General features: G+C 30.5%; 62 protein-coding genes and 1 pseudogene (2 of these 63 cut by a window edge). 11 read left to right on the top strand and 52 right to left on the bottom strand.

Annotated elements, in window-relative coordinates:
• A protein-coding gene (locus E2O22_RS05290; RefSeq protein WP_133319556.1) for a carbon starvation CstA family protein crosses the window boundary here: on the top strand, positions 1-1,429 show its 3' portion. 677 nt of this gene lie to the left of the window's left edge; the window shows 1,429 of its 2,106 coding nt (coding positions 678-2,106); its start codon lies off the left edge, out of view; the stop codon is at positions 1,427-1,429.
• On the top strand, positions 1,426-1,617 hold the full coding sequence (gene kcuS, locus E2O22_RS05285; protein ID WP_133319555.1) for a KCU-star family selenoprotein: 192 nt from the start codon (positions 1,426-1,428) through the stop codon (positions 1,615-1,617). Before E2O22_RS05290 ends, kcuS begins: the two co-directional genes overlap by 4 nt.
• Before the next feature lie 60 nt (positions 1,618-1,677).
• On the opposite strand, the gene serC is transcribed toward kcuS, so the two are convergent.
• The 29 genes from serC to E2O22_RS05140 form a co-directional block, all read right to left on the bottom strand.
• Entirely contained in the window at positions 1,678-2,754 is a 1,077-nt protein-coding gene (serC, locus tag E2O22_RS05280) for a phosphoserine transaminase (RefSeq protein ID WP_133319554.1), read from the bottom strand.
• Between the two features lie 11 nt (positions 2,755-2,765).
• Entirely contained in the window at positions 2,766-3,929 is a 1,164-nt protein-coding gene (gene xseA / locus E2O22_RS05275; RefSeq protein ID WP_133319553.1) for an exodeoxyribonuclease VII large subunit, read from the bottom strand.
• Positions 3,926-4,627 carry a bifunctional demethylmenaquinone methyltransferase/2-methoxy-6-polyprenyl-1,4-benzoquinol methylase UbiE gene (gene ubiE, locus E2O22_RS05270; RefSeq protein WP_133319552.1) on the bottom strand — a complete coding sequence of 234 codons (702 nt, stop codon included), beginning with the start codon at positions 4,625-4,627 and terminating at the stop codon, positions 3,926-3,928. Before ubiE ends, xseA begins: the two co-directional genes overlap by 4 nt.
• A 7-nt stretch (positions 4,628-4,634) precedes the next feature.
• On the bottom strand, positions 4,635-5,792 hold the full coding sequence (locus tag E2O22_RS05265) for a CYTH domain-containing protein (protein ID WP_133319551.1): 1,158 nt from the start codon (positions 5,790-5,792) through the stop codon (positions 4,635-4,637).
• Between the two features lie 28 nt (positions 5,793-5,820).
• Entirely contained in the window at positions 5,821-6,234 is a 414-nt protein-coding gene (perR, locus tag E2O22_RS05260; protein ID WP_133319550.1) for a peroxide-responsive transcriptional repressor PerR, read from the bottom strand.
• A gap of 81 nt (positions 6,235-6,315) precedes the next feature.
• Positions 6,316-8,145, bottom strand: coding sequence for a 1-deoxy-D-xylulose-5-phosphate synthase (gene dxs / locus E2O22_RS05255; protein ID WP_133319549.1), 1,830 nt, complete (start codon positions 8,143-8,145; stop codon positions 6,316-6,318).
• Positions 8,142-8,954: a flagellar assembly protein FliH gene (fliH, locus tag E2O22_RS05250; RefSeq protein WP_133319548.1), complete on the bottom strand. Its 813-nt coding sequence runs from the start codon at positions 8,952-8,954 to the stop codon at positions 8,142-8,144. Before fliH ends, dxs begins: the two co-directional genes overlap by 4 nt.
• 4 nt (positions 8,955-8,958) lie before the next feature.
• A complete protein-coding gene (gene fliG, locus E2O22_RS05245) occupies positions 8,959-9,987 on the bottom strand; it encodes a flagellar motor switch protein FliG (protein ID WP_039619192.1) in 1,029 nt (342 codons plus the stop codon).
• Positions 9,987-11,672, bottom strand: a complete 1,686-nt coding sequence (gene fliF / locus E2O22_RS05240; protein ID WP_133319547.1) for a flagellar basal-body MS-ring/collar protein FliF — start codon at positions 11,670-11,672, stop codon at positions 9,987-9,989. The genes fliG and fliF overlap by 1 nt, the downstream gene beginning before the upstream one ends.
• Before the next feature lie 14 nt (positions 11,673-11,686).
• On the bottom strand, positions 11,687-12,778 hold the full coding sequence (hisC, locus tag E2O22_RS05235) for a histidinol-phosphate transaminase (RefSeq protein ID WP_133319546.1): 1,092 nt from the start codon (positions 12,776-12,778) through the stop codon (positions 11,687-11,689).
• A complete protein-coding gene (gene pheA / locus E2O22_RS05230; protein ID WP_133319545.1) occupies positions 12,768-13,841 on the bottom strand; it encodes a prephenate dehydratase in 1,074 nt (357 codons plus the stop codon). The genes hisC and pheA overlap by 11 nt, the downstream gene beginning before the upstream one ends.
• Positions 13,838-14,599, bottom strand: coding sequence for an HAD-IIA family hydrolase (locus E2O22_RS05225; protein WP_133319544.1), 762 nt, complete (start codon positions 14,597-14,599; stop codon positions 13,838-13,840). Before E2O22_RS05225 ends, pheA begins: the two co-directional genes overlap by 4 nt.
• Position 14,600: 1 nt before the next feature.
• Entirely contained in the window at positions 14,601-15,806 is a 1,206-nt protein-coding gene (lysA, locus tag E2O22_RS05220; protein ID WP_133319543.1) for a diaminopimelate decarboxylase, read from the bottom strand.
• Positions 15,807-15,823: 17 nt separating this feature from the next.
• Positions 15,824-16,885: an LptF/LptG family permease gene (locus E2O22_RS05215; protein WP_133319542.1), complete on the bottom strand. Its 1,062-nt coding sequence runs from the start codon at positions 16,883-16,885 to the stop codon at positions 15,824-15,826.
• Between the two features lie 3 nt (positions 16,886-16,888).
• Positions 16,889-17,428 (bottom strand): aminoacyl-tRNA hydrolase, encoded by a 540-nt coding sequence (gene pth / locus E2O22_RS05210; RefSeq protein WP_133319541.1) that lies wholly within the window; start codon positions 17,426-17,428, stop codon positions 16,889-16,891.
• A gap of 1 nt (position 17,429) precedes the next feature.
• Positions 17,430-17,966: a 50S ribosomal protein L25/general stress protein Ctc gene (locus tag E2O22_RS05205; protein ID WP_133319540.1), complete on the bottom strand. Its 537-nt coding sequence runs from the start codon at positions 17,964-17,966 to the stop codon at positions 17,430-17,432.
• A 46-nt stretch (positions 17,967-18,012) separates the two neighbouring features.
• Positions 18,013-18,984 carry a transaldolase gene (locus E2O22_RS05200; RefSeq protein ID WP_133319539.1) on the bottom strand — a complete coding sequence of 324 codons (972 nt, stop codon included), beginning with the start codon at positions 18,982-18,984 and terminating at the stop codon, positions 18,013-18,015.
• Entirely contained in the window at positions 18,981-19,607 is a 627-nt protein-coding gene (gene serB / locus E2O22_RS05195) for a phosphoserine phosphatase SerB (RefSeq protein ID WP_133319538.1), read from the bottom strand. Before serB ends, E2O22_RS05200 begins: the two co-directional genes overlap by 4 nt.
• Entirely contained in the window at positions 19,607-20,125 is a 519-nt protein-coding gene (locus tag E2O22_RS05190; protein ID WP_133319537.1) for a chemotaxis protein CheW, read from the bottom strand. The genes serB and E2O22_RS05190 overlap by 1 nt, the downstream gene beginning before the upstream one ends.
• 4 nt (positions 20,126-20,129) lie before the next feature.
• Entirely contained in the window at positions 20,130-22,436 is a 2,307-nt protein-coding gene (locus E2O22_RS05185; RefSeq protein WP_133319536.1) for a hybrid sensor histidine kinase/response regulator, read from the bottom strand.
• 2 nt (positions 22,437-22,438) lie between these two features.
• Positions 22,439-23,392, bottom strand: a complete 954-nt coding sequence (locus tag E2O22_RS05180; protein WP_133319535.1) for a chemotaxis protein — start codon at positions 23,390-23,392, stop codon at positions 22,439-22,441.
• Positions 23,392-24,120 carry a UDP-2,3-diacylglucosamine diphosphatase gene (locus E2O22_RS05175; protein ID WP_133319534.1) on the bottom strand — a complete coding sequence of 243 codons (729 nt, stop codon included), beginning with the start codon at positions 24,118-24,120 and terminating at the stop codon, positions 23,392-23,394. Before E2O22_RS05175 ends, E2O22_RS05180 begins: the two co-directional genes overlap by 1 nt.
• Before the next feature lie 3 nt (positions 24,121-24,123).
• Positions 24,124-24,609: a transcription elongation factor GreA gene (gene greA, locus E2O22_RS05170; RefSeq protein ID WP_039619215.1), complete on the bottom strand. Its 486-nt coding sequence runs from the start codon at positions 24,607-24,609 to the stop codon at positions 24,124-24,126.
• 9 nt (positions 24,610-24,618) lie between these two features.
• The gene (gene lpxB, locus E2O22_RS05165) at positions 24,619-25,716 is read right to left on the bottom strand and encodes a lipid-A-disaccharide synthase (RefSeq protein WP_133319533.1); all 1,098 of its coding nucleotides are present in this window, start codon (positions 25,714-25,716) and stop codon (positions 24,619-24,621) included.
• A gap of 8 nt (positions 25,717-25,724) precedes the next feature.
• The gene (locus E2O22_RS05160) at positions 25,725-26,294 is read right to left on the bottom strand and encodes a hypothetical protein (RefSeq protein ID WP_133319532.1); all 570 of its coding nucleotides are present in this window, start codon (positions 26,292-26,294) and stop codon (positions 25,725-25,727) included.
• 1 nt (position 26,295) lies between these two features.
• Positions 26,296-27,681 (bottom strand): AAA family ATPase, encoded by a 1,386-nt coding sequence (locus E2O22_RS05155; protein ID WP_133319531.1) that lies wholly within the window; start codon positions 27,679-27,681, stop codon positions 26,296-26,298.
• Positions 27,682-27,805: 124 nt separating this feature from the next.
• Positions 27,806-28,378 carry an RICIN domain-containing protein gene (locus E2O22_RS05150; protein WP_133319530.1) on the bottom strand — a complete coding sequence of 191 codons (573 nt, stop codon included), beginning with the start codon at positions 28,376-28,378 and terminating at the stop codon, positions 27,806-27,808.
• Between the two features lie 9 nt (positions 28,379-28,387).
• A complete protein-coding gene (locus tag E2O22_RS05145) occupies positions 28,388-29,191 on the bottom strand; it encodes a cytolethal distending toxin subunit B family protein (protein WP_133319572.1) in 804 nt (267 codons plus the stop codon).
• A 2-nt stretch (positions 29,192-29,193) separates the two neighbouring features.
• A complete protein-coding gene (locus E2O22_RS05140) occupies positions 29,194-30,000 on the bottom strand; it encodes a cytolethal distending toxin subunit A/C (protein ID WP_133319529.1) in 807 nt (268 codons plus the stop codon).
• Between the two features lie 156 nt (positions 30,001-30,156).
• On the opposite strand from E2O22_RS05140, the gene pepT reads away from it, so the two are divergent.
• Complete coding sequence (pepT, locus tag E2O22_RS05135) at positions 30,157-31,383, top strand: peptidase T (RefSeq protein ID WP_133319528.1); 1,227 nt, start codon at positions 30,157-30,159, stop codon at positions 31,381-31,383.
• Positions 31,384-31,407: 24 nt separating this feature from the next.
• On the opposite strand, the gene dcuC is transcribed toward pepT, so the two are convergent.
• Complete coding sequence (dcuC, locus tag E2O22_RS05130; protein ID WP_133319527.1) at positions 31,408-32,700, bottom strand: C4-dicarboxylate transporter DcuC; 1,293 nt, start codon at positions 32,698-32,700, stop codon at positions 31,408-31,410.
• A gap of 9 nt (positions 32,701-32,709) precedes the next feature.
• Complete coding sequence (gene pepE, locus E2O22_RS05125) at positions 32,710-33,414, bottom strand: dipeptidase PepE (RefSeq protein WP_133319526.1); 705 nt, start codon at positions 33,412-33,414, stop codon at positions 32,710-32,712.
• Positions 33,415-33,534: 120 nt separating this feature from the next.
• On the opposite strand from pepE, the gene surE reads away from it, so the two are divergent.
• The 4 genes from surE (at position 33,535) to E2O22_RS05105 (ending at position 36,524) form a co-directional block, all read left to right on the top strand.
• On the top strand, positions 33,535-34,308 hold the full coding sequence (surE, locus tag E2O22_RS05120) for a 5'/3'-nucleotidase SurE (protein WP_133319525.1): 774 nt from the start codon (positions 33,535-33,537) through the stop codon (positions 34,306-34,308).
• Positions 34,301-34,954, top strand: a complete 654-nt coding sequence (locus tag E2O22_RS05115; protein WP_133319524.1) for a ThiF family adenylyltransferase — start codon at positions 34,301-34,303, stop codon at positions 34,952-34,954. Before surE ends, E2O22_RS05115 begins: the two co-directional genes overlap by 8 nt.
• Positions 34,938-35,393 (top strand): GNAT family N-acetyltransferase, encoded by a 456-nt coding sequence (locus E2O22_RS05110; RefSeq protein ID WP_133319523.1) that lies wholly within the window; start codon positions 34,938-34,940, stop codon positions 35,391-35,393. Before E2O22_RS05115 ends, E2O22_RS05110 begins: the two co-directional genes overlap by 17 nt.
• 309 nt (positions 35,394-35,702) lie before the next feature.
• A complete protein-coding gene (locus tag E2O22_RS05105; RefSeq protein WP_133319522.1) occupies positions 35,703-36,524 on the top strand; it encodes a CPBP family intramembrane glutamic endopeptidase in 822 nt (273 codons plus the stop codon).
• A 3-nt stretch (positions 36,525-36,527) separates the two neighbouring features.
• Here the strand turns inward: E2O22_RS05105 and E2O22_RS05100 are convergent, their stop codons facing one another.
• The 5 genes from E2O22_RS05100 to E2O22_RS08065 are packed head-to-tail and all read right to left on the bottom strand — an operon-like array spanning position 36,528 to position 39,685.
• Positions 36,528-37,226, bottom strand: a complete 699-nt coding sequence (locus E2O22_RS05100; RefSeq protein WP_133319521.1) for a methyltransferase domain-containing protein — start codon at positions 37,224-37,226, stop codon at positions 36,528-36,530.
• Positions 37,211-37,837 carry a pimeloyl-ACP methyl esterase BioG family protein gene (locus E2O22_RS05095; RefSeq protein ID WP_133319520.1) on the bottom strand — a complete coding sequence of 209 codons (627 nt, stop codon included), beginning with the start codon at positions 37,835-37,837 and terminating at the stop codon, positions 37,211-37,213. Before E2O22_RS05095 ends, E2O22_RS05100 begins: the two co-directional genes overlap by 16 nt.
• Positions 37,834-38,958, bottom strand: coding sequence for an aminotransferase class I/II-fold pyridoxal phosphate-dependent enzyme (locus tag E2O22_RS05090; protein ID WP_133319519.1), 1,125 nt, complete (start codon positions 38,956-38,958; stop codon positions 37,834-37,836). Before E2O22_RS05090 ends, E2O22_RS05095 begins: the two co-directional genes overlap by 4 nt.
• A complete protein-coding gene (locus tag E2O22_RS05085; protein ID WP_243705650.1) occupies positions 38,958-39,509 on the bottom strand; it encodes a tetratricopeptide repeat protein in 552 nt (183 codons plus the stop codon). The genes E2O22_RS05090 and E2O22_RS05085 overlap by 1 nt, the downstream gene beginning before the upstream one ends.
• 32 nt (positions 39,510-39,541) lie before the next feature.
• The gene (locus tag E2O22_RS08065) at positions 39,542-39,685 is read right to left on the bottom strand and encodes a hypothetical protein (RefSeq protein ID WP_243705648.1); all 144 of its coding nucleotides are present in this window, start codon (positions 39,683-39,685) and stop codon (positions 39,542-39,544) included.
• 129 nt (positions 39,686-39,814) lie between these two features.
• Here E2O22_RS08065 and E2O22_RS05080 point away from each other — a divergent pair, with 129 nt between their 5' ends.
• On the top strand, positions 39,815-41,083 hold the full coding sequence (locus E2O22_RS05080; RefSeq protein WP_133319518.1) for an adenosylmethionine--8-amino-7-oxononanoate transaminase: 1,269 nt from the start codon (positions 39,815-39,817) through the stop codon (positions 41,081-41,083).
• Here E2O22_RS05080 and bioD read toward each other — a convergent pair.
• The 5 genes and pseudogenes from bioD to E2O22_RS08270 form a co-directional block, all read right to left on the bottom strand.
• Positions 41,057-41,629, bottom strand: coding sequence for a dethiobiotin synthase (gene bioD, locus E2O22_RS05075; RefSeq protein WP_133319517.1), 573 nt, complete (start codon positions 41,627-41,629; stop codon positions 41,057-41,059). The two genes, E2O22_RS05080 and bioD, sit on opposite strands and share 27 nt — an antisense overlap.
• Positions 41,630-41,636: 7 nt before the next feature.
• Positions 41,637-41,951 carry a DMT family transporter gene (locus E2O22_RS05070; RefSeq protein ID WP_087699706.1) on the bottom strand — a complete coding sequence of 105 codons (315 nt, stop codon included), beginning with the start codon at positions 41,949-41,951 and terminating at the stop codon, positions 41,637-41,639.
• On the bottom strand, positions 41,951-42,298 hold the full coding sequence (locus tag E2O22_RS05065) for a DMT family transporter (protein WP_087699708.1): 348 nt from the start codon (positions 42,296-42,298) through the stop codon (positions 41,951-41,953). Before E2O22_RS05065 ends, E2O22_RS05070 begins: the two co-directional genes overlap by 1 nt.
• Positions 42,299-42,360: 62 nt before the next feature.
• A complete protein-coding gene (locus E2O22_RS08275) occupies positions 42,361-43,554 on the bottom strand; it encodes a methyl-accepting chemotaxis protein (RefSeq protein WP_508619270.1) in 1,194 nt (397 codons plus the stop codon).
• Positions 43,555-43,791: 237 nt separating this feature from the next.
• Positions 43,792-44,079: pseudogene (locus E2O22_RS08270) on the bottom strand (cache domain-containing protein); the annotation flags it as partial.
• A 462-nt stretch (positions 44,080-44,541) separates the two neighbouring features.
• Between E2O22_RS08270 and E2O22_RS05055 the strand changes: the two are divergent.
• Complete coding sequence (locus E2O22_RS05055; RefSeq protein WP_133319515.1) at positions 44,542-45,576, top strand: isoaspartyl peptidase/L-asparaginase family protein; 1,035 nt, start codon at positions 44,542-44,544, stop codon at positions 45,574-45,576.
• On the opposite strand, the gene E2O22_RS05050 is transcribed toward E2O22_RS05055, so the two are convergent.
• The 11 genes from E2O22_RS05050 to E2O22_RS05000 form a co-directional block, all read right to left on the bottom strand.
• Positions 45,573-45,995: a Sua5 YciO YrdC YwlC family protein gene (locus E2O22_RS05050; RefSeq protein ID WP_133319514.1), complete on the bottom strand. Its 423-nt coding sequence runs from the start codon at positions 45,993-45,995 to the stop codon at positions 45,573-45,575. The two genes, E2O22_RS05055 and E2O22_RS05050, sit on opposite strands and share 4 nt — an antisense overlap.
• Positions 45,992-49,255 (bottom strand): carbamoyl-phosphate synthase large subunit, encoded by a 3,264-nt coding sequence (gene carB, locus E2O22_RS05045; RefSeq protein WP_133319513.1) that lies wholly within the window; start codon positions 49,253-49,255, stop codon positions 45,992-45,994. Before carB ends, E2O22_RS05050 begins: the two co-directional genes overlap by 4 nt.
• Before the next feature lie 97 nt (positions 49,256-49,352).
• Positions 49,353-50,324, bottom strand: a complete 972-nt coding sequence (locus E2O22_RS05040) for a catalase (protein ID WP_133319512.1) — start codon at positions 50,322-50,324, stop codon at positions 49,353-49,355.
• An 89-nt stretch (positions 50,325-50,413) separates the two neighbouring features.
• Entirely contained in the window at positions 50,414-51,157 is a 744-nt protein-coding gene (gene mreC / locus E2O22_RS05035; RefSeq protein WP_133319511.1) for a rod shape-determining protein MreC, read from the bottom strand.
• A complete protein-coding gene (locus tag E2O22_RS05030) occupies positions 51,147-52,184 on the bottom strand; it encodes a rod shape-determining protein (protein ID WP_012662095.1) in 1,038 nt (345 codons plus the stop codon). The genes mreC and E2O22_RS05030 overlap by 11 nt, the downstream gene beginning before the upstream one ends.
• A 2-nt stretch (positions 52,185-52,186) precedes the next feature.
• Positions 52,187-53,416, bottom strand: a complete 1,230-nt coding sequence (clpX, locus tag E2O22_RS05025; protein ID WP_039619273.1) for an ATP-dependent Clp protease ATP-binding subunit ClpX — start codon at positions 53,414-53,416, stop codon at positions 52,187-52,189.
• Positions 53,409-54,200, bottom strand: a complete 792-nt coding sequence (gene lpxA, locus E2O22_RS05020; protein ID WP_133319571.1) for an acyl-ACP--UDP-N-acetylglucosamine O-acyltransferase — start codon at positions 54,198-54,200, stop codon at positions 53,409-53,411. The genes clpX and lpxA overlap by 8 nt, the downstream gene beginning before the upstream one ends.
• On the bottom strand, positions 54,200-54,640 hold the full coding sequence (fabZ, locus tag E2O22_RS05015; protein ID WP_039619275.1) for a 3-hydroxyacyl-ACP dehydratase FabZ: 441 nt from the start codon (positions 54,638-54,640) through the stop codon (positions 54,200-54,202). The genes lpxA and fabZ overlap by 1 nt, the downstream gene beginning before the upstream one ends.
• 68 nt (positions 54,641-54,708) lie before the next feature.
• On the bottom strand, positions 54,709-55,782 hold the full coding sequence (locus E2O22_RS05010; RefSeq protein WP_133319510.1) for an epoxyqueuosine reductase QueH: 1,074 nt from the start codon (positions 55,780-55,782) through the stop codon (positions 54,709-54,711).
• The gene (gene bcp / locus E2O22_RS05005) at positions 55,776-56,237 is read right to left on the bottom strand and encodes a thioredoxin-dependent thiol peroxidase (protein WP_133319509.1); all 462 of its coding nucleotides are present in this window, start codon (positions 56,235-56,237) and stop codon (positions 55,776-55,778) included. The genes E2O22_RS05010 and bcp overlap by 7 nt, the downstream gene beginning before the upstream one ends.
• Positions 56,234-56,440 (bottom strand): tautomerase family protein, encoded by a 207-nt coding sequence (locus E2O22_RS05000; protein ID WP_133319508.1) that lies wholly within the window; start codon positions 56,438-56,440, stop codon positions 56,234-56,236. Before E2O22_RS05000 ends, bcp begins: the two co-directional genes overlap by 4 nt.
• A 100-nt stretch (positions 56,441-56,540) precedes the next feature.
• On the opposite strand from E2O22_RS05000, the gene ilvE reads away from it, so the two are divergent.
• Positions 56,541-57,455: a branched-chain-amino-acid transaminase gene (gene ilvE, locus E2O22_RS04995; protein ID WP_133319507.1), complete on the top strand. Its 915-nt coding sequence runs from the start codon at positions 56,541-56,543 to the stop codon at positions 57,453-57,455.
• Between the two features lie 12 nt (positions 57,456-57,467).
• Positions 57,468-57,671, top strand: partial view of a prohibitin family protein gene (locus tag E2O22_RS04990; RefSeq protein WP_133319506.1) — the 5' end (the start) only. The gene runs 867 nt beyond the window's last position; 204 of the gene's 1,071 nt are visible here — the first part of the coding sequence; it begins with the start codon at positions 57,468-57,470; its stop codon lies off the right edge, out of view.

Here is a 57,671-nt window from a genome sequence, read left to right as displayed (position 1 = left end):
ATTGCTCATATTAGCCATACATTATGGAAGTGAAATAGCTGCTGATCCTTATTGGGCGAAAATATTTACCTTTGATGCACCAACTTTAGCACTTATTATGATGGCTTATGGTTTTATAGCTGCAATTTTACCTGTTTGGTTTTTACTTGCTCCAAGAGATTATTTATCAACTTTTTTAAAAATCGGTGTTATTGTGGTTATGGCTTTAGCTATTGTATTTGTAGCACCTGATCTTCAAATGCCAAAAATTAATTCTCAATATTTAGATGGAAGTGGGCCTGTATTTGCTGGAGCAATTTTTCCATTTTTATTTATTACCATTGCATGCGGAGCTATTAGTGGTTTTCATGCATTAATTTCAAGTGGCACAACTCCTAAAATGCTTGAAAATGAAACTCATGCATTAGCTGTTGGATATGGCTCTATGCTTATGGAAAGTGCTGTGGCTATCATGGCTTTAATTTGTGCTTGTATTTTACACCCTGGTCTTTACTTTGCCATCAATGCGCCTGCTGCTACTATAGGTGTAGATGTTGCAAATGCAGCTGCTGCTATTTCTAGCTGGGGTTTTAAAATAACTCCTGAAGAAATCACTACTTTAACTACAAATATAGGCGAACAAAGCATATTATCAAGAACTGGTGGGGCACCAACATTTGCTGTAGGTGTTGCTTTGATTTTACATGAATTATTTGGTGGAGTGAATTTAATGGGCTTTTGGTATCACTTTGCTATTTTATTTGAAGCCTTGTTTATTTTAACTGCAGTTGATGCTGGGACAAGAGCTTGTAGATTTATGGCTCAAGATATATTGGGTAATGTTTATAAACCTTTAGGAAATATCAATAATACCTTAGCAGGAATTTTTGCAACAGCTTTAAGTGTTGGTGGATGGGGGTATTTTCTCTATCAAGGAGCGATAGATCCAAAAGGCGGAATTTACTCATTATGGCCACTTTTTGGAGTGAGTAATCAAATGCTTGCTGGTATGGCATTGCTTTTAGCAAGTGCGATTTTATTTAAAATGGGGAAGGCAAGATATACTTGGATTACTCTCATACCTGCTTGTTTTGTTTTAATCGCAACACTTTATGGAGGTATTCAAAAAATTCTTCCTTACAAAGAAGGAGATCCAATCCATAATGCTATAAGTCATGTTGCTGCTGTACAAATAAATACACAAAAAATACAAGAATTTAATTTAAAACTTTCTCAAACACAAGATGAAGCAATAATCGAGCAAATCAAAAAAGATATAAAATTAGCATCTCAAGCTAAAAATTCCAATTTAATAAATGCAATTTTATGTGTGTTTTTCATGATTACCACTTTGCTTGTTATACTTTCTTGTTTTGGAATTTTTATCAAAAAATTAAACATTCCTTTAAAAGAAAGCCCTTATATAGCATTAAAAAAGGAAAAAACATGATAAAAAAACTTAAATTATGGTATGAAAAATCCGAAAGGTTTTTTCATCCCTTAGTTGGAGTTGCAAGTTATGATAAATATCTTGAACATATGAGAGAAAAACATCCTAAAGCACCTTGTAAAAGTAGAAAAGAATTTTTCAAAGATTTTCTTGAAAAAAAATACAATAGTGGCTTAGGAAAATGCTGATAAATATTAAAGAGTAAAGTTTTTACTATACAAATGATTTTTGGTGAAAATCACCAAAAATCAAGCATGTTTTTTTGCAAAAGCTTTCATAAATTCACTTAACTTTTGAACCTTTTCAATACTGATAGAATTATAAATACTAGCACGAATTCCACCTAAAATTTTATGTCCTTTAAGACCTATCATACCATTTTCTTCAGCTTCTTTTACAAAAACTGGCTCTAAGTTTTTATCATAAGCTATATTAAAACTAACATTCATTAATGATCTATCCTCTTTTTTGGCATGACCTTTATAAAAACCATTACTCTCATCAATCACATCGTATAAAATTTTGGCTTTTTGTATATTTTGCTCATTGATTTTGTCTAATCCACCTTGATTTAAAAGCCATTTCATTTCAAGATTAAACATATATATAGCAAAGGTTGCTGGAGTATTAAATAAAGAATTATTTTCAGCATAAACGCTATATTTTAACATACTAGGTATATTTTTGTTTTTGCTACGCTCTATCATATCTTTACGCACAAAAGCACAAGCAAGCCCTGAAATTCCTGCATTTTTTTGCACCCCACCAAAAAGCATAGCAATATTAGAAAAATCTATCTTTTTAGAGAAAAAATCACTAGAAGCATCAATTATCAAAGGACTTTTAGTCTTTGGATAGTTTTTATATTGGGTTCCATAAATAGTATTATTAGAGCATATATAAGCATAATCTGCATTATCGCTAAATTCAAATTGTGGGATATGATCAAACTCACTTTCTTGAGTGTTTGCTACTATTTTTGTATTTACTCCTAAAATTTCAGCTTCTTTAATAGCCTTTTTAGTCCAAACTCCCGTATTAGCAAATTCACAAACTCCACCCATATATAAATTCATAGGTATCATAGCAAATTGCAAACTAGCTCCACCTTGCATTAAAAGCACTTCATAATCATCATTTACACCATAAAGTTCTTTTGCCATTTTGATAGCTTCAAAATGCACTTCTTCAAAAACCTTTCCACGATGAGAAACTTCCATAATAGAAAAGCCTTTACCATGATAATCAAACAAATGTTCCCTAGCTTCTTTTAAAACCTCATCAGGCAGGTTTGAAGGACCTGCACTAAAATTCATCACTCTCATTTTATCTCCTTTTATAGTATTTGAGCTTCTTTACTCTCATTTATTGAGCAAAGCTTTATAATATCTCCTTTTTTTAGCTTTTCAAGAGAGATATTTTTGCCATCTTTTTGTAAATTTATCAAATTTTTACTTTTATCAAAGAAATTTTTTTGCTGAGTTAAAAGTTCCTCAAAATTATCAAGCTTATTTTCATAATTTAATAATTTTAAATTTAAAACGCTCTTTAGTTGGCTTTGTAAAAAATCAAGCTTTTGTTTTCTAAGAAAAAAAGCATTTTCTAAAGACTTAGCTTTGGCTAAATTTTGCAAATGATCGATTTTGTTTTGATAAAACTTAAGATGATTTAACATTTGGTTTTTAAAACGCATAGCAAGCTCATCAAGTCCTTGTTCTAAGCTTAGTTTATTTGGAAAAATCATATCAATAGCTGCACTTGGAGTTGGTGCTCTTAAATCTGCTACAAAATCACTAATAACATAATCAATCTCATGTCCAATAGCAGAAACAATAGGCGTTTTTAAAGAAAAAATACATCTTGCAAGTTCTTCATCGTTAAAACAAAACAAATCTTCTCTGCTTCCACCACCTCTTGCCAAAATAATCGCATCTAAATTATACTCATTGGCTTTTTTTAAAGCATTTATTAAAGAATTTGGGGCACTTTGTCCTTGGGTAAGGGCATTAAAAATAGTTATTTTGCAAAGATTGTATTCTTTTTGTGAAATTAGCTTTAACATATCTTGCAAAGCAGCTGAAGTAAAAGAAGTAATTATGCCTATTTTTTTAGGAAATTTAATAATGCTTTTTTTAACATTTGTATCAAACAAACCTTCTTTTTCAAGCTTTTCTTTTAGAGCTAAAAATTTAGCTTCTAAATCTCCAAGACTTGTTTTTTGCATACTTTTGGCGATAAATTGATACCTGCCACTTGCTTCATATAAACTCACATAACCTCTAAGTTCAAGCATATCGCCAACTTTAGGTTTAGCTTGGACAAACTGATTAAAGCCTTTAAACATCACACAAGCTATGCTTGATTTTTCATCTTTTAAATCAAAATACCAATGTCCTGAACTATGAATGGTAATTTTAGAAATTTCTCCACTAAGCTCTATATCATCAAGATGAAATTCTAATAAACTTTTAGCTTTTAGATTAAGTTCTGAAACTTTCATTTTTTTCTTGCAATAAACATAGAGCAAACACCAAAACTAAAGCTTTTATACTCTAGCATTTCAAAATACTCACTCAATTCTTTAATAAATTCTTCTTTGCTTAAAAAATCTTCTATCGAATTTGGTAAATACTCATAAGCACTATAATTTTTACTGATAAATCCACCCACTTTTGGTAAAATATTTTTTAAGTAAAAATCTCTACAAGCAGCTATAAAACCACCCTGCTCTCTTTTAGTAAATTCAAGCACAAGTAAAATCCCATCCTTTTTCAACACTCTTGCAAATTCTTTTATAGCTTCTTTCCTATCTACCACATTGCGTATGCCATAACTTATACTTATGATATTTGCACTTTCACTTTCAAGTGGAAGTTCTTGTGCTTTTGCTTGCACAAAAGTCGCATCAGGAATTTTTTTCTTAGCCACTTCAAGCATGCCCGCACTTGGATCAACCCCTTTTATACTAATGATATTTTTATTTGTCCTTAAGGCTTGATTTTGCCATTCTATAATCATATCGCCTGTACCACAAGCCACATCGATAATATCAAGTTCATTGTTAGAAAATTTAAAAACATCTAAACAAGCTTTTTTTCTCCAACTCACATCACTTCCAAAACTTAAAATTCTATTAGCCTTATCATAAGTTGGTGCTATATCATCAAACATTTTGACTATTTTTTCTTGTTTTTGCATGTTTTTCCTAACTATATATTTTTAATTTTTTAATACTTTTTTCAATTTGTTTTATTGTATTTTCATCATATGAAATTTGTTCTAAATGATTATGTTCAAAATAATTTTTTAGTTTTTCAATACTTTTTTCTTCAAACATAGTTGCAAAATAGCATAATAAAAATTTTATTCTTTCTAATTCTTCTTCATGATTTGTTTGAGATTTTACAATTTTTTTCTTTAAAAAAACTAATTCTTTTCTTAGTTTAAAAGCCACTAAAGACTTTAAAATTTGATTTTTCTCTCCTTGATAAAAACTACAATCATTCTTTAAAATAAAATCCATATCAAGAAAAATATCATTGATTTTTTCATCACTTAAAATAAAAATATATTTTTCTAATTCAAATTTACAAATTTTATCATTACAAATTTGTTTTTCCAAATTCAAAATATAATCTTGAAGTTTATTTTGAATACTCTTTTCAAAAAGAGTGCTAAAAAGCTCAAAGAAAATGCATATTTGCCTAAGACTTGCAAAAAATTGCTCAAAACTTTCAAAATTTAATTTTTGTAAAAAATTCAATCTGTCATTTTTTAATCTTTTTAAAAGCACAAAAAGTAAGATTTTACCCGCTTCAAAACTTTGAATTTGATTTGGAAAATGTAAGCTAATATCTTCTTGCTTATCTAAAATTTTAATACATCTAGCACTATCAAAAATTTTAGAAAAATCTCCATATAATGCTAAATTTTTGCTGTAGAAATTTTCATCATCTGAAATCTCTTTATAGCTTTTAAAAAAGTGAGGTAAATTAAATTGCTTTGCTTTTTCAAAAGTAGGAAAAACAACTTTCAAAATGACCAAATCTTGCAGATTATTTTTAAACTTATAAAGTAAAAATCGAGCATTATTAATCTCAAAACTAATTCTAGTTTTCTTAATAACACTTCCTATAAGTTTTTTACTTTGCTGTTTAAATTCTTTCTTAGAAAGTTTATGATTTTTTTTATCTAAAATATCATGCAGTTTATAAAGCGAAAATCGATAATAATTTTTATTAAATTTTTTATATTTAACATCACAAAAAGGACTTATACGCGTAAAGAAAACGCGTATTTTATCCTTAGAATATATAATTTTTTCTTCTTTTAAAATTTTTATAAAGTCATCATTTTTGAGCAAAAAGCGTCTTTGGACTTCACAAACCATCTTATTTTTTACAAGCTTTACAACCATTCACATAAGCAAATACGCCAAGATAATCAATGATATTGCCAATTTTTTTCTCAAGATCTTCTTGGTATTTATTTATCCCACTATCTTCATAACATACATCTTCTATATGATTGCATTTGCTACAAATTACATGTATATGAGGATATTCATAAATATCATAACAAGTTTTTTGATTTGGAGTGTTGATTTCTACAACCAAACCTTGTTCTTTTAAAGTATTTAAATTTTTATACACTGTAGCTAAAGAGATAGAAGGATATTCTTCCTTAATGCTTTCGTATAAAGATTCTATATTAGGATGTTCATGGCGTTTTAAAATTTTTAAAATACAAAGTCTTTGAGGAGTAGCTTTTAAATCACAATTTTTAAGCAATTGAATAAGTTCCATTATTAATTCTCCGATATTTTTTATATAGTATAACGCTTTTTTTATAAAAAAATGATTATATTAAAGGATATTTTTTATCTTTTAATAAATTTTAATCTTTTTACACAAAGATTCAACATCAATTTCTAGAAATTTTTCTACTTCATTTGTTTTACCATGAGTTATAAATTGATCTTCAAATTCAAAACTTACTAGTTTTATATGATAAAGATTTTCTTTTTGCAAGAAAGTTGCAATCAAACTTCCCACTCCACCTATCTTAGCACTATCTGAAAAAACAAACCAAGTTTTTGTATCTTTTGCCAATTCTTTTAAAAGCTCTTCATCTAAAGGTTTTGCAAAAATCAAATCTATTAAGCTTGCATAATCTAAACCAAGTTTATCTAAAGCTAGTTTTGCCTTAGCCACACCCTGACCAAAACCTAAAAATACTTTATCGCTTTGCACTTTAGATAAAATTTGAGCTTTTGCAAGTTTTATCTCACATGGATTAAAATTTTCATCTAATAAAAAATTACCTCTAGGATAACGAAAAGCAAAAACACCTTGATGAAAATAAGCATACTCCATAATTTTTTCCATCATAGCCTCATCTCTTGGAGCCGCTAAAGTAATATTTGGTATAGCACTTAAAAAACTAACATCAAAAGCACCTTGATGAGTTTCTCCATCTTCTCCTACTATGCCAGCTCTATCCATAGCAATAACTACATTTAAATTCATAATAGCACAATCATGGATAACTTGATCATAAGCTCTTTGCATAAAAGTGCTATAAATTGCTATAAAAGGCTTAAAACCTTCTTTAGCCATAGCTGCCATAGAAGTAACTGCATGTTGTTCTGCAATTGCTACATCCCAAAAACGCTCAGGATATTTTTCCATTAGCTTATCTATTCCAGTTCCACTTGGCATAGCAGCAGTTACACCTACTATATTTTCATATTTTTGAGCTAAATTTAAAAGTGTATTTGAAAAAATTTCTGTCGCACTTTTTTTGTTCATATTAGCCTTTAAACTCTCTCCGCTACTTCTATCAAAAGCACCTACTCCATGCCATTTAGCATTTTTACCTTCAGCTAATGTATAACCTTTGCCTTTGATAGTTTGCGCATGCACTACACAAGGTTTATTCATAGCTTTAGCTTGATTTAGCGCATTTATAACTTCATTTAAATTATGTCCATCAATAGGCCCTATATATTCAAGTCCTAATTCTTCAAATAAGAGTCCAGGTGTAATAAGTCTTAAACCCTCTTCGAAACGCTTTGCCATATAAGATGCGCCTTGAGGAAAATACTCTAAAAGATTTTCTATGCGTTTTTTAAACTTTTGATAAAACTGCGTTGCCATTGCTTGAGAAAGGTATTTTGAAATAGCTCCAATTGGCCTTGAAATACTCATTTCATTATCATTTAAAATAATCACACAAGGATATTCTCTATCACCAAGCTCGTTTAAAGCTTCATAAGCCATACCTGCACTTAACGCTCCATCACCTATTAATACAACAGGTAAGCGATCTTCTTTTTTTAATCTTATAGCCTTACAAGCTCCAACTGCTAAAGATATAGAAGTGCTTGAATGTCCTGCTACAAAATAATCCCCCTCATCAGGCTTTGTATATCCACTCAAGCCATTAAATTGTCTTAAAGTATGAAAATTATCTATCTTACCACTTAAAAGCTTATGTGGATAAGATTGGTGTGAAACATCAAAAATAAAAGGATCTTTTCGCACATCAAAAACATAATGCATTCCTATGCTAAGCTCAACTACACCTAAATTTGAACTTAAATGTCCACCATTTTTACTCACTGTATCTATGATAACTTCACGCAAATTACTAGCTAAATTTTCCAGTTCTTTAATTTGCATATTTTTAATATTTAAGTTATTTAAATCTATCATTCATTAACCATGTTTTTGATTTTTTGCAAACGATTGTTAAGGTTTGACTCTATATTACCCGCATCACTTAATATTAAAATACTTCCCTTATTAATCGCATCATCAAGACTAAATTTAATATTGCTTTGTTCTTGCAAGTGTGTTTTTACATATTCAAAATCATCAGGACTTAACTTTAATTCTATCTTAGTAGCATTTTTAAGTTCACTCATAAGTTCTTTTGCTAAATTTAATGCTATAAGTGATGAATTTTCCTCGAGCTCTTTTGCAATCACTTCTTTTGCAATAATTACAGCCGTATCGGCTAATTCTTTTTCATTTTTAGATAAAAACTCATTTAAATTTTGCACTGTATTTTCAAGCTTTTCTACGCTTTTTAAGTATTTTTCCTTCAAGGCTTCTAATTCACTTTCAAAATTCTTTTGTGCTTGTTCATAACCTTCTTTAGTAAATTTTTCCTTTGCATGTTCTAATTCTGTGTTTAAACGATTGTTAAATTCAGCCTCTTGGCTTTCTATCTGCATTTGCAACTTAATGATATTTCCTGACATTTCATCAGTTTTTTTAAGTAAATCTTCAACAAAATCAGGTTGAATTTGTGGTTGTGGGGCTTGTGGAGTAACTTCTATTGTTTGATTTTCTACTGCTTGTTGTGTGTTTTGGACAGGAGAGACTTGATTTATAGTTTGAATTTCTTCTTGTTTTTGTTCTTCACTAGAGGGCATTTCACTCATAACTTTAAAATGATAACCCTCAACTACATGAGCAGAAATATTTTCAGGTGAAATTACATTGGTTAATTTTGCCATAATCTTACTCTATCATCTCATCAGCCTCACCCACTTGGATAAGACCTTGTTCTGCAAGTTTTTGCACCACTTCTACAACTTTTCTTTGTGCTTCTTCTACATCTTTAACACGCACAGCACCCAAAAAGCCCATTTCTTCTACAAAAGCTTCAGCAGCACGCGTAGACATATTGGACATAAATTTTTGTTTTAAATCCTCGCTTGCACCCTTTAAACCTATCATCAAATCACGCTTGTCAGCAGCTTTTAAAACTTCTCTAATCGCATTAGTACTAAGTTGAGAAATATCATCAAAGGTAAACATTAAATCTTTAATGGTTGTAGCAAGTTTTTCATCACTTTGCTCAATATAAGAAAGTGTTGTTTTAGAGGCTTTTTGACCCAAGCGATTAAGCACTTCAGCAACTGCTCTTGGACCACCCACTTCAACTTTATAAGAAGTAAGACTTTCAAGCTTACTTTCAAGCACAGCAGATACTCTTTTGATAATTGAAGGAGATATATCTCCAAGATTTGCCATTCTTATTACAACTTCAGCTCTTAATTCATCGCTAAAATATTCCAAAGTTTCAGCAGCTTGAGTAGTATCCATATGAGCTAAAATCAAAGCTATAGTTTGCGGGTGTTCTTTAATGATAAAGTCTGCAAGTTGTTGTGGTTTAATTTGTGAAAGATAAGCAAAATTTTGATTATTTTCCATACTTTTGGTAAGTTTTTCCAAAATTTTATTGGCAATTTCAGGACCAAAAGTTCTAAATAAAATTTCTTTTGCATATTCCAAACCACCACTTTTTAAGTATTGATTTGATTGTAATAAAGTATAAAATTCCTCAAGTACAGCAGTAGCAACTGGCTTATCAACATTTTTTGCTAAAGCAATATAGCGAGAAATTTCAGTGATGACATTAATATCCATATGAGAAAATAAAACTGTCGTTACATCTTCTCCAAGTTGGATTAAAAATATGGCAACCTTTTCTGGCATAGAAAGGTCATCATAGACCATTTTTTGTTCTTCACTAAGCTTTATCATTAGATATCCTTCTCACCAAATTCGGCTTCATTTTCAACAAGTTTTTGCAACAATAATGCCACCTCTTCGCCTTTTTCATTAGCTACTGCTCTTAATTTTTCAAGTAAAACATCATATTGTAATGCATCCTCATCAAAACTATCTCCAAAACCAAGTTGTTCTTCAACTTTTCTACGAGCAGCATTGAATTTTTCAATAGCATCTTCAGCCTCATCAATAATCTGCCCATCCTTACCTTCCATCTCTTCTTCAAGTCTAATATCTGCAAGCATTTTTTGAGAAAATGGCACAATAACTTTTTTGTAAAAGATAAAAAGCAAAATCGCGGCAAATACATACTTAACAGGTGGAATAAAAGGCTCGACAAATCTTGAATAAAAAGTTTGAACCTTATTTTCAACTTTAGCTGTTCTATGAAATTCCAAATTATTTACTTCAACCGCATCACCTCTAGCAAGATTAAATCCTATGGCACCTTTAGTAAGATTTTCAATCGCTTTAATTTCTTTATCACTCAAAGGAATATATTCATTAGTAATATTTCCCTGATCATCAGTAATTACTTTATACTTTCCATCTACCACAACAGCTGCAGAAATTCTTTTAATGGTTGCAAATTGCTTAGTGGTGTTGGTAATTTTTTTAGAAATTTCATTATTAGTTGTAGTTTGATTTTTAGTATAAACCTCGCGCGCACCTTTATCATCCAAACCTTCCACAGGACCGATGTTTGAAACAGCACCTGGTACACCTTGAATTTCTTTATCTTTATAGCCTTCTCTATGCTCTTCCAAGGTTTGTTCACTACGCACAACGGTATTTGGATCATACACTTCACTTTGTGATTCTTCTTTAGAAAAATCATAATCAATACTAACCTTTGCTACCACCCTATCATAGCCACCTGCAAATGGAGCAATAGAAGCAACAATTTTTTGCTCTAATTCATACTCTTGATCTCTTTTATATTTAATTTGAGCAGCGATTAAATCACTTTCAAAAGCACCCTCATCATCTAAAGGAATACCTTTTTGATCCATGATTTTTACATTTTCAGGAGTAAGTTTTGTCACTGAGGAAGCAATTAAGTTTTTAATCCCCATAATTTGCTTTTTATTAAGCTTTAAGCCTTCTTTTATAGTCAAAGCTACTGAAGCAGTTGGTGGAACTTGTTGTTGTGTAAAAAGCGTATCTTTAGCAAAAGCAATATGCACCGTAGCACTATGAATAGGCTCTAAACTTTCAATCGTTCTAGCAAGCTCACCTTCTAATGCTCTTTGGTATTTTACCTTTTGTTCAGCTTCTGTTGCGCCAAATTCTTGTTTATCAAAAAGCTCAAAACCTACTTTATTATCTTTTGGCAATAATCCTGCAGAAGCAATAGCTAAACGCTGTTTATACACTTGTTCATTAGGAACTAAAATAGTCCCTTCATTGCGCAAAATATAAGGAACCCCACTTTTTTCAAGTTGAGTTACTATCATCGCCGAATCACTAGTATTAGCATTTTCAAATAATACTGAATATCCAGCCTCACTAGCCACTGTAGAACCACTTCTAAAAAGGGTTAAAAATACTAAAAATCCAACTACAACAACAATAGAAGCAGCAATGATAATACGCTGTCTTAAACTTAAATTTTGATAAAGCTGACCTACTTGGTGCAGTATAGTTTTATAATCCATTTATTTCCTACAAACTAAAAATTTTTAGAAAACTCTTCAAAAAACCTTGAATTTTCATACTCTGTACCTATACTTATACGCACAGCATTTAAACCATAACTTTGTAAATTTCTTATTATTATACCGTTTTTAAGCAGTTTTTCAGATAAATCTGTGCTATTTTTTTCACCAAAAAAATAGGTAATAAAATTTGTATAGCTTGGAATGTATTGAATTTTATAATTTTTAGCAAAATCTTCATAAAGTTTCATTTGTGAAAAATTATTTTCCAAAGTTTTTTGCACAAACTCATCATCATCTAACGCAGCAACAGCAGCTTTTAAACTCAAATTAGTCACATTAAAAGGTGCTCGTAATTTATAAAATGCATTGATAATTTCCTTGCAAGCTATACCATAACCCACTCTCATACCACCCAAACCATAAAGCTTAGAAAAGGTTCCTAGATATACTGCATTTTGAAATTTATGGATTAATTCCTTAGGGTTGATATGTTTTTTGCTATCTTTAAACGAAGCAAATTCATTATAAGCTCCATCAATAGCTACCAAACAATCCTCATCAATTTTCTCTAAAAACTCAAAAACCGCACTTGCGTCTAAACACTCACCTAAAGGATTATTTGGCAAGCATAAAAAGATTACTTTAATTTCATTTTTATGCTTTTGATATAACTCATATAACTCATTTAAATCATGGGTTAAACTTGGGGTTTTATAAACCTTAACTCCTAGTTGTTTTGCATAAATTTCATACATAGCAAAGCTAACCCCGCATTGTAAATAAGCCTTAGAATGATCAAGTTTTGCATGCGCTATATATTCTATAATTTGATCACTCCCACTACCTATGATGAGATTTTCTTTTAAAATATCATATTTTTGTGCTAAAGCTTGTTTTAATTCACTCATAGTATCATCAGGATATAAATGAGCTAAATGTGCATTATTTATGATGGCTTCTTTAGCCTTTTTACTTGTGCCATAAGGATTTTCATTACTTGCTAGTTTAATAACTTCTTTTAAGCTATATTCTTTAGCAATTAAATCCATATCCTTGCCACTTTCATAAGTTTTAATAGCTTCTAAAAAAGGATTAAATTTCATTGCTTTCTCCTGATAAATATGATCCAAGCCATTTTATATGCTCAGCTTTTTTTAATACTCTTTGGACATTTTCATCATCAATATGTCCTTCAAAATCTATATAAAAACTATGCACAAATTCTCTTGTTTTTATAGGGCGTGATTCAAGTTTTGTTAAATTTATCCCCTCTTTTTTAAACTCATACAACAAATCGCTAAGCCCACCTGGTTTGTGTGCAGCAAGTGCTAAGATAGAAGTTTTACAATGAGGCATTTGAGGTATTTTTATATCACTTAAAATCAAAAACCTAGTACGATTTGCCAAATTATCCTCAATCGTTTCAAATAATATAGGTACATTATAAAGTTTTGCTGCAATTTTAGAGCAAATCGCAGCTGAAGTAACATCTTGAGAAGCTAAGTAAGCCGCATGAGCTGTGGATTTGCTTGCTACAAATTCTACTTCACTTAAATCATGACTTTCTAAAAAATTTCTACATTGATTATAGCCTTGTGGATGAGAATATATGCGTTTAATATCTTTTAAATTTTCACTCATACTTACAAAAGAATGATGAATGTCCATATAAATTTCAGCAAAAATCTTTACATCTTCATATTTTCCAAGACAATCAAGCGTCACACCCACTGCACCTGCTGTATTATTTTCTATAGGTACTACTCCATATTTTGCTTCTTTGTGAGCTAATTCTTTAAAAACATCTTCTATATTTGCAAGTGGAGTATAACAACTCATAGCACCAAAACGCGTTCTTGCTACTTGATGCGTATAACTTCCTTCAGGCCCTAAATAAGCTATGCTTTGAGGCATTTCTAAATTTCTTGATACAGCAAAAATTTCTTGGTAAATTGCTTCGATTGCATTTTGATCTAATAAACCATGATTATAATTTTTAAGTCTATTTATAATAGCTCTTTCACGCTCAGGTCTATAAATACTTCCACCTAAATTTTGTTTAATAACTCCTATATCTTTAACATGAAGCATTCTTTCATTAAGCAAAGCCAAAATTTTATCATCGATAGTATCGATTTTATTGCGTAATTTTTCTATATCTTTCATTTAAACCTCGATATGTAGTAATCCTTAATACTATCATATACAAAATTAAGTTTAGTTGTATCAAGACCTTGAGTGTTAGAAATTTTACCACTTAAAACTAAGCCTGTTTGCATACCAAGCTCATAAGCACCAAGCAAATCGCCTTTAAAATCATCACTAATAATTAAAGTTTTTTTAAAATTCACATTACAATCTTGCTGTTTTAATAAATTTAAAGCACTTTCATAAAAAGCCTTACTAGGTTTTCCTATCACTTTATAATCAAACTCGCATGCATTTTTAAGCATAGACATGATACTTCCAACGCCTGGATAAAGCCTTGAGTTTTTCTTATAAATACTACCCTCATGCATTGCTATAGCTTGCACGCCATCTTTAACATACTCTATCATATTAGCAAAATCTTGAAATTTAAAATCATCATAACTTGCTAGCAAAAATGCTTTTGGATTTTTATAATCAAGCTCATAACCTAACTCTTGAAGTGAATCTAAAAATTCTTTTGCCCCAAAAGCTGCTATTTTACAAGGTTTTAAATAATCTTTTAAAACACAAAAAGGATCAATATAAACCTTTTCATTAATTTCAAAACCCAAATTTTGCAAATAATTTAAAAAATCTAATCTTTTGGTGTTATTAGTAATAATCACATAAGGAATTTTTTCTTTATTTAAAGATTTAATGAGTTCTAAAGCACCATTTATAGGACTTTTATCATAATCTGAAATCAAAGTTCCTTGCACATCTAAAAACAACATTTTAATCCTTTAAAAAATCAAGCTCTAAAGCAATTTGATCCTCATAACTTTCTCTTTTTCTAATCATTCTTACCTTGCCATTTTCACAAGCTAGCTCACATACTCTATTGCGAGTATTGTAATTACTACTCATGCTAAAACCATATGCACCTGCGCTTTTAACTATGATAAAATCTCCTGCTTTTGTTTTAGCTAGTTTTCTATCTTTAGCTAAAAAATCTCCACTCTCACAAACCCCACCAACAATATCACAAAGGCTTTCTTCTTTATTTTCACTCAAAAGCTTGATTTCATGATAAGCACTATATAAACTTGGACGCAATAAATCATTCATCGCCCCATCAATAATCACAAAACGCTTTTTATTATTAAATTTTTCATATAAAACTTTAGTAACAAACTCGCCTGCATTTGCTACCAAAAACCTGCCAGGTTCCATACCTATACACACATCAAGACCTTGCAAACTTGCTAAAATTCCTTGAGCATAATCATATAAATTTGGCTCTTGTTCATCTTTATAACAAACTCCTAAACCCCCGCCTATATCAAAGAATTTAATATTAATTTTCAAAGCTAAAAGTTCTTTTACTAATTTTGCAACAATCGCTGAGGCCTCATGGATACTACTTATATCAAGAATTTGTGAACCTATGTGAAAATGCACTCCAACTGGCTCTAAAAATTGTGAGTTTTTAGCATAAAGATACATTTTTTTAGCACTTTCTATATCTACACCAAATTTATTTTCATGCAAACCTGTAGAAATATAAGGATGTGTTTTAGCATCTACATTTGGATTTACCCTTATGCTTATACGAGCTATCTTTTGACTTTCTTTAGCAATTTGCTCCAAAAGAAGCATTTCTTCATAACTTTCTAAATTTACATAAAGTATGTTTTGCTCTAAAGCATATTTTAATTCATCAGCACTTTTTCCAACCCCGCTAAAAATAATTTTATAATTTTTAGCCCCTGCTTTTAAAGCCCTATAAATCTCACCCGCACTAACACAATCAAACCCACTATCTAAAGAAGCTAAAAGCTTTAAAACACTTAAATTAGAATTTGCTTTGACTGCATAAAAAATTTGTGATTTTCTTGCCTTAAAAGCATCTTTTAACATTGTAAAACGCTCTTTAATTTTATCAAAATCATAAATATAAAATGGTGTGTTGTATTCTTTTGCTAGTTTTAAATAATCCATAAAAACCTCACTTGTAGTTATTTGTGTTTAAAATAATAAAAACTTCCTATACTTATTAAAATAAATACTGGTAGCATTATACCAAGCTCTGGAAGTAAAATTTCATTTTCACTCAATCTTGTTAATAAAAACAACAAACCCCAAACTAAAAGTATGCACACAAAAAACACAAAAGCTAAAAGTGCGAGATTAAAAAATCTTGCTGTTAAAGGAAAATAATAATACACAATAAGCATTAAAAATGGTGCAAAAAATGGTGTAAGAACTAAAGAATATAAACTTGTTCTAAGTGTATTAGTAGAAATATTTTGTTTTGCAAAAATTGCCATACTTTCTAGCGCGTCTAAAATAGAATAAGAAGGATTGCTCTCTACCAAAGAAATTCTTTCTAAAATTTTTGGAGAAAAATCTTCTAAGCCTTTGATATTTTTAAATTCTTCTACGCTTAAACCCTCTTTTGAAACAATCAAATTTTGTGGTACATTAGTAGTTTTAGCATCATTTAAATCCCAAGAATCTCCATTAAATTTAGCAGTTTTTGCATGGATTGTGCTTTGAATGTCTAAATTTTTTACATCAAAGATTTTTATATTATATAAAGTTTGAGAACTTGTTTTTTGTATATAAATAAATTTATCATTATATTTAATCAAAACTTCCCCACCCTCTCTATCTACAACGCCACGCTTGAGAATATTACTTTTATATTCATCTGCATAAGCAAAGGCACTAAAATTAAGTCCTACATAAACACAACAAAAAAACATAGCCCATAAAAAAGGATAAAAAATCACTTGATTTTTACTTAAACCCAAAGCATACAAGCTAACAAATTCATTCGAGCGTATCATATTAAAAATACATAAAACCAAAGCAAGGACTATAGCTAAAGGTAGTATATAAGAAGCTGCTGAACATGTTAAGAAAAATATATACAAAAGCTCTAAATTTGCACTTTTTGGCAGTCTATTGAAATTGAGTAAAAAATCAATCGCTACGAAGAAAAAAGTCAAAGAAAAAAATAAAATAAAAAATGATTTTAAATACAAAGATGAAATATAGCGAAAAAATATACTCATCGTTTAACTTTTTAAAGAATATTTTGAAGCGATTTTTTCTATATCAGAATTTAAAAGCTCAAATAAGGCTTTTTTACTATGTTCTAAAACCTTAGTTAAGCTTTCTTGTTCTTCTTGTTTAAATTTTCCCAAAACATGAGAAATTACATCTTGTCCTTTTCCTACTCCTATGCGTACCCTCTCATAAGCATTGCCACAAAGATTATCTATACTTTTAAGCCCATTATGTCCACCGCTTGATCCACCCATTTTAAATTTCAATGCACCCAAATTTAAATCTATATCATCATGGATTACAATGATTCTATCACATTTATAATATTCACTAACAGCTTTTACACTTTCTCCTGATAAATTCATATAAGTGGAAGGTTTTAAAAAAAAAGTAGAAGAGCCTTTAAAAAGCTCTCCTTTAAATTTGGGATTTGAAAGCTTTGTTGTTTGCAAATCTTTCAAAATTAAGTCAATTAGCATAAACCCTACATTGTGACGGGTTTGGGCGTATTGTTCTCCTATATTACCAAGTCCTACGACTAAGGTCATTTTATCTTGCTTTTTCTACGCCAACTACAGCTACTCTATCAGCATCAACCATAGTTACACCCTCAGGCACAACTACATCGCGGATTAAAAGTGCATCACCAACATCAAGTTTAGTTACATCTAATTCAAAATAATTTGGTAAGTTTTCAGCTGCACATTTTACTTTCAATCTTCTTTTTGATTGGATTAAAACACCTTTATTTTTAAGACCCATAGCTGTTCCTACGATCTTTACAGGAACCATATATTTAGAAATAACACCTTTTTGTGCTACTTTTAAATCTACGTGTTTTAATTCTGCAGTTACAGGATCTTTTTGATAATCAACTACCACAACATTTAATACTTTATCTGCTACTTTTACATCAAAAGCTAAAGTAGTTTTTTTGCGTACTTCTTTAATAAATTCATTTACTTTAAAAGCAGCATTGATGTTTTCTAATCCTTTTCCGTAGATGTTTGCGATTAGATAACCATCTCTTTTTAAAGCTTTAGCAGCTTTTCTACCGATACTCTCTCTAACGATACCTTCTAACATCTGTTTCCTTTCTAAAAAAATAAACGCTAATTATAGCCAAATAAGTTTATAAAGATTTTAAAATATCTTCATAAGCTATGCAAAATTGCTCCAAACCATCATCAAGCAAATCTTTGCAAGCTTTGCTTAAAGCATCTTTTGAAATATTTGCATTTAATTTTTTCTCTATACATTCATCTTTCAAAGGCTCTTTAAATATAATTTGCTTACCTTTAAAAGCCTTAATAGCATCTAGTGGTGCAGTATTAATAGCTTTATCATAGAGTAATTCTTTAATATAATAATCTTTTTCTAAATCATCACCCTTAACACCTGTACTTGCAAATAAAGCTCTAATATTTGTTTCATTTTGTTTAATGATATAATTATAAGCCTTTGTTGCGGTAAGAATTCCTATATAATTTTTATCTAAAACTTGATTATTTAATAATCTATCAAAACGGCTTACAAAAATACTAATAACTGCTCGAGGCTCTTTTTTAGCTGTGGTATTATTTTTTCTAAATTCTTTTAAACCTAAATTTAAAGCTTCAAAGCATTTTTTAGTTTGCTCAAAATCAAAAATCAAAGTAGCGTTAACATTAATACCATTTTTCATTAATTCTTGCATTACTTCATAAGAAGCTTCTGTAGCAGGAATTTTCATCATCACATTTTCTTTTGCAATTTGCATGTATAATCTTTTTGCTTCGGCCAAAGATAGGCTAGTATTATCTTTCAATCTTGGATCAATTTCAATACTAATAAAACCATCATTATTTTCATAATAATTAATAGCTAATTTATCCGCAGCCTTAGCTATATCTTCTATCGCAAGATACTCATATAAAGCTTTTTTATCTTTAAGATTTGATTTTTTGATTTTTTCTTTATAAATAGCTGAGTTTAAAATCGCATTTTTAAAAATAGCAGGATTTGAGGTAGCACCATTGATTGTTTTTGAGTAAATTAAATCTAAAAATTCATGATCTAAAAATTCATTTTCTATAAAATCACACCATAGTGAAAATTTTTTCATTGTATTACCTTTATTATTTCTTTTAAATCTTTCTTATCTATACAAATATCTGCATGAGATTTTAAAATTTCTTTGGCACAAAAAGCTATTTTTAATCCACATTCTTTAAACATAGAAATATCATTAGCTCCATCGCCTACACACATAATTTCTTCTGTTTTTAAATTTAAAAATTTCTTAAGTCTTTGTAGTATAATACCTTTTGAGTTATTAAACATAATTTCTCCGCCAACTTTTCCTGTTAAAAAACCATTTTTACTATGTAAAAAGTTAGCAAAACCAAAATCAAAATGAAGTTTATTTTGTATTAAATCAATTCCTTCATGAAATCCACCACTAAAAACGATTATTTTTATATTCTTACTTTTTAAATATTCACATAATTCTTTAGCGCCATTCATCAAAGGTAAATTTTCACAGCATTTCTTTACCTGCTCTATAGGCATACCTTCAAGCAAAGCTACTCTAGCACTTAAACTTTCAAAAAAATCAAGCTCACCATTCATTGCTTTGTTGGTGATTGCTTTTACAGCATCACCAACATTATATTCTTGCGCTAAAATATCGATAGTTTCCCCATCCATTAGCGTAGAATCAAAGTCAAAGGCACAAAGCTTTATCATTAAAACTCACGCTTTAATAAAGCTTCAGCTTTTAATATAGTCAAGATATTTTCTTCTCTTTTGCCTATACCAAAAATCATACCTTTTTCTTTTAGTAAAGTTTCAGGTGGTGGATCAATCCTACTTCTGTGAATTTTAATAGCTTCTGTTAATCTATCTATCACAAAGCCTGCATTACCTGCAGGAGTTTGATTGCCATTTGCTATACCTTTTAAAACAATATATCTTGTTTGAGGAGTCATTTTAGAACTACCTTGATTAAATCTTTTAGCAAGATCAATCAAAGGCATAACATTACCCCTCATATTAAATACACCTAAAACATAATCAGGTACACTTGGAACCCTAGTATATTCTATAGGTTTAATAATTTCTTGGATATTAAGAATTGGAATAGCGTATTCCTCATCTCCTACCACAAAACCAACAAGCTGAATAATATCCTCTTCTTTATCTACATCAGGTTCTGCAATTTGCGCTTGTTGTTTTTGCAAAACCTGGTTTAATTTATCATTCATCTTCTTATCCTAGTTTTAAATTTTTTCTAACTACATTTTCTAAGTACTCTGGAGAGTAAGGCTTAGTAATATACTCAGTCATTCCTACTTCCACACCTCTTAAGCGGTCTGATTTACTAGTTCTTGAAGTTACTGCAACAAGTGGGAGGTTTTTATATTTAGAATATTTTCTAATTTCACCTGCTAAGGTATAACCATCCATTCTTGGCATTTCAATATCAATCAACACAGCATCAATATCATGCTCGCCTGATTTAATTGTATTTAATGCTTCAACACCATTAGTTGCTTCTATAATACTTACACCTAGTGGCTCTAATGATTTTTGCATGATATTTCTATCCATTTTAGAATCATCCACTATAAGCACTGTATAATCACTTGGTTTTTCTTTAGTTGTTTTTTTAGATTGCGATTCAATTTGTGCTTTAATATCAACTTTAATTTCTTTAGCTATATCCATCATAGCAGCAACATCGATAATCAAAGTTACTCTACCATCACCACGGATAGTTGCTCCTGCTATACCTTGGATATTTTGCAAATACTCACCCATAGACTTGATAACAATTTCTTCTTGACCTACTAAAGTATCTACTATAATACCAAGCTTACTTTCTGCCACACCTATAACAACTACATAAGTTTGATCAGTATTTTCAAGCACTTGTTTTACGCCAAATACATCTGAAAGTCTTACTAAAGATAAAACCTCATCTCTTAAGCGAAGTACATTTTTACCTTCAATGGTATAAATATCATCAATTGGCACTCTAACTGTTTCAAGAACACTTGCAAGTGGAATAGCATAAAATTCTTCTTGAGTTCCCACAAGTAAAGATTGAATAATCGCCAAAGTAAGTGGAATTTTAAGCTTCATCACAGTGCCTTTTCCAAGCTCACTATCAATTTCAATCACACCATTTAATTTTTCAATATTAGTTTTAACAACATCCATTCCAACACCACGCCCTGAAACATTGGTGATTTTTGCAGCGGTTGAAAAACCTGGTTTGAAAATCAATGCAAATGCTTCTTTATCACTCATTTGATCAGCTTCACGCTCTGTGATTAAGTTTTTCTCTATTGCTTTTGATTTTAACACATCAGCATCTAAACCTTTACCATCATCGGCAATTTCAACAACGATATGATTTCCTTCATTATATGCTTTAAGATTAACCGTTCCTTTTTCTGGTTTACCATTAGCTATACGCGTTGCTGGATCTTCTATACCATGATCACAAGAATTTCTAATCATATGCATAATAGGATCGCCAATTTCTTCTACAATAGACTTATCAAGTTCAGTTTCTTCCCCTGAAATTTCAAGCTCCATTTGTTTACCAAGTTCACGGCCTAAATCACGCACAACTCTTGGGAATTTATTAAATACTTTCGCAATAGGTTGCATTCTTGTTTTCATAACCGCAAGTTGAATATCTGTAGTGACAATGCTAAGTTGAGAAACAACTTGATTTAATTCTTCTAAGAATTTTTCTCCATCATATCTTTCTTCAACATCATCATAAATTTTTAACAAGCGGTTTTTACCTAATACAAGCTCGCCAATTAAGTTCATTAAATGATCAAGTCTTTTAACTTCAACCCTAATTGTTTGATCCATATTTGCACCGCTGCTTCCACCACCTGCTGCAGGGACCTTTTTCTCAGCTGCTGCATTTTGTGCTTGTGGAGCTGGTTTACTTGGGGTTGGAGTTGTTTCTTGAGTTTTTTTCTTTTCAGCGCGTCTTGCTTGATCTTCAGCTTTTCTTACTTTTAAAAGTCTTTCAATTTCAGCTTCAACTTCATCATCACTAAGTTTATTTACATCAACTTCAGGTTCTTCAGCTTTTGGCTCTTCTTTAACTTCTTCTTTTGGCTCTTCAGCCTTAGCCGGAGTAATTGATTCTAAACTTTCTCCTTCTGAAATTGCGGTTAATCTTGCACAAATTGGAGCTATATCAAGTCCGATTGCTGTATCATTTCCATTATCTCTAATAGAATTTAATAAAGTTTTCATCATATCAATAGATTCTAAAACTACATCCATTACTTCAGGAGTAATTTTAAGCTCATTATGTCTTGCTTTATTTAAAACATCTTCCATATGATGAGTAAGTTTTGTTAAAACATCAAAATTTAAAAAGCTTGATGATCCTTTAACAGTATGCGCAACGCGGAAAATTCTATTTAATAGTTCTAAATCTTCAGGATTTGCTTCTAATTCAACCAAATCATGATCAATTTGCTCGACTAATTCAAAGGCTTCAACTAAAAAATCCTCAAGTATTTCTTGAATATCTTCCATTTTTACTCCTCACCTTTTTCATGTTTTGCTATGATACGAGAAATTTCAGCAAAGAAATCACTTGCATTAAATTTAACTAAATACCCATCTCCACCTGCTTCTTTAACACCTTTATCACTCATAAATTCATTTGATAAAGAAGAGTTAAATACGATAGGAATATTTTTAAATCTCTCATCATCTCTAACTTTTGCTGCAAAATGGAATCCATCCATTTGTGGCATTTCAACATCACTTACAATAATTTTTAAATGTTTATTTAAATCACTGCCATAAGTACTATAAAGCTCTTCTAGTTTATGTAAACCTTCAACACCATCTTTAGCTTCAATTACTTTAAGACCAATTTTATTTAGTAAATCTTTAACAAGTTTTCTTGCAGTTGAACTATCATCAAGTGCTAAAGCCATACCTTCGATTTTTTGAATTTTATCATCGTCAATATCAGTTTGCGGGGTATAAATTCCAAGTTCTTGCACTATACTTTCTAAATCTAGGATAAGTAAAACCTCATCTCCTTCGATCTTAGTTACACCAGTAATTTTACCCTTATCTAAACTACCCGCACTTGTTGCAAAAGTAGCTGGCTCAATATTTTTCCAGTTAATTCTACGAATTCTTTTCGCCTCATGGACAATAAAACCGATTAAAACATTACTAAATTCAGTAATGATAACTCTAGGTTTTATATTTGTCATTTCTGGTTCTTGAATTTGCATCCATTTTGCTAGGTTGATTACAGGAATCACCACGCCACGAAGATCAAAAATACCTTCTACATATTCAGGCACTCCTGGAATTTCAGTCAAAAAAGGAATTTTAATGATTTCTCTAACCTTAGAAACATTTACACCATAAATTCCCTCATAGACTTTATCGTGGCCTTGCTTAAAGATGCGAAAATCAACAAGTTCCATTTCATTTGAACCTGTTTTAACGACATTCTCATCAAACATTATGCCTCCTTAAGTTCTATTTTGTGAAATCTGATTTCTGGCTCATATTTTACTACAAAAAAACTTTCCTTGTATGCAAAAGTAGCTAAATTTAAATATTTTATATTTTCGTATTCTAAAAACACATCTTGATGATAATGACCTTCTATTATAAAACCTATATTATAGTGTTTTAAACGCTCTTTTGCTAAAGTAGCAAAGTGAGGAATTTTTCTAATAAGTTGTTTTTTGTTTTGATTTTTTAGAATTTTTTGAGTAATTTTTTCTTTACTAATAATATTTAAAAAATTTAAAAAAAGTAGCAAATAATGATTTCTTAAACTTTTTAAGCAAAATTGCAAAAAAGGTTTTAAAAAAATATCTCCATGGGCTAATTTTACTAAGGTTTTATCTTGGAATTTACAAAGCAAAGGTTGCTGTTTTATGCTAAAAACCTTAACATTTTTAAAAAATTTAGCTAAATTAAAATCATGATTACCTTCTAAATAAATGATTTCAATTTCATACGCAAGTTCTTCAAGTAAGTCTATATAAGCTTTTGCAAAATCATGCGTGGCTTTTACTTCATAAATTAAAAGATCAAAAATATCACCCATTAAAAAAAGCTGTGGAGTTTGAATTTTTTTATCTTTTAAGGCTTGTAAAAAATCCCAAAAACCACGCCTATTCTCATTTTCATGCGCATCAGCGATGAAAATAGCATTTTCTTTTATAGTTATTTTTTGCAAAAATTAAAATTCCAAAGCTTTGTATTCTATAGAAATGATTTCAAATTCACTCTCACCTTTTGGCAAACGCACTTTAAAATCATCCCCTTCTTTTTTACCAAGCATTGCTTTAGCAATAGGCGAGCTAATGGAAATATAACCTTTTTCTAAATTTCCCTCATTTACCCCTACCAAAGTATAAGTGCTTTGTTTTTCACTTTCTAAATCCTCTACAACAACAGTTGAGCCAAATTTCACACTATCATGCTCATAAGAAGATGGATCGATGATTTGCGCTCTTGAGATCAAATCCCCAAGTTCAGCTATCTTTCCTTCTATAAAAGCTTGTTTTTCTCTAGCTGCGTGATATTCTGCATTTTCTTTTAAATCTCCATGACTTCTTGCTATGTCTATTTCTTCTACTACTTTTGGGCGTTCAACTTTCTTTAAATGTTCTAATTCTTTTTCTAATTTCTCATAGCCATATTTACTCATAGGTTCTTTTTGCATGATTTATCCTTATTTGATTTCATAAAGTATTTTAGCTAAATTTTTTGCACTTGCAAATTGCAAATATTCTTTTAAAAAATCTACTTTATCAAAAAATGCCTTATAATCGTATTTAAGATAAGCTTGATATAAATTTTCCACATTCACTTGCTCTTGTAAAAATTCAGGATTAAGCTCGCTTTTTCCTGCAAAATCTAAAAAAATATTTGCAAGGCCTATGTGTTTGAGTTTTACAAAACATCTTGCGATAAATACATCAATAGCTTTAGCCTTATAAGCAAGCACAAAAGGCGTACCGACCAAAGCTGCTTCAAGTGTAGCTGTACCACTACAAATAAAAGCAAAATCAGCATTTTTAAGCACTTTTGGGGTATTGCTTTGAATTTCAAAACCGTTTATATCCCCATAAAGTTCTAGTCTTTTTAAATTAAACTCGGGCACACAAAGGATTTTTTTACCTTTAAATTTAGTGCTTAACTCTCTAAAAATAGGCATCAAACGCTTTATTTCACTTTTTCTTGAGCCCGGTAAGAAAGCGATGATTTTTTCATCATCTTTTTTTGAAAGTATAGAATTTATATCTTCTTGATTTTTAAACTCTTTTATCTCATCTAAAAGCGGATGTCCCACATAAGTGCTTTTACTAAAAAACTCACTATCAAAAGGCAAGATAGAAGCTAGCACATCAAAATGACTTTCTATGATAGGAATGCGTCCTTTTTTCCATGCCCAAACTTGAGGTAAAATATAATAAATTCTTTTTACTTTGGAATTTGCTTTTTTTAAAGCCTTTGCAAAAGGTAAGTTAAAGGCAGGAGAATCTATACATAAAATCGCATCAATTTTTTGAGCAAAACTTAAACTCACCAGCTCTTTCATGGCTCTTTTAGCTTTTAAAATGAGTGGCAAAACCTCTATAAAACCCATAGCACTAAACTCATGTGAGCTATAAAGTGGCTTGGAATTTAGACTAAATTCTTCACATAAATTCTCATCATAAATTCCCACTAAATCAAATTCTTTATACTCATTTTTATAAGCTTTTAAAACTTCTTTTAAATGCAAATTTGCTGAAGGCTCTAAAGCACAAACTAAAAAGGTTTTCATTTAAATTCCTAAATAAAATTATAAGGATTTACATTAAAATGTTTTTCAGATAAACAACAATCTTGTATTGCTGTTTCTTTATATTTTCTTTTATTATCTTTTCCGATAGTTTTTTTTAAATTAACTTTATTTATTCTAGGATATAACATAAAATATTTACTTTCATTTAGAGCTTTAGTAAAGCAATCTATATCTACTTTATGTGCAAAGCTATAGCATTTAAAAAGATATTCAAGCCATAATTTAGAATATAATATTTGACATCTTGCTTTTTCTAAGTCAGTATTACTACTTTTTATTTCACAAAAACTAATTTTTACCTTATTATTTTTAGAATAAACTATTATAAAATCGCAAGATAAATTAGTTTTATGCAACCAATCTTCTTCATTAGAATAATTAAGCAAAGTATGTTGGCTTTTATGATGATTTTCTTGTCTAATTACTATAAAATCTTCATTGTTTTTAGTAAAATTTACACCTAGAATTTTAGTTCTTCCATCATTTCTTTCTTTAATATTTTCACAAAGTAAATTTTGATTTATGTTTTCTTTAAATGTTTTAAGACTATTATCCATTTTAATCTTTCATAAACATACTAGCCATTTTTTCATCTATATTTATAGTTTGTTCGATAACATCATTAAATGTTTCCATATCTATGCCATTTTCACTGCTTATATCTACCTTTTTTAATGTATTTTTTTTGCTTTTTTTGTCATAAAACGCAATATAAGCATTTACATCTTTTTTTGATAATTTATAACTATCATCATATTCTTTAAAATTTTCTTTTATCTTTTCATTTGTAAAATTGTTTAAAATAATACAATTATTTAATTCTCTAACCACATAATCGCTATGAGTAGTAATAAAAATTTTAATACCTGCATTTGCCAAAAGAACAAGAAGCCTTGCTAATAAAATTTGATTTTTAGGATGAAGATTAAGCTCTGGTTCATCTATCATCAAAATATCACCTTTTTGAGCAACATGCAAAATATAAAAATACAACATCAACAAAGATCTAGCAGAACTTGAAGCTACTTCGATATTAAAAAATTTCTTACTGCCTTTTGGCTGATATAAAATACCATAATCTGTAGCTTTATATTTTCCACCTACTACTTTTCCTAGTAAATCTAAAATATTTTTATATTTATCTTTATCTTTTTTAAACATACTTTCTAATTTTGATTTTTGTTTTACGTCTCTTATAAAATTTATATTATCTCTTACAGGTTTTGGATAAAGTTGATTTTTTTCCTCTATTTTTTTGTGAAATTCAAATAAATCAACATCTTCTTCTTTTAATATTTTTTGCATAGCTTCTAATTTTGCTATTTTAATAAAATCTAATTCTTCTTGAAAAATAGAAGCACCAGTTCTTTCAACGCTTAAAATAAAATTTTTCATAAAAATATAATTCAATAAATTATCAAAAAATATTTCTAAATACTCTTCAAATTCAAGTTTGTTTAAATTAGAAAAACCAATACCATCATCATAAACTATATGTTTAGCTTTTGCTCTATTGTTTAAATTTAATTTTTCTAAATACTGCTTTATAGCTTGCTTAACATTTTCTAAAGAAATTTGCATATCTACATCAAATTCTGCATTTGCAAAATCTTCATTTTTACCTGCTAAAACTTTGACAAGTATGCGATGAGAATATAATTTTGTTTTATTTTTTATATGATCTTCTAATTTGTTTTTAATATCTATATAGGTTAATTTTAGCTCTTGTGTATCTTTTATGTCATTACTTAAATTTTCATCATAAAGTTTTCTTTTTCTAACAAAAAAATTCTCTCTGACAATTCTCATAAAATCTAAATAACCATACAAACTATAAGTAGCATAAGTTTTTCCGGTATTGTTTTCACCGCAAATTAGAGTAATATTTCCTACTTCAAATTCTGCCTCATCAAGCATTCCAACATTTTTTAATTTTACTTTCATATTTTTCCTTCAATATATCTACTGTGTAGGATTTATATTTTGGCTATTAAAATTATCTACAAAAATTTAAAGACATTCTAACAAATTTTAACTTAGAGTTTAAACCCGCAAAAGCGGGTTAAATTTAATAAATCGGAGTTGCTTCAACAATAGCAGGAGCAAAGAAAAATAACTCTTTTAACTCTATCGGCACAGAAGGATTTACAGTGCAATCATCTAAGCCAAAACGATTTTCTATAGGTACGCGCGCTTCATAAAAGGTACTCATGCATTTTACCCCGCCATGAGTTAAAGATCTAATTTGCACAGCTGAACTTGTAGTAGGCATGATAGAAAAAACCGTTTGCATTTGCCCATCTTGTAAATCTTGCTTGCAAGATTTCACTCCAAAAGATTTTTCACTTAAGACAGCTAAACATACATCAGCACCTCTAGGGTTTATAAACTGCACATAGCCAAAAGGGCGTTGCACGGCATATCTATCTTTTTGTTTTAACGCATCGCTAAGAATTATCTCTTTTAAAAACCAATTTTGCTCTTCTAGTTTTTCAGAGCTATATCTAAAAGGACTAAGTGAAATTCCTGTTTCTAAAGATCTTATCGCGAACATAGGTGTAAAATCTTCTAAATCATCAAATAAAACTTCAGCTTTTAAAAAACTTAAAATAAAGCAAAATAAAATACAAATTTTTCTCATCATCTTCTCCTAAGGTCTTCTAAAATTTACAGGAAAATGATCCGAAGCTAAAAAAGTCCTAAGTCCTGCTACAGCTAAGATTGCAAGAATTCTAGGCGGACTATATAAAGATGTAGTGCTTGAATTTCCCGTAATCGCATAATCAATTGTATTGCCACCTGTTTGTGTAAAAGAAGGAGGTGCGACTATATTAATGCGAGATCTTAAATCCGGATCAATTAAATTTACAATAGTCCCAGGAGGTCTGTTAAAATCCCCTAAAATCATCCAATTAACCTGTGGCATATTCCTAAAGTGCATATCCACAGCACTTATAATAGCCCCTGCATCATTACCACCTCTTGATAAAGCGTGTATGCTAAAAAACGCATCATTTCCTATACGAATTCCTATAATAGGCCTTGAAGCAACGGTTGGAGGTGGTAAAACTATCACCTCATCAGCTCGCGTTCTACTCACAATAGCCATATTTACGCGATTTGCCCCAACATCAACTCTTGAGTAGTATATATAAACTGAATTTGGACGACTTGATGAACCCAAATTCCACTCATACTCATGAATAGGAATGCCAACTCCCACGGGTTGAACTTGTCTTGGCGTCATTATAGCAGTACTTGGTAAAACTCCTGCTTCTTGAACAGCCAAAATATCCATAGGATTGGCACCGGTTACAAGCTGTCTTATGCTAATATTCCACTTACTTTCAGTAGAAGCTGATGCACCTTGTAAATTCCAAGTACCGCTATTATAATTTTCCAAAGCAGCAAATAATAAATTAAAACTAAAAATCAAAAATACTATCTTTTTCATCATCACTCTCCCGTATAAGCATAAGGCGATCTTGTTTGAAAAGCAGGCGCACTAATGCTCCATTGTCTATCTAAATTTTTTTCTTTTGATTTCAAACAAGGTGTCAAATAAATACTATAATAGTCAAAATAAAATTCCTCCATTACATTTCCAACTGTCGTTTGTATACATTGTTGTGTTGCAAAATTTTGAATTTGATAAGCACCATTGCTCATAGGATATAATCTCCAAAATTGTGCAAAATTTGTCTGATCGCAAGGATAATGTACTATACCATTACCATAAGCATTTAAGCAAGTTAAAGTTTTTGCATTTTTAATCATCACAGTATTATTTGGAAATTCAATGAGTTGCCACACTCTTGCATCACCAAAAGATTTACTATCAAATAAATTATACCCCCATATCCAATTGCCTGGATTTAAAGCCCAAACCGTTAATGCAGCTCCATTTGGGTTCATAATAGTTACAAAATCGCTTACAAATCCTATATTTTCATACAAAGCATTTGAAGTAAATCCATTGCTTGATGTAAGCCTTGGTAATGGTCCTTTTACAGCATTATCTCCTTTAAAAGTATTGACTTTCATAAGAGGTGGCTCAAGTGGTATAGCTGGGATTTTCTTACCTTCCACTAAAGTTGGTGTTTTTTGTTTAGCCGGTGGAGTTGGATTTTTACCTATTTTCAAAGGATCTCCATCGCTAAATTCTCCAAAAGAACGCCCTAAAGGATTGATTTCTTTAGAAGAACATCCAACAAAAAAAGTTATAAATACGCTTAATATCATCATAAATCTAAGTTTTTGCATATTCTCTCCTTAAAAAATATAAATTTGAATATGTTATCATAATTTTAAATAAATTTTGATAGAAAATATCATTTAATAAAATCTTCTTAGATTAATCAAATATTTTAAAAATGAATTGTTATAATTTTATTAATTTTAATCTAAAAAGGAAAAATTATGGATATTGTACAAAGATTTATAAATTACACTAAGATTAATACCACTACAAGTAGAGAAAATGGCGCCAAAGGCATTATGCCATCAAGTCCTAATCAAATGGAGCTTGCAAAATTACTTGAAAAAGAATTACAAGAACTAGGTTTAAAAGATATCAAAAGAAGAGAAAACACCATCACCACAGCTCTTTTACCAGCAAACACTCCAAATGCTCCTAAAATAGCCTTTTTTGCGCATTTAGATACAAGTATGGAACAAACTAATGACACCAAAGCACAAATCACTAAGTATCAAGGTGGAGATATATGCTTAAATAAAAACTTAGATCTTTATTTGAAAGAAAGTGAATTTAAAGAGCTTAAAAACTACATAGGAGATGATATTATCCACACTGATGGCACAAGCTTGCTTGGAGCTGATGATAAAGCAGCCATTGCAGCTATTATGGATATGCTTGAATTTTTTGTTAAAAATCCTGATATTAAGCATGGTGATATTTATGCTTGCTTTTTACCTGATGAAGAACAGGGTTTAAGAGGTGCAAAAGCTTTTGATATAAAAGAAATTAATGCTGATTTTGGATATTGTTTAGATTGTTGCGAGATAGGAGAGTTTATTTATGAAAATTGGAATGCAGGAGATTGTGAAGTAGAATTTATAGGAAAATCTGCTCATCCTATGAGTGCTAAGGGAAAATTAGTTAATTCTTTACTTTTAGCACATAAATTTATCTCTATGCTTCCAAATGGCGAAGCACCTGAATACACAGAAAATAAAGAAGGATATTTTTGGGTTAAAGAACTCAAGGGAAATAGTGCTAAAACTATTTTAAAAATAGATATTAGAGAATTTGATGATGAAAAATACAAACAAAGAATGCAATTTTTACAAGATTTAAACGATAGTTTTAAAAAGCTATATGGAGAAGAAAGAATTAACATTAAGCTTAACGATCGTTATAAAAATGTCTTTAATAGTCTAAAAACAACCAAATCTTTGCCTATTAAACTTGCTTTACAAGCTTATGAAAATTTAAATATCAAAACTAAAATCATTCCTATGCGTGGAGGATACGATGGAGCGGTACTTTCAGAAAAAGGCCTACCTTGTCCAAATATCTTTACTGGAGCACATAATTTTCACTCTATTTATGAGTATTTACCTGTTAAATCTTTAAAAGCAGCGAGCAAAGTTATACAAGAAATCATCATCCTAGCCGCAAAATAAATTTAAGCCTTTTAAGGCTTAAAATTATAATAACACAAAAGCAATTACAATCACCGAAACAACACAACCCAAAGCAGTTCTTTTAACAATTTCTAAAGGACTAACCCCAGCTATAGCTGAAACGATGATACAAGCTCCTAAAATAGGCGAAAGGTATCTTCCAAGCACTGCTGACATTGCCACTGCAGTACCAAGTTTAACTTGATCAAAACCAAGATCTTGAGCATGAATAGTTACAGCCTTGTTAAATGCCATAGCAGCAGCATCACCGCTACCTGTAATCATAGCCATTAAAAATGGTATAAAAGTTCCACCAAAACGCACATAATGCTGTTCATTTTTAAGCCATTCTATGATAATATCAATTACACCGCATGCTTTTAAACCCGCAACAAAAACACTAGCAGCTATGATAATCCCTATAATCTCTGCATAAGATTTTCCCATGCCATTGAAAAACTCTTTAAAAATATTATCAGGCTTGCTCATAGTTACTACTAAAGCTATAATCGCTCCTAAAAGCATAGCTTCAGCAACTCCAACTTCTTTTGTCCATGTTAAAAACTCATAATCATTTAAAGGACTTGCGCCTATGATTAGCACAATTAAAGGCACTAAAGGCATAAGTGCATAAAATACATTTACTTTTTCAATATTATCTTCAGTCTTGTTTTGATTAGCCACTTCAAAAACTTGCCCTTTTTGATAATCTTTAAAAATCACTGCCATAATCATCAAAGAAATCATCACTATCACTCCTGCTGTTAATGCATTTGGAGTTTGAGTTAAAACAATTTCTTGTATATTTTTCCCTGAAATTTCAGAAATCAAAGCCGTATGAGAAACACCTGGACTTAAAATTCCTCCTATAGTTCCACAAAGCACTGTTGCTGCTGCCATGGCAGGTTTTATACCTGAAGCCATTAAAAGCGGTATTAAAGTCGCACCAACTGCAGCTGAACATCCTGCCGCTGAAGGTATAGCTATAGCAATAAAAAAAGTTACCATAAAAGCAAGTGGGATTAAGAAAAATCCTACATTTTTCAAAGGTGTTGTAAGTAATCTAACCAAATGTTTATCGCATTTAGTCACTTTCATCACAAAAGCAAAACCCATACTCGCACAAATTGCCTTAATCAAGGCAGGTTGCACCATAGCATGCGTAAAAGCACTCAAAGCTTCAATGGGCTTAAGTGAAATCAAGCACAAGATAAAACCAACACTAATTAAAGCTGTTTTTGTTTCCACTTTTTTAATAAGCAAATAAACCACAGCCACAATACCAAAAATCGCAGCTAAAAGATAAAAAGTTTGCATTTTTCTCCTTTAGATTTTAGTTGTTTGATTGACTTTTAAATATTCCACATTAAAAGGATGACTTAGCTTTAACACATCATGATGACCTATGATTTTTAAGCTATCATCTTGCACTTTTAATGCAGAACCCTCCGGTATAGCATAAACAATGTCTTTTGGATTAGTTAATAAAAACTCTTCCAAACGCTCTTCTCTACTTTCTCCGTTGTGTCCAGGAATTTTCCCGCCAATAAAATGTGGGTTGATTTGATAAGGAAAAACCCCTAAACTATCAAAACTTTTTGGCATAACAATAGGCATATCATTAGTTGTTTTTATGCTAAGACCTGCTATGTTTGAGCCTGCACTCCAACCTATATAACAAACCCCTTTTTCAATACGCTCTTTTAACACTTCAAGCAAATCATTTTCATATAATTTATGCAAAAGCATAAAACTATTGCCACCACCTACTAAAAAAACTTTTGCATTTAAAATCGTTTCTTTTAAATTTTCAAAATGGTGTAATGATTTGATATTATCTTTTTTCAAGCCTTCTTTTACTCTAGCTTCATAAGCATCATAAGTCCTTCTAACACCCGCATAAGGTATAAAAAGAATTTCTTCATCTTTCATGGAATTTTCTTTTAAAAAATCATCTATAAATTCTCTAGTATGACTTAAATAAGCACTATCTTTATAGCCAGAAGCACTAAAAAGTAAAAGTTTTGACATCATTCTTTCCTTTAAAAAATTAATCAAAACTATAATTTTAATATTTAAAAAATGAAAAAACAATTTAGTAATAAAAAAATATTGTATTACTTGTGTTAGAATTTAAAAAAAGGAAAAAACATGAAAGAAATTTTAATAACAAACGATGATGGCTATGAAAGTGAAGGTTTAAAAAAGCTTATTAAAATGCTAAGAAAGCATTTTAAAGCTAAAATCACCATAGTAGCTCCTGCTAGTGAAAAATCAGCATGCTCACACTCCATAACACTAACTAAGCCTTTGAGATTTCATAAGGTTGGTAAAAGATTTTACAAGCTTGATGATGGCACGCCTGCAGATTGTATTTATCTAGCTTTACATGCTTTATATAAAAAGCGTTTGCCTGATCTTGTCATAAGTGGAATTAACAAAGGTGCTAATGTAGGCGAGGATATAACCTACTCAGGAACTTGCGCAGGTGCTATGGAAGCAGTACTTCATGGAATTCCTGCCATTGCTTTATCGCAATTTTACAAAGATAATCAAAAAGAGCTTGATTATAAACTTGCTTTAAAACTTACTAAAAAAATAGTCAAAAATATCTTTGAAAAGGGCTTTCCTTTAGATAAAAAAGAATTTTTAAATATCAACTTTCCTTCTAGCAAAACAGCCTTTCAAGGCTTAAAAATTTGCAAAGCAGGTAAAAGAATTTATAGCTATAAAGCACATTCTAATACAAACCCAAGAGGTGTAGAATACTATTGGCTAGCTGCTGCTAATCTTGATCATGAAAATGAAAAAGACTCAGACATAGCACTTTTAAAACAAGGCTATGCCACAATAACCCCTATAATGCTTGATCTAACAGCTTATAAACAAATGAAAAATCTCAAAAAATGGATGAAAAATGGATAGATACACGCGTATAAAATGGCTTATTAATGAAGAAAATTTTATCAAAATTCAAAACACTAAAGTTTTAGTTTGTGGGCTTGGTGGAGTTGGTGGAATTTGTGTTGATGCGCTTTTTAGAAGTGGCTTTAGTAATCTAACTTTAATTGATGCGGATAAATTTGAAACTACTAATCAAAACCGCCAGCTTCATAGTGAAAATATAGGCGCAGAAAAAGCTAAGGTTTTTGAGCGTATTTACAATGCTAAAGGTATAGTCAGTAAAATCGATGATGAGTTTTTGAAAAGTTTTAATTTGAGTGAATTTGATCTTATCATCGATGCGATTGATGATATACCTGCTAAGGTTGCTTTGGCTAATTTACTTGATTTGAAAAAGCAAATTTTTATCTCATCAACCGGTGGAGCTAGAAAGCTTGATCCAACGCGTATTAAAACGACAAGCATATTTAAAACACATGGCGATGCTTTAGCTAAAAAATTCCGCTATGAACTTAGAAAATCGGGCTTTAAAGGGGATTTTGATGTGGTATTTTCAGATGAAGAAGCCCATTGTAAAGATCTTGGCTCATTTATGGGTGTAACAGCTTCTTTTGGACTTGCTCTAGCTTCTTTGGCTTTAAGGAAAGTGCTTGATAAGAAAGCTTGATATAAAAGACTTAGCTCCTTGTATCAAGCTTTTTAAGCAAAGCGTATCCATTCTTTGTAAAAATGATTATACAAAAGAACAAATTCGTGCTTGGATTAATATAAACCAAAAAGCTTGGGAAGAAAAATTTCAAAATCAACTAGGTTTTATTTATGAAGAAAAAGGCCAAATTGTATCTTTTATAAGTATAAATTTAGAAGAAAAAACACTCGATCTTTGCTTTACTCATACAAACTATGCTCATCAAGGTTATGGTAAAGCTTTATTAGAATTTGCTCTTAAAAACTACCCTTATAGTGAAATTTATACTTTTGCTAGCCTTAGCGCTAAAAATTTCTTTTTAAAAGCAGGATTTAAAATCATCAAAGAAAACATTGCTATAAGAGATCAAAAAGAATTAAAAAATTTTTTCATGAAAAAGAAAATAAAACGATTTTAAAAAACAAATAAAATGCATTTTATCTGCTTCTACTTTAAAATTTTTAATATCTTAATTACACTCAATAAAGGTATTATAAAAGATAATAATAAATTTTTCACTACAAAGGTAAAAATTATAAATATCATCAAGCTAGGTAAAAACACAAACTGGAATTTAAAACAATATAGACAAATTGTAGGTTTTATAAAAAGTAACAAAATTAACACTTTTGTCTTAAATATATAAATGTAAATGATTTAAAAAAGCTTTACCTAAGAGAAGAAGTAGTAAAACTATATCTAGATCAATTATAAACAAGGATTTTATATGTTAGCTTTAAGCACTCATCTTTTTTTGGCTATTTCTTTGATATTGCTTTCATTTGATAAAGTCAAAATTTCGTATATTTTTTTACTCTTTTCAGTCTTGTTGGGATATGTATTTAAAATTATAGATATAACTTTTATAGTGATTAATGTATTAGTTTTTATAACGGCTATATTGTATCAGTATAAAAAAATTTTCATATTAGAAATAGCATTATTTATCTATGCTTTAGCTTTATTTCTTCATTTTATCCCTGGTGTAAATAACATCAAAGTTTTAGATCAAGTTTATGTAAGCACAAATAGCGCACCCTTTAATCTTTACTTTAGTATTGACAAGCCACTAGGGGTTTTTATACTTTTTATACTTTTTCCTATTTTATTTAAAAACATAAACTGCACCAAAGCTTCAGTGCTAAAATGGAGCTTATTGCTTTTATCTCCTATTCTTTTGCTGTGCGTGCCTTGGTATTTGGGTGTTATCAAACTAGAAATAAGCATACCATCATGGATTTTATATTTTTTATTTTCAAATCTTTTGTTAGTTGCTTTAGTAGAAGAAGCTTTTTTTAGAGGTTATCTCCAACAAAGACTTACACAATTTATTCACCCCAATCTTGCTTTATTAATCGCAAGCATAGCTTTTGGATTAGTGCATTATAAAAGCGGTGTTTTGATGATTGTATTTGCTGGTGTTGCAGGCGTGATTTATGGCTTAGCTTATAAATACTCAAAAAGCTTATGGATGAGCGTATTGTTTCACTATGGATTAAATTTAATCCATTTGATATTTTTTACCTATCCATTTTACTTAAAACATTAGCGATTATAGTTTTCTAACTAGAAAAAATAAAGGATGATAAGTCAAGGTATTTTGAAATTCTTTTTCATAGTTTTTTAAAAATACCTTGCCTATGAAAAATTTTTCACTCAAAGCATTTACTCCGCTTAATTTCAAATGCCTAAAAAGCTCCAAAGTATCATCAAATTTTAACTCTTTTAATTCTTCTTTTGCTTTTATGATCTTAAAATTTTTAGAAAGTTTTTGCCTAATTTGCTCTAAAGTTAAATATTCAAGTGATAAATTAGTGCTTTGTTTTATTTGAGTGAAATTTTTTTCTCCAAAAGTAGAAAAAAGCAAAATTCCATTTTTATTTAACATATTTGCAAGATTTTCTAAAAGCTCATCTATCTTTAGCCACTGCATACAAGCATTTGAAGCTATAAGATCAAATTTTTTCGTATAAAAATGATGATTTTTAAGTTCATTCATATCAAAAACGCCAAATTCATCAAACTTGCAAGGATTTTCAAAAGGATAAATATCATTTAAAAAATAATGCTTAAATTTAATACACTCTTGCAAAGCCTTACTAAAAACCCCTACTCCACAGCCAAACTCAAATACCGCTTTAAAATCGCTCAAATCATTCTCACTAAGCATTTTACAAAGCTCTTTAACCATGTCTTTTTGCACTGGTGTATTTGCGCTATAAGTATCTTTTGCTCTTATGAAAGTTTGCAAAGCTCTTCCCAAGTGTGGTATTTAAAAAATGCAAAATGTGGCTCATCGATAAACATTGCCTTTTCTTTAAAAAAATTTAAAACATGTTTTGGTGGAAAGATCTTATCATCTTTGCTAATTATGGCTTTATCCCAAGTGAAATTTTCATTTAAGTTTTTAGTACAAAACTCATATAAACTTAAAAGTTCTGCTTTTAAATGCTCGTTTTTTTCAAAGTAAAATTCATCACTTAAACTCATTCTTTTTTCAAGCAAATTTGCTTTAAAATCCTCTAAAGCAAATCTTTTTATCGTAAGTTTAAAAATGGCTTTTTTAATCCCAAATTCATCATCTATAGGCAAATTTGTGCCATTTATGGCTATTTTTTTATCAAATTTCATATCTTTTAAAATTTTACTCGCTATGCAAACTCCCATAGAAAAGCCAACAAGAGTGATTTTTTCAAATTTATTAAGATCAAATTCCCAACCAAAACTCGTATAATCATACACCATTAAAACATTTACATCACTTTTTAAATGCGTAAAATGGCTAAAATGCGAGCAAAACCCTGAAAAAAATAAAATCAACTCAGATGAATTTGCATTTTCATGTAAAAAATGAGTTTTCAAAGTACCTCCAAAACCTTTTCTAAGTCTTTTTTCACTAGCCCAGCATGCAAAGAAAAGCGAATTCTAGCTGTATTTTTAGCTACGGTTGGCTCTTTAATAGCAGGTGCGAAAATACCATTTTCTAAAAGCTTTTGTGAAATTTCACTAGCTAATGCATTTTGCCCTAAAATAAAAGATATCACATAAGCCTCACCTAAAACTGCACCTTTGCTTGCTAAAGCATTTTTAAACCAAGCACTTAATTCTAAAAGCTCTTTTCTTTGAGCACTAAATTCATGCAAATGCTTAAAAACATGCAAAGTCCAAGCTACATTGATAGGTGCAATAGCAGTTGAGTATATAAAGGCCCTTGCTTTGTTGATAAAAAAATCTTTTTCATCACTTATCATGCAAGCTCCCATGGAAGCTATGGCCTTACCAAAGGTAAAAACTAAAAAATCCACTTCCTTTTCCAAGCCCAAAAATCTCACATAACCCAAACCATCATCATTAAAACACCCTATGCTATGAGCTTCGTCAATATAAATTTTGATATTTTTAAACTCTTTTTTTAAATTTATGAATTCTTTTATAGGCGCAAAATCCCCATCCATACTAAATAGCGCTTCACTTACGATGATGATATTTTCAAATTCTTTATAATGCTTTTGCACTAAGCTTTGTAAATGCTTTATATCATTGTGCTTAAATCTTATAAATTTAGCCCCGCCAAGCCTTAAACCATCGATGATACTTGCATGTACTTGTTTATCTACTAAAAATAAAGTATTTTTAATGCTTGCTAAAGCTTGCAAACAGCTAACATTTAAGGCATAGCCGTTGTTAAAATGCAAGATTTTTCTGCCTAATTTAGCTTCTAAAAAGCTTTCAAATTCATCAAAAATCGCATAATTTCCACTCAAGCTTCTAGAACTTGAACTAGAAAATTCAAATTCTTTCAAATGTGTTAAAAAATCTTGCTTTAATGCTTTTTCATTGCTTAAATTTAGATAATCATTGCTCGCTAAATTCAGCAATTTTTGCTCATTATAAATAACATATTTTCCCTCATGCCCTAATGAGCGTAGAATTCTAAAATTATCTTGTTGTTTTAACGCATCTAAAATTTGTGCAATTTGCATTATTGTTTAAGCCTTGCGTAAGCTTGACAACCTAAATCATTTTTTAAATCACAAGCCTTGCCAAAATATTCTAAAGCCTTAGAAGTGTCTTTTCTAACGCCTTTTCCAAGTGCATACATAACTCCAAGATTAGAACAACCAACCCCATCATTTAAATTACAAGCTTTTACATAAAGTTCAACTGCTTTAAAATTATCTTTTTTTACACCATACCCATTTGCATACATAAAACCAAGATTAGAACAACCAGAGCCTTCATTTAAATTACATGATTTTTGATACAATTCTACCGCTTTAAAATTATCTTTTCTTATACCATAACCTTTTTCATACATTACACCAAGATTAAAACAACCCAAGCCTTTTTCTAAACCACATGCTTTTTGATACAATTCCACTGCTTTGAAATTATCTTTTCTTACACCTTTTCCATCCATATACATAACACCTAGATTAAAACAACCATCTCTACTATTTAAACCACATGCTTTTTGATATAATTCTACTGCTTTGAAATTATCCTTTTTTATACCTTGTCCATTTGCATACATGAAACCAAGATTAGAACAGCCATTTCCACTATTTAAATCACAGGCTTTTTATAATACTTCATAGCATTTATATAATTACCACTCTCATAGGCTTTAAATCCTTTTACAAATAAATCCTCTTGCGAATATGCAAAATTTAAAAATAAAATCGCTAAGATAATCAAAACTTTTTTCATACTTTATCTCCAAATTTAAGATAAAAAACTAATTATATAAATATTTTCTAAATAATCCTTTTTCATTTTAAAGCATAAATTTGAGTAAAAATTGTAGTATCATTAGTAATAAAAATCAAAGAAGTAAAAATGAATTTAAAAGAACTAGACTTAAAACACATTTGGCACCCTTGCACGCAAATGAGCGATCATGAGTTTTTACCTTTAATACCTATAAAAAAGGCTAAGGGAGTGTATTTGTATGATTTTGATGAAAAATCCTACATAGACTGCATTAGCTCTTGGTGGGTAAATATCTTTGGCCATTGTAATGAATACATCAATGAAAAAATCAAAGATCAACTTCAAAATTTAGAGCATGTCTTGCTTGCAGGCTTTTCACATGAGCCTATCATAAAGCTTTCGCAAAGACTTTGTAAGCTTTTACCTTTTGATAAATGCTTTTTTGCAGACAATGGTAGTTCAGCCATAGAAGTGGCTTTAAAAATGAGCTTTCAATACCACTTAAACAATGGCTCTAAAAAGGATAAATTCTTATCGCTTAGCAATTCTTACCACGGAGAAACCTTAGGCGCATTAAGCGTTGGCGATGTAGCACTTTATAAAAAAACCTACGAGCCTTTACTTTTAAAAAGTATCACAACACCTGTGCCAACAAGCAAGGACTATACAAAAGAACTTGAAATTTTAGAAAGTATTTTAAAAAATCATCATCATGAAATTTGTTCTTTTATACTCGAGCCTTTACTTCAATGTGCAGGCAATATGCATATGTACGAGCTTGGGTATTTAGATGAGGCAGTTAAACTTGCTAAAGATTATGGTGTGCAAGTGATATTTGATGAGATAGCCACAGGTTTTGGACGCACAGGGGAAATGTTTGCGCTTGATTATTGCTCACAAAGTATTGATTATATATGTCTTTCTAAAGCTATCACGGGTGGGTATTTACCACTTTCAGTGGTGCTTACTAAAGATGAAATTTATGAGAAATTTTATGATAGTTATGAGAGCCAAAAGGCCTTTTTACACTCTCACTCCTACACAGGTAATGCCCTAGCTTGTGCAGCGGCTAATGCGACTTTGGATATTTTTGAAAAAGAAAATATCATCACAAAAAATAAAATCAAAAGTGCTTTTATAAAAACTCAATGGGAGAGTTTAAAAGAATTTGACTTTTTAGGAAATTTTAGAAATTTAGGCATGGTAAGTGCATTTGATATACAAAAAAGCAAATATCAAAGAGCAGGACTTGAAGTCTTTCAAAGAGCCTTAGAAAAAGGCTTGCTTTTAAGACCACTTGGAAATACAATTTATTTCATGCCACCATATGTTATAAATGAAGATGAAATTGCTTATATAGTGCAGTCTTTAAGAGAGATTTTCAAGGATTTTTGAAAGTTTTTCACACACTTTATCATCAAATTCTATGATAGGAATTTTAGCGTAATTGCTTATAAAATCCTTGCTAAAAGTATCTTGGGTTTTTAAGATTAAAGCAAGGATTTTAATATCTCTTTGTTTTAGTGCTTCTATGCTTAAAAGCGTGTGATTGATACTTCCTAGATAGTCTTTTGCGACTAAAATCGTAGGGTGCTTAAACGCACTCATATAATCAATCATTGTTTTTTCATCATCAAGGGGCGAAAAAAGCCCACCAGCTAGCTCGATGATGAGTTTATCACTTTGTGGAATTTGTATATCAAAAGCTTTATAATTTAAATTCTCTAAAATCCTACCTTTGTGTGGTGAAGCAGGAGTTTGTAAAAACACGCCTTCTTTGAAAATCTTAGTTTTTGGGCTAAACTCAGCTACTACCTCGCTATCTTTTGGCGTGCCTGCTTGGATAAGCTTAAAATAATCAAAACCCAATTCTTTACAAATTCTAGCACTTAGATAAGTTTTACCAACATCTGTGTCTATACCGCTAATGTATATTTTCATTTTAAACCTATGAAAGTATTTTTAAACCCACGGTGCAAGCAATGATAAGAGCAATCAAAAAAAGCTTTAAAAAGCTTTTGCTTTCTTTATAAAAAAGCACCCCTATGATAACCCCGCCTGCAGTTCCAGCTCCTGTCCATATAGAATAAGCCACACTCATAGCAATACTTTGCATACTAAGGCTTAAAAATCCAAATGAAAAAGCAAAACACACTATCAAAGCTAAAAGATAAAGCTTATTTTTAGTGCTTACAAGTTGTTTCATAATAATCACGCCAAAAATTTCAAAAGCAGTCGCCAAAAACAAAAAGAACCATTCCATTACTTAGCTTCCTTGCTAATGATTTTAAGGCCTATGATACTTAAAAGCAAAATGGCTATTAAAGTAAGCTTGGTAATAGAGCTTGGCTCATTGAAAATAAACATCTCATTAAGCACCACTCCAACCGTGCCAATACCTACAAAAACACTATAAGCAATACTTACTTCAAGTCTTTCACAAGCTTTCAAAAAACATGTAAAAGATATACAAACTCCAATGGCTGTTAAAGCATAATGCCAAATTTCAGTAGAGTATTTTAAACCACTTACCCAAAAACACTCAACCAAACCACCTAAAATTACCATAAACCAACCAAAATTAGAGCTTATTTTTGTTCTTTCAATCATAATCTACCTTTTTTAAAAGTGCAAATTATAACCAAAATTACAAAATAATAAGCTCCTTGGTATTAAATTTTCTTACTTTCTACCTCTTTTAATATATCTTGAGAAATATCCCCTACTTCTTTAGTAGTTTCATTAGTAAAATTAGCTATTTTTACATTTTCTTTTGTGACATCTTCTAGTTGAATTATCGCATCATTGATTTGTGAAATACTTTGAGTTTGTTCATGCATTGATATAGAAACATCATTAACACTTTGAACTAAAATATTTACATTAGCTTCTATCTCACCTAAACTTCTTTCTGTCTTTTCAGCCAAATGACGCACCTCATCAGCAACCACAGCAAAACCTCTGCCATGTTCGCCCGCACGAGCAGCTTCTATGGCAGCATTTAATGCTAATAAATTTGTTTGCTCTGCTATATCCTTGATCACATTTACTACTTCTTTAATATTTTCAGCTTGAGAAACAACCTCTGTAGTTTTACCTCCAACATTTTGCATAGAAATGTTTATTTGCTCTACTGCTTTTATGGATTTTTCCAAAGAATTTGATTGAGAATAAGTTCCATCAACAAGTTTTTGCATAAATTCTTCTAGTTTTTCACATTGTATAGTTAGTTTATGTGCAAATTTAGAAGAAGAAATCAACATCTTTTTGATTTCTGAACCTAAAACATTTGTTGTTATTTCTACACTTCCTTTTGCATTTTCAACTTGTGTTGAAAAATCTAAAGCCTTATAACTTTCAAGCACTCTATCAAGCTCGTTGATGTTTGATCCTATTTTCTCTTCTAAAATATCAAGTAATTCATTTAATACATTTTTTAACTCTATTAGTTGAGGATTTATAGGATCATTATCAATTCTAACAGATAAATCTCCAAGCTCTATCTCTTTCAACTTTTGAACACTTTCAAACACAGCCTTCTTGTCTTGTTTTAAATTCTTTTGGATATTTTTTATACCATTATTGATTTCTTTACCAATAATAGCAAATTCATCATTTCCTTTGATATTTAAATCTATATCCTTCATATCGCCTTTGTAGTTTAAACTTTCAAAAAAATCTTCTAAAGCTTCTTTAATAAATATAATTTTCTTAAGAAAATGCTCTATCATACCACCCAAAATAACGATAATAACAAGGACAAAAATCACACCAAATATAACTTGGGTAATTAAAAGTCCGTTTAAAATCTCATCATAATCACTCAAAGCATTAGAAGAACACAAAGTTAAAGAATTTTCTCCCATAATACACACAGCTAAGCGTTCTTGACCTTTAAGTTTATACAAAATCAAATCAGTAGTTTCATTTGGAGTTACACTTGCAACATTAACAAAATTTTTTAACACTTCTTTAACTTCATTGTCTTCATAAAAATCTATATTAGCAGAAGAATGAGCTATCATTTCCTTTCTTTCATTGATTAAAAACACATTATTACTTGCAGTAGTTTTTAATCTTCCAAAAGCATTGCGTATATCATCTAGAAAAAACTCACCTGCTAAAACTCCATAAAATTTCCCATCAATAACAATCGGAATTGACACTGACAAAGCTATTTTTTTAGTTACGACATCTAAAAAAGGTTCTGAAATGCTTACCTTATTTTTATTTTTTGCATTTTGATACCACACGCGTTCTCTAGCATCAAAACCATCTTTTTCTTGATTTAAAATAAAATGTTTTCCTTTAGAATTAATATCTACATCAATTAAGCTACCATCTTTTTCATACCCAACATAAATAGCATTAAAAGAATAAAAACCAAACATCTTTTCTAAAAAAGAACCAATATATTCCTCACTTACATTTTTATGTTCAATAATATTTGCAGCGATTTTTTTAATATTCTCTATCTTGGTATTGAAGTATAAATCTGAAAAATTTTTTCCATTTTTAACACTTTCTTGCTTTCCACTTACAATACTTTGAAGAATATCCGTTTTAGACGAATAATAATTTAGTCCAACAAAAATACCAAATCCAACAACCAAAATCAAAGCTGTGAAAAATGATATTTTCTTAGCTACAATAGTTTTAAACATTAAAATACCTCCTAATTTTGCAATAAATATAAAAACATTTTAATTAATTTCTAAAAAATTTTTCAAAAATAACACCTATAAAAATAAAAAGTAGAATTTTTGTCCTAAAAATACTCATTTATTAATTAAATTTTAGTTATATTTAATTTTTATTAAATATAATAAATAATTTTAAAAAAGGAGTAAATAATGAAATTTTTAACCTGTAGTAAAAGAATTTTATTGACATTAACTAGTTTAATATTTTTACTAAGCAATAATGTCTTTGCAAAAGATTTTGAACCTATCATCGTTATACATGGTGGAACAAGTGGCTTAGGACTTACCAAAGAAGAATTTGCCAAAAGAGAAAAGGTAATGAAAGAATCTTTAAAAGCAGGTCAAAGCATACTTGAAAAAGGAGGAAGCTCGGTTGATGCAGTTATAGCCGCTATTAAAGTAATGGAAGATAGTCCTGAATTTAATGCTGGGAAAGGTGCTGTTTTTACCTCTGATGGATTTAATGAGCTTGATGCATCTATAATGGATGGAAAAAATTTAAAAGCAGGCGCAGTTGCTATGGCTAGGACGATTAAAAACCCTATAGAAGCAGCAAGACTTGTTATGGAAAAAACACCCCATACTTTAATAGCGGGCGAGGGTGCTGATAAATTAGCCAAAAAACATGGCTTAGAAATAGTAGGACAAAAATACTTCTTTACAGAGCACAGATACAAACAACTTCAAGAAGCTAAAAAAAGCAAGGAAGTTTTATTAGATAGTGATAAGGCAAAAGCCCATCTTGGTGTAAGTACCGAGCCATATTTAGGCACAGTAGGTGCAATAGCTTTAGATAAAAACGGCAACCTAGCAGCAGGTACAAGCACAGGTGGCACTACAAATAAAATGACAGGACGCATTGGGGATTCTCCTATCATAGGAGCAGGAAATTATGCAAATAATGACTCAGTAGCAATTTCTTGCACAGGAACAGGTGATATTTACATAAGAGTAGCTGCAGCCCATGAAGTTGCGTCTTTGTATAAATACAAAAAACTTTCAGTGCAAAAAGCAGCCCAAGAAACTATCAAACAAGTTGCAAAACTTGGTGGTACAGGCGGAATTATTTCAATAGATAAAAATGGAGAAGTTGGTTATGCTTGGACTAAAGATAAACTTGGAATGTATCATGGACAAGCAAAAATCGGCGAAGAGCCAAAAGTATTTTGGCCGCTTGGAAATTAACGCAGTTTAACTTTTTTAATGCCTCGAAGTTTAAAAATCTTTGAGGCTCCACTTTCAAAAAACTTTTCATCTACTATTTTATCTGCATTTTGCATAGCCCAATTTAGATCAAATTTTTTCCCATGAATGTTTGCAGAAGTAGAATAAAGCCAATCAAACTTTTTTAAAAATTCCTCATGAGTACAATCTTTCACAACGCGTATTGCTTTAGAATTAGGATATAAAAAAGTAGTTTTTTTGGATTTTCTAATAGTATTTTTAAAATAATTTGGCACTCTTGTAAGTTTTTTAAGCTCACTAAATTTAGCCGTAGTAATTAAACAATCTTGCTTTAAGGGCCTTTTTTTTAAAGTATTAAGGGCTTTTAAGTCCTTACTTAAAAACCCTGCTGTTGTATCAGTTTGAGCAAGATAAATCATGTTTTTAAGTATTCTTGTAAGCTCTTTACTTCAAGACATGATTTATTTTGTATAGCTTTGATAGCTTTAATCCCCGCATAAGCTGCTCTTAGATTTGTAAAATATGGGATTTTAAAGCGTAAAATATTTGCTCTAATTTTTTTAGTGTCGCCTTTAAAACTATGCTCATCGCTAGTATTTATAGCAAGTTGAATTTGAGAATTTTTTAATTTATCCTCTACATTCGGGCGTCCTTCAGAAATTTTATGCACAAACTCACACTCCAAGCCTGCTTCTTGTAAAACTTTATAAGTTCCACTCGTAGCAATGATTTTAAATCCTAGCTTAATATACTCATTAGCTAAATCTACTGCATATTTTTTATCTTGCTCTCTTAGTGATAAAAATACATTACCACTTTCTGGTAAGAAATTTGAAGAAGCAAGTTGGCTTTTTGCATAAGAGTTATCAAAATCTTTACTTACTCCCATAACTTCACCGGTTGAGCGCATTTCAGGTCCAAGCTCAAGATCGCTTCCGCTAAGTTTAGCAAAAGGAAATACCACTGATTTTACACTAATATGTTTTGGCTTTTTAGCTCTTAAAATTCCGTTTTTTTCCTCTACCACTTTAAAGGTGTCATAAAATTTCAAGCTTTCTCTTAAATTTCCTTGCCACATCACGCGCGTTGCAACCTTAGCTAAAGGAATTCCTGTGGCTTTGCTCACAAAAGGCACGGTTCTACTAGCTCTTGGATTTACTTCTATCATATAAAGTTTATTATCATAAATAGCAAATTGTATATTTAAAAGCCCTACTACACCTAAATTTAAAGCAATATCTTTTGTTTTTTGCTCAATCATTTCAAGCATAGCTTCATTAATATTTACAGCAGGTAAAGAGCAAGCACTATCGCCTGAGTGAATTCCTGCTTCTTCAATATGCTCCATAATACCTGCTACATAAACTTCTTTTCCATCACTTATCGCATCTACATCAAGCTCAGTTGCATTATCTAAAAACTGATCGATTAATACCGGAGATTTATCACTCACATCTACTGCTTCTTGCATATAAAGTCTAAGCTCACTCTCATCATGCACTACACGCATTGCACGACCACCCAAAACATAACTTGGTCTAACAAGCACAGGATAACCTATCTCATTTGCTTTTATAATCGCTTCTTCAACGCTTATAGCTGTGCCATTTTTAGGTTGATTTATACCTAGATCTTCAATAAATTTAGCAAATTTCTTTCTATCTTCAGCTAAATCTATTACCCTTGCACTTGTTCCTATAATCTTTGCTCCAAAAGCACTAAGGCGTTTTGCAAATTTAAGCGGAGTTTGGCCACCAAAATGCACTATCACTCCATCGGGTCTTTCTCTATCAATAACCGCTCTTAAATGCTCAAAATCAATTGGCTCAAAATACAAAATATCGCTTGTATCATAATCTGTTGAAACCGTTTCTGGGTTACAATTATACATTATAGTTTTTACACCCATATCTTTTAGAGCAAAAGAAGCATGCACGCAAGCATAATCAAACTCAATGCCTTGTCCTATGCGGTTTGGTCCACCACCTATAATCATCACTTTTTTATCTTTTTTATCTTTACTTTCTTTTACTTGCGTAGCTTCATTTGTATTAATACTTGAGTATAAATACGGTGTCAGTGCTTCAAATTCTCCTGCACAAGTATCTACTTCACTATATTGAGCGATGATTTTGTGTTTAATTCTTGCATAATAAATATCATTTTGGCTTAACTCAAGATTATCTTTTTGATTAATTAAGCTAGCAATTTTTTTATCTGAAAAACCTAAGGTTTTAGCTTTTCTTAATAGTTGCTTATTACTTAAAATATCCATATCTATTTGATTTTCAAATTCCACTATTTCTTTGATTTGGTTTAAAAACCAAGGATCTATTTTGCAAAGCTCAAAAAGCTCTTGTGTGCTAAAACCTTCTCTAAAAGCTTGTGCTATATAAAGTAAGCGTTTTTCATTAGCTTGGCGAATTTTTGCTAAAAGCTCATTTTTATCACATTCTATAGTATCAAACCCACTTAAATTTCTCTCAAGTGAGCAAAGTGCTTTTTGAATGCTTTCTTTAAAAGTTCTCCCTATAGCCATAACCTCACCCACGCTTTTCATAGCAGTGCCAAGCTCTGTGCTTGCATTTGGAAATTTTTCAAAAGTAAAACGAGGAATTTTAGTTACGATATAATCAATTACCGGTTCAAATGAAGCAGGAGTTCCTGTGATATCATTTTTAATCTCATCTAAACTAAATCCAACTGCTAAAAGCGTAGCTACCTTAGCTATAGGATAGCCCGTAGCTTTACTAGCTAGGGCTGAAGATCTTGAAACCCTAGGATTCATTTCAATAACTATCATTCTACCATTAGTTGGATTGATAGCAAATTGCACATTTGATCCACCTGTATCTACTCCAATTTCTCTTAAAATAGCAAAAGAAGCATTACGCATCGCTTGGTATTCTTTATCAGTCAAAGTTAAAGCAGGAGCTATAGTAATAGAATCGCCTGTATGAACTCCCATAGGATCGACATTTTCAATAGAGCAAACGATAATACAATTGTCATTTTTATCTCTAATGACCTCCATTTCGTATTCTTTCCAACCAAGTAAGCTTTCTTCGATTAAAATTTCATGGATAGGGCTTAGCGCTAAAGCAGTATTTGCAAGTTCTGCAAACTCATCCATATTATACACCACGCCACTTCCTGCACCACCTAAGGTAAAAGAAGCTCTAATCATCAAAGGAAAACCAATCTCATCAACAGCTTTTAAAGCTTCTTCATAATTATACGCATACATAGATTTTGGCAAATCCATGCCGATTTTTTTCATACATTCTTTAAAAACTTGTCTGTCTTCGCCTTTTTTAATCGCTTCAGGATTTGCACCTAAAAATTTTACATCTGCAAGCTCGCCACTTTCATAAACTTCCATAGCAACATTCAAAGCAACTTGGCCACCCATAGTAGGTAAAATCGCATCGATTTTTTCTTTTTTGATAATACTTAGAATACTTTCTTTGGTAATTGGTTCTATATAAGTTGCATCAGCAAATTCAGGATCTGTCATAATCGTAGCCGGATTAGAATTGATCAAAACTACTCTATAACCTAGCTCTTTTAAAGTTTTTGCCGCTTGAGTTCCTGAGTAATCAAACTCACAAGCTTGACCTATAATGATAGGCCCACTGCCTATTAATAATATATTTTTTATATCTGTTCTTTTTGGCATGTATTTTCCTAAGCTGAATTTTTAGCCAAATTATAACAAATATAAGTTTTTTAGAAGTTGAATTTAACAAAGAATTTAGCTCTTAAAGAGCTAAATTTTATTGACGCTTACCAAAAGTTATAGCATAAGCTTCATTTCTTACATCAAATAAAGGATCTTGTGGTGGATTAACCCCTTGAGGTACATCCGAAGGAAAATATACATCAAAATTACAATCTTCATCGCTCAAGGCATTAACCTTAAAAGTCCCAACTAGACTTTCTTTGTGCTTACCACTCCATAAAGCCGTTGTTTCATTGGTAATATCATTTTTATTTGCATATACTAAATACATTTTATACTCAACCGGCTTATTAGCTTTTACACGATTTTGGAAATCTTCTTTTAAAAAATCACTACTCGCACTTTTCATTTGTGCTTCATTTAAATATGCCACACCTTCACTTGGAACTAATTTCCATCTTACTGGTAAATAGTTTTCTCCGTTTGCTTGTTTAAAATAAAAAGTATGAATACTAAAAAATGGAGTATTTGCTACACTTTTACTAATGCCAATTTTATCAGTATATGCAGCAAAATTTCTATAAGAATCAACCTCTTGCATCATCTTGCTTATTTTTTCTTGATCGACTTTACCATTTACAGGAAGTCTCATTTCAAAAAACTGACCGAATTCTTTAGGATTTTTTGCGAAATTTATTTCTGTATTTAGCATAACCATAGTCCAAGAAGCAGAATCTTTAGGATCAGTAATTCTAATAGCCATACCTCTTGTTTTGCTTTTATCATCTTTAAAAGCTCCACCCAAAGAATATCTTACTTGGATTGGCAAACTTTTTTGTGTTAACAAAGGCACATCAACTTCTTTATTAATAGACAAAGCTGGCTCAAAAGTTCCCATAGCACAAAAGCCTTTTGCATGATTAACTTTTGCTTTTGGATTTTTAGGATCAGCATTAAGTTGATAAAAAATATCTGCTATTTTTTGTGCATCATATTCCACTTCATTTGCATAAATAGCACCACTTAAACAGCAAAAAGCTAAACAACTACTGATATATTTTTTCATTTAATCTCCTAAATTTTTAAAATTCGGAGATAATTCTAATATTTAATAGTAAATAATAATTTATATCAACTAAAATAAATAACTTTTTATTAAAAATTTTCTACCATATAAAAATAACTTGGTACTTTCATTTTTACATAAGGTTTAACATATGCATTTTGATAGGCGCCTTCTTCTTCTATTTTAAAAATTTCGCCTACTGGAATTCCTGAAAAGAAAATCTCATCTAAGCCACTTGTATAAACCTTATCGCCCATTTTAAGTTCAAGCCATTTAGGAATATATTTAACTAAAACATAATCATTTCTACCATGAGCTATACCTGGTGCTTGTTCCTTACCTATATATACGGAAAAAATACACTCTTCATCACCTTGTAAAAGTCCCAAAGCTCTACCATTTTTTTCTATAACTATGCCTGCTGTATAGCCATTATAAATTAAGCCTTTAATTTTTCCTTTATAATCCACATCAAGCCAAACCTTATGATAATCGCTAATTTGAGCATAAGAAGTTGCCTTAACTAAACTAACATTAGGATAATAAAAACTTGAATTTTTATCACTTAAAATATTGTTTAATTCATTGGCAAAGTTTTTCATATAGATATTGTTTTTTTCAAGCTCAGCATTTCTTTCTCTTAATTTTTTAATTTCTTGAGCTTGATTAAAATGCTCATTAAATTTATCTTTTAAAAGATTAATGCTTTGAGAAAACTGATTAACAATAGCAATATTTAAATCTAAAACATTTCGTTTTATTATATCTCCATAATAAAACGAAACAAACACTAAAAAAGATAAAATTAAAACACTAAGAATTTTACTCTTCATTCGTTAGTTGGTGCAATAAAGAAATTTCTTCCAAAGCTTTACCTGTGCCTTTTGCTACTGCTAAAAGTGGCTCATCAGCTACATATACTGGAAGTTTTACAATTTCAGATAAATATTTATCAAGACCGCGTATTAAAGCTCCGCCTCCTGTTAAAACAACACCATTTTCAACAATATCAGCTGCAAGATCAGGCGGCATCATTTCAAGAACGATTTTTAATGCATCAGCAATTTCTTTTAAATGCTCACGCATAGCCTCTCTTACATCTTCACTTGTTAACTCTATTCTATTTAACAATCCTGTTACTTGATCGCGTCCTTTAACTACCATAGAAAGCTCTTTTGGAAGCTGAACTGCTGAGCCTATTGCGATTTTGATTTCCTCGCCCGTTCTTTCACCTATGACAAGATTGTATTTTTCTTTTACATAATTTACTATACTAGTATCAAGCTTATCACCAGCTGTTCGGATAGATTTTGAAATCACAAGACCGCCCAAAGAAGTAACACCAATTTCAGTAGTACCACCGCCAATATCTACCACCAAGCTCCCTTGAGGCTCTCTAATTGGTAAATTTGCACCAATAGCTGCTGCCATAGGTTCTTCTATCAAAAATACTTCTCTAGCACCCGCACTTAACGCACTTTCTCTAACCGCTTTTCTTTCTACTTGGGTTAATCCATAAGGAACTGAAATGATAATTCTAGGTCTTAAAAAAGATTTTCTTCTATGAGTTTTTTCTATAAAATAACGGATCATTTTTTCAGTCATATCAAAATCAGCAATCACACCATCTTTCATAGGACGGATTGCTTCGATATTACCTGGGGTTTTTCCTACCATTTCCTTAGCTTCCTTTCCAACAGCTAAAATTTTAACCCTACCATATCTTTCACGCTCTACTGCAACAACCGAAGGTTCATCAATCACTATACCTTTATCTTTTACTAAAACTAAAGTATTTGCAGTACCTAAGTCAATCCCCATATCACTTGAAAAAAATCCAATTATTTGATCTAAAATCATTCTCAGCCTTTAACTTTTTTATTTTTTATAAATAAAGGTTTTGCACCTTCTTTGATCACTTCTTTAGTAATTACTATGCTATATCCATTATACTCTGGCAAATCAAACATCAAATCTACCATCATTTCTTCAATAATACTTCTTAAACCTCTAGCACCTGTTTTACGCTCTAGCGAAAGCTTAGCAATCTCTCTTAGCGCTTCATCTTCAAATTTTAATTCCACATTGTCAATAGCAAAAAGTTTTTGATATTGCTTAATAATGGCATTTTTTGGCTCAGTTAAAATACGCACCATGCTTTCCTCATCAAGCTCTTCTAAAGAAGCAAGCACATGCAATCTTCCTATAAGTTCAGGAATAAGCCCAAAATGCACCAAATCATCAGGCTCTAGTCTTTGAAGTAAAGCTTCTTTTTCATCTTTTTTATCATCAGTAAAAAAGCCCATGACATTATCGCCTAATTTTCTTTTAATAATATCACTAATACCATCAAAAGCCCCGCCACACACAAATAAAATATTAGTTGTATCTATTTGTATAAAATCTTGATTTGGGTGTTTTCTACCGCCTTTTGGTGGGATATTTACCAAAGATCCTTCGATAATTTTGAGTAAGGCTTGTTGCACGCCCTCACCACTTACATCTCTTGTAATGGAGCGATTTTCACCCATTCTTGCGATTTTATCTATCTCATCGATAAATATAATCCCTTTTTGTGCTCTTTGCACATCTCCATCAGCAGCTTGTAAAAGACGAGTAAGGATATTTTCAACATCTTCTCCCACATAACCCGCTTCAGTTAAAGAAGTCGCATCACAAATTGCGATAGGAACATCTAAAAATCTAGCTAAAGTCTGTGCTAGTAAAGTTTTTCCACTTCCCGTTGGGCCTACTAATAAAATATTTGATTTTGCTAATTCTGTATCATCATCTTCTAAGTCAGATCTAAAAAGCCTTTTGTAGTGATTATACACCCCTACACTAAAGATTTTTTTAGCTCTATCTTGCCCGATAACATATTTATCTAAATATGCTTTTAATTCCTTAGGAGTAATATCTTTAAAATTTTCTTTATCAACTTCTTTATTTTTTAATTCTTTTTCCTCTCCAAAGAAAATATTGCAAGCACTTTCGGCACAATACTCACATATAAAGGCATTATTATAATCATTTACTAAAATTCTTCTTTCACTTGTTTCTATTTCATTGCAAAAACTACATCTTTTAACCATGATTTTTTTCCTTATATATAGGAATTCCTCTTTTTGTTTCTAAGATAAAATTACACATTTTTTTCACATTTTCACTAGAAGTATTTTCTAGCAAACTTAAAGCATTATCTTTTAAACTTCCTTGTCTGAATAAAAATTTAAAAGCCTTGCTTAAAACATCCACCTCTTCTTTATCAAAGCGTCTTCTAATGCCTACTAAATTTAAACTTCTAATACTTGCTCGATTTCCTTCAGCTAAGCAAAATGGCACCACATCTTGAGAAAGCGCACTAGCACCTGCTATCATACACCCCTCACCTACCTTAACAAACTGATGTATTGGAGTAAGTCCACCTACCACAGTATAATCTCCAAGTTCCACATGACCTGCTAAAGTAGCATTATTTGCTAAAATAATATTATCTCCAAGCAAACAATCATGTGCAATATGAGAATAAGCCATTATAAAAGCATTATCACCTATTCTTGTAAAACCATCGCCCTTAGCTGTACCTGAATTTATAGTAACAAATTCTCTAATAACTGCATTTTTTCCTATAATAACACCTGAATTTATCTCATCTTTATAAGATATATCTTGTGGAATATCTCCAACTATGGCATAAGAAAAAACTTTAGAATTTTCACCTATGCTTACATTAGGTAAAATTCTTGCACCTTGTTTGATGATAGTATTTGCACCTATATTGGCATTTTTTCCAACATAAGCATAGGCTTCTACTACAACACTATCTGCTATGATAGCTCCATCTTCTATAACAGCACTTGGATGAATTTTGCTCATCATTTATCTACTATCATAGCTTTAAGTTCAGCTTCTGCAACCAATTGTCCATCAACAAAAGCTTTTCCTTGAAAAATCCACATATTTCCACGATTTTTTACCACACTCATCTCATAATCAAGCCTATCACCTGGACGCACTGGATTTCTAAATTTAGCATTATCAATGCCTGTAAAATATACTACTTTAGTGCTTGGATCTACCTTATCATCCATGCTTTCAAATGCTAAAACCCCTCCAGTTTGTGCCATACCTTCTAAAATTAACACACCCGGGTAAATTGGATGATCTGGAAAATGCCCCATAAAAACATGGTCGCTTATACTAATATTTTTATAACCTCTAACAACTTCTTTATTTTTTAATTCTACGATTTTATCTACAAGTAAAAATGGATACCTATGTGGTAAAATTTTTTGAATTTGCATTACATCTATCATAAATTTAGCCTTAAAATATATTCAAAATTCAGATTTTACAAAAAAAATATTAACAAACTAGTTAAGTTTTATAACTTCACAATCTTTTCTTTACTATCAAAATAAATTTCACTTTTTGCTATAAATTCATAAGCGCCTTTTGTGATATTTTCAACAATAATCACCGGCGAAAGATCATAAGCACCAAAATGCTTTTGCCTTATTTTGATTTCTTGCTCTATTTTTAAAGGATTTTGTAAAAAATCTTCAAAACTTTTAAATCGCATTTTGCACAAACTATTTAAATAATCAAAACTCCATAAATTAATCTCATCCTTTACGCTTTTATAGCACTTTAAATCCTCTTCTAAAATACTAAATTTAGTGTAAGAATTTTTAAAATGAGAATAAAATAAAACATGAGTTTTTATGGCTTTTTTGTTTTCTTTTATCAAAGCTCTTAGTAAGCGATAATTTAAAAATTTCTCTCTTTGAATTTCAAATTTAACACCCTTTTTTTCTAATTTTTTTACTTGATTGTAAAATTTTATCTTTTCTTCTATGCTTGAAGGTAATATTTGTTTATTTATAGGACTCATAAGCTCATCTATAAAAGCTTTTTGGCCTTTTTGTTTAGAAAGTGCATAAATACACCCACAATAATTTTGATGATAAAGCATATCTTGCTTAGCTAAGGCAAATTGTCTTTGCGTGCCTCCATTTTTTCTAAAATCAGGTGCCAAAAACTCTATACCAAATTTATCGCATTCTTTTTGTAAAGCTAATTTTAACTGCTCTAAGTCTTTTTTAGGGGATGTTAAAAGGGTTGTTGTAAGTTTTTTTTCACCAATTTTTTGAGCAAATTCAACACTTTTATGCATTCTAAAATCAAAACAAATTTGACATCTTGCGCCTTTTTCAGGTTCGTCTTCATAACCCTTTACACCCTCAAGCCATTTTTCATACTCATATTCACCTTTATAAAGTTTAATGCCTAATTTATCACAACTACGCTTAACATCTAAAAATCTAAGTTCATGCTCACTATATGGATGAATATTTGGGTCATAAAAATACCCAATGATTTTCTCTTCAGGATAAGTTTTGCTTAATTCTTGTATAAAATAATGGCTATCCACGCTACAGCAAATATGCACTAGCATAATTCTTTTAACACCTTAAAAGCATGATCTTTAGCTTTTACATTTTTATAAATTTTTAAGATTTTTCCATTTTCATCAATCACAAAAGTGGATCTTATAAGCCCCTCATACTCTTTACCATAATTTTTCTTTAAACCCCAAGCACCATAAAGTTTACAAATTTCTTTTTCACTATCGCTTAATAAAGTGTGTTTTAAATCATATTTTTTTATGAAATTTTCATGCGATTTAACACTATCTGGACTAATACCTATAATCACAGCATTTTGCTCTAAAAAATCCTCATAACTTTGACTAAATTCACAAGCTTGTGTGGTACAACCTGGGGTGTTATCTTTTGGATAAAAATACAAAATAATTTTTTTACCCAAGAAATCACTTAAAGAAATTTTAACTCCATCTTGATTTAAAAGTTCAAACACAGGAGCTTTATCACCAATTTGCAATTCTTTCATTTTTTATCTTTCAATCTTAATTTTTCTACACTTTCGCCACCAAAAGCAATATTATATGGCTCAATATCTTCTAACATGATCACTATATTTTGCTTTGGCTTGTTGTATTTTGTATGTAAAAGTTCTGTAATATCTGCTATTAACTCTTCTTTTTGTGTTTTGCTAAATTCTGGTTTAGCTAATTTGATATTTATAATTGGCATGATTTTTCCTTGTTTCAAATATAATAATTTTACTATATTCTAGTAATTATTAGTATATTTTTGATAAAATTAGTTTTATTTTCAACAAAAAGGCTTAGTTATGATTAGGGCAAAAAAAATTTGGATGGATGGAAAAATCATTGATTTTGATGATGCAAAAATTCATGTTTTAACACATTCATTACATTATGCAAATGCAGTTTTTGAAGGAACAAGAGCTTATAAAACACAAAATGGTTTAGCAATTTTTAGATTAAAAGAACACACCAAAAGACTTTTAGAGTCTGCAAAAATTACTTTAATTAATTCTCCTTTTTCTCAAGAAGAACTTGAAAATGCACAAGTTGAACTTTTAAGAGCAAATGATTTTCAAAATAACACCTATTTGCGACCATTAATCTTTTTAGGTGATGGTACTATGGGAGTTTATCATGCTAAAGCTCCTGTTAGGGTAGCTATTGCTGCTTGGGAATGGGGTGCTTATTTAGGCGAAGAAGGCTTAGAAAAAGGTATTAAGGTTAAAATTTCTTCTTTTGCTAGAAATAGTGTAAAATCTAGCTTAGGTAAAGCAAAAGCAAGTGCAAATTATTTAAATTCTCAAATGGCTAAATATGAAGCTATAGAAGCAGGATATGAGGAAGCCTTAATGCTCGATGAAGAAGGTTTTGTAGCAGAAGGAACAGGTGAGTGTTTTTTTATGATTAAAGATAATAAGCTAATCACACCGCCAAATGATTTTTCATTAAAAAGTATCACTCAAGATACTGTTTTAAAAATTGCACATGATTTGGGCATAAGTGTAGTGCGTCAAAGAATTTCAAGAGATGAAGTTTATGTAGCTGATGAAGCATTTTTCACAGGAACTGCAGCAGAAATAACTCCGATAAATAATATTGATGCAAGAATTATAGGAGATGGAAAAAGAGGTGAGCTAACGACAAAGCTTCAAAATGCGTATTTTGATATAGTTTATGGACGCAATGAAAAATACGCTTCTATGCTAACTTATATTTAACAAAGGAACTAAATGCCAGCTGATTTGAATGATTATTTTAATAAAAAAAACAATCAAAACAACAATAAGCAAAATTTAAACTTCAAAACACCAGAATTTAATTTCAAAGGTTTTGGGAAATTTTCCCCATTAATTTATAGTGCAATTGCGATTATTTTAGTTTTTGCACTTTTTAAACCTTTTGCAATAGTAAATTCAGGGGAAATGGGGATCAAA

Source organism: Campylobacter lari (assembly GCF_004357905.1).
Taxonomy (GTDB): Bacteria; Campylobacterota; Campylobacteria; order Campylobacterales; family Campylobacteraceae; genus Campylobacter_D; species Campylobacter_D lari_D.
This window is presented reverse-complemented; position numbering and strand designations above follow the sequence as displayed.

What these genes read in the sequence shown, in the direction of transcription:
- E2O22_RS08275 (WP_508619270.1), bottom strand. Translation starts at nt 43,554, where the DNA reads ATGGGAGAAAATTCTTTAACTTTGTGTTCTTCTAATGCTTTGAGTGAT.
- E2O22_RS05190 (WP_133319537.1), bottom strand. Translation starts at nt 20,125, where the DNA reads ATGAATGATAAATTAAACCAGGTTTTGCAAAAACAACAAGCGCAAATT.
- fabZ (WP_039619275.1), bottom strand. Translation starts at nt 54,640, where the DNA reads ATGATAGATGTAATGCAAATTCAAAAAATTTTACCACATAGGTATCCA.
- E2O22_RS05185 (WP_133319536.1), bottom strand. Translation starts at nt 22,436, where the DNA reads ATGGAAGATATTCAAGAAATACTTGAGGATTTTTTAGTTGAAGCCTTT.
- lpxB (WP_133319533.1), bottom strand. Translation starts at nt 25,716, where the DNA reads ATGAAAACCTTTTTAGTTTGTGCTTTAGAGCCTTCAGCAAATTTGCAT.
- ilvE (WP_133319507.1), top strand. Translation starts at nt 56,541, where the DNA reads ATGATTAGGGCAAAAAAAATTTGGATGGATGGAAAAATCATTGATTTT.
- dxs (WP_133319549.1), bottom strand. Translation starts at nt 8,145, where the DNA reads ATGATAGATTTAAATAACTTAAATATTAAAAATATGCAAATTAAAGAA.
- pepE (WP_133319526.1), bottom strand. Translation starts at nt 33,414, where the DNA reads ATGTCAAAACTTTTACTTTTTAGTGCTTCTGGCTATAAAGATAGTGCT.
- E2O22_RS05140 (WP_133319529.1), bottom strand. Translation starts at nt 30,000, where the DNA reads ATGCAAAAACTTAGATTTATGATGATATTAAGCGTATTTATAACTTTT.
- E2O22_RS05010 (WP_133319510.1), bottom strand. Translation starts at nt 55,782, where the DNA reads ATGCTAGTGCATATTTGCTGTAGCGTGGATAGCCATTATTTTATACAA.
- E2O22_RS05055 (WP_133319515.1), top strand. Translation starts at nt 44,542, where the DNA reads ATGAAATTTTTAACCTGTAGTAAAAGAATTTTATTGACATTAACTAGT.
- fliG (WP_039619192.1), bottom strand. Translation starts at nt 9,987, where the DNA reads ATGATAAAGCTTAGTGAAGAACAAAAAATGGTCTATGATGACCTTTCT.
- ubiE (WP_133319552.1), bottom strand. Translation starts at nt 4,627, where the DNA reads ATGCAAAAACAAGAAAAAATAGTCAAAATGTTTGATGATATAGCACCA.
- E2O22_RS05115 (WP_133319524.1), top strand. Translation starts at nt 34,301, where the DNA reads ATGGATAGATACACGCGTATAAAATGGCTTATTAATGAAGAAAATTTT.
- E2O22_RS05200 (WP_133319539.1), bottom strand. Translation starts at nt 18,984, where the DNA reads ATGAAAAAATTTTCACTATGGTGTGATTTTATAGAAAATGAATTTTTA.
- fliH (WP_133319548.1), bottom strand. Translation starts at nt 8,954, where the DNA reads ATGGCAAAATTAACCAATGTAATTTCACCTGAAAATATTTCTGCTCAT.
- E2O22_RS05070 (WP_087699706.1), bottom strand. Translation starts at nt 41,951, where the DNA reads ATGGAATGGTTCTTTTTGTTTTTGGCGACTGCTTTTGAAATTTTTGGC.
- pepT (WP_133319528.1), top strand. Translation starts at nt 30,157, where the DNA reads ATGGATATTGTACAAAGATTTATAAATTACACTAAGATTAATACCACT.
- E2O22_RS05105 (WP_133319522.1), top strand. Translation starts at nt 35,703, where the DNA reads ATGTTAGCTTTAAGCACTCATCTTTTTTTGGCTATTTCTTTGATATTG.
- serB (WP_133319538.1), bottom strand. Translation starts at nt 19,607, where the DNA reads ATGATAAAGCTTTGTGCCTTTGACTTTGATTCTACGCTAATGGATGGG.
- mreC (WP_133319511.1), bottom strand. Translation starts at nt 51,157, where the DNA reads ATGAAGAGTAAAATTCTTAGTGTTTTAATTTTATCTTTTTTAGTGTTT.
- E2O22_RS05080 (WP_133319518.1), top strand. Translation starts at nt 39,815, where the DNA reads ATGAATTTAAAAGAACTAGACTTAAAACACATTTGGCACCCTTGCACG.
- kcuS (WP_133319555.1), top strand. Translation starts at nt 1,426, where the DNA reads ATGATAAAAAAACTTAAATTATGGTATGAAAAATCCGAAAGGTTTTTT.
- E2O22_RS05145 (WP_133319572.1), bottom strand. Translation starts at nt 29,191, where the DNA reads ATGAAAAAGATAGTATTTTTGATTTTTAGTTTTAATTTATTATTTGCT.
- fliF (WP_133319547.1), bottom strand. Translation starts at nt 11,672, where the DNA reads ATGGATTATAAAACTATACTGCACCAAGTAGGTCAGCTTTATCAAAAT.
- E2O22_RS05050 (WP_133319514.1), bottom strand. Translation starts at nt 45,995, where the DNA reads ATGATTTATCTTGCTCAAACTGATACAACAGCAGGGTTTTTAAGTAAG.
- E2O22_RS05030 (WP_012662095.1), bottom strand. Translation starts at nt 52,184, where the DNA reads ATGATTTTAGATCAAATAATTGGATTTTTTTCAAGTGATATGGGGATT.
- carB (WP_133319513.1), bottom strand. Translation starts at nt 49,255, where the DNA reads ATGCCAAAAAGAACAGATATAAAAAATATATTATTAATAGGCAGTGGG.
- E2O22_RS05000 (WP_133319508.1), bottom strand. Translation starts at nt 56,440, where the DNA reads ATGCCAATTATAAATATCAAATTAGCTAAACCAGAATTTAGCAAAACA.
- hisC (WP_133319546.1), bottom strand. Translation starts at nt 12,778, where the DNA reads ATGAAATTTAATCCTTTTTTAGAAGCTATTAAAACTTATGAAAGTGGC.
- E2O22_RS08065 (WP_243705648.1), bottom strand. Translation starts at nt 39,685, where the DNA reads ATGAAAAAAGTTTTGATTATCTTAGCGATTTTATTTTTAAATTTTGCA.
- pheA (WP_133319545.1), bottom strand. Translation starts at nt 13,841, where the DNA reads ATGAAAGATATAGAAAAATTACGCAATAAAATCGATACTATCGATGAT.
- clpX (WP_039619273.1), bottom strand. Translation starts at nt 53,416, where the DNA reads ATGGTTAAAAGATGTAGTTTTTGCAATGAAATAGAAACAAGTGAAAGA.
- E2O22_RS05090 (WP_133319519.1), bottom strand. Translation starts at nt 38,958, where the DNA reads ATGCAAATTGCACAAATTTTAGATGCGTTAAAACAACAAGATAATTTT.
- E2O22_RS05215 (WP_133319542.1), bottom strand. Translation starts at nt 16,885, where the DNA reads ATGAGTATATTTTTTCGCTATATTTCATCTTTGTATTTAAAATCATTT.
- dcuC (WP_133319527.1), bottom strand. Translation starts at nt 32,700, where the DNA reads ATGCAAACTTTTTATCTTTTAGCTGCGATTTTTGGTATTGTGGCTGTG.
- xseA (WP_133319553.1), bottom strand. Translation starts at nt 3,929, where the DNA reads ATGAAAGTTTCAGAACTTAATCTAAAAGCTAAAAGTTTATTAGAATTT.
- E2O22_RS05180 (WP_133319535.1), bottom strand. Translation starts at nt 23,392, where the DNA reads ATGTTTGATGAGAATGTCGTTAAAACAGGTTCAAATGAAATGGAACTT.
- surE (WP_133319525.1), top strand. Translation starts at nt 33,535, where the DNA reads ATGAAAGAAATTTTAATAACAAACGATGATGGCTATGAAAGTGAAGGT.
- bioD (WP_133319517.1), bottom strand. Translation starts at nt 41,629, where the DNA reads ATGAAAATATACATTAGCGGTATAGACACAGATGTTGGTAAAACTTAT.
- bcp (WP_133319509.1), bottom strand. Translation starts at nt 56,237, where the DNA reads ATGAAAGAATTGCAAATTGGTGATAAAGCTCCTGTGTTTGAACTTTTA.
- perR (WP_133319550.1), bottom strand. Translation starts at nt 6,234, where the DNA reads ATGGAACTTATTCAATTGCTTAAAAATTGTGATTTAAAAGCTACTCCT.
- E2O22_RS05085 (WP_243705650.1), bottom strand. Translation starts at nt 39,509, where the DNA reads ATGTATGCAAATGGACAAGGTATAAAAAAGGATAATTTCAAAGCAGTA.
- E2O22_RS05040 (WP_133319512.1), bottom strand. Translation starts at nt 50,324, where the DNA reads ATGAAAAAATATATCAGTAGTTGTTTAGCTTTTTGCTGTTTAAGTGGT.
- pth (WP_133319541.1), bottom strand. Translation starts at nt 17,428, where the DNA reads ATGACCTTAGTCGTAGGACTTGGTAATATAGGAGAACAATACGCCCAA.
- E2O22_RS05160 (WP_133319532.1), bottom strand. Translation starts at nt 26,294, where the DNA reads ATGGATAATAGTCTTAAAACATTTAAAGAAAACATAAATCAAAATTTA.
- E2O22_RS05205 (WP_133319540.1), bottom strand. Translation starts at nt 17,966, where the DNA reads ATGTTAGAAGGTATCGTTAGAGAGAGTATCGGTAGAAAAGCTGCTAAA.
- serC (WP_133319554.1), bottom strand. Translation starts at nt 2,754, where the DNA reads ATGAGAGTGATGAATTTTAGTGCAGGTCCTTCAAACCTGCCTGATGAG.
- E2O22_RS05155 (WP_133319531.1), bottom strand. Translation starts at nt 27,681, where the DNA reads ATGAAAGTAAAATTAAAAAATGTTGGAATGCTTGATGAGGCAGAATTT.
- E2O22_RS05065 (WP_087699708.1), bottom strand. Translation starts at nt 42,298, where the DNA reads ATGATTGAAAGAACAAAAATAAGCTCTAATTTTGGTTGGTTTATGGTA.
- lysA (WP_133319543.1), bottom strand. Translation starts at nt 15,806, where the DNA reads ATGGATTATTTAAAACTAGCAAAAGAATACAACACACCATTTTATATT.
- E2O22_RS05225 (WP_133319544.1), bottom strand. Translation starts at nt 14,599, where the DNA reads ATGTTGTTTTTAGATGTGCAAGGAACTTTGATTTCAGATTATGATAAA.
- greA (WP_039619215.1), bottom strand. Translation starts at nt 24,609, where the DNA reads ATGCAAAAAGAACCTATGAGTAAATATGGCTATGAGAAATTAGAAAAA.
- E2O22_RS05150 (WP_133319530.1), bottom strand. Translation starts at nt 28,378, where the DNA reads ATGAGAAAAATTTGTATTTTATTTTGCTTTATTTTAAGTTTTTTAAAA.
- lpxA (WP_133319571.1), bottom strand. Translation starts at nt 54,200, where the DNA reads ATGAGCAAAATTCATCCAAGTGCTGTTATAGAAGATGGAGCTATCATA.